General features: G+C 39.9%; 48 protein-coding genes, 1 tRNA gene and 2 pseudogenes (2 of these 51 cut by a window edge). 16 read left to right on the top strand and 35 right to left on the bottom strand.

Going from position 1 to position 57,671, the window contains the following annotated elements; translation table 11 throughout:
- Both dnaB and alr read left to right on the top strand, forming a co-directional pair.
- Positions 1 to 814, top strand: the 3' portion of a protein-coding gene (gene dnaB, locus FTU34_RS08365) for a replicative DNA helicase (protein ID WP_180035272.1). It extends 626 nt beyond the left edge of the window; only the last 814 of its 1,440 coding nucleotides appear in the window; its start codon lies beyond the left edge, outside the window; the stop codon is at positions 812 to 814.
- Between the two features lie 48 nt (positions 815 to 862).
- Positions 863 to 1,936: an alanine racemase gene (gene alr, locus FTU34_RS08360; protein ID WP_180035273.1), complete on the top strand. Its 1,074-nt coding sequence runs from the start codon at positions 863 to 865 to the stop codon at positions 1,934 to 1,936.
- Positions 1,937 to 2,030: 94 nt separating this feature from the next.
- Here alr and FTU34_RS08355 read toward each other — a convergent pair whose 3' ends face one another.
- The 4 genes and pseudogenes from FTU34_RS08355 to FTU34_RS08340 all read right to left on the bottom strand — a co-directional run.
- The gene (locus tag FTU34_RS08355) at positions 2,031 to 2,765 is read right to left on the bottom strand and encodes a proteasome-type protease (RefSeq protein ID WP_180023501.1); all 735 of its coding nucleotides are present in this window, start codon (positions 2,763 to 2,765) and stop codon (positions 2,031 to 2,033) included.
- Positions 2,766 to 2,782: 17 nt separating this feature from the next.
- Positions 2,783 to 3,562, bottom strand: coding sequence for a transglutaminase family protein (locus FTU34_RS08350; RefSeq protein WP_180035274.1), 780 nt, complete (start codon positions 3,560 to 3,562; stop codon positions 2,783 to 2,785).
- Positions 3,559 to 4,161, bottom strand: coding sequence for a hypothetical protein (locus FTU34_RS08345; RefSeq protein WP_180035275.1), 603 nt, complete (start codon positions 4,159 to 4,161; stop codon positions 3,559 to 3,561). The genes FTU34_RS08350 and FTU34_RS08345 overlap by 4 nt, the downstream gene beginning before the upstream one ends.
- A gap of 22 nt (positions 4,162 to 4,183) precedes the next feature.
- Positions 4,184 to 5,617, bottom strand: a pseudogene (locus FTU34_RS08340) (circularly permuted type 2 ATP-grasp protein); the annotation flags it as partial.
- 590 nt (positions 5,618 to 6,207) lie between these two features.
- Between FTU34_RS08340 and FTU34_RS08335 the strand changes: the two are divergent.
- Positions 6,208 to 7,206: a YafY family protein gene (locus FTU34_RS08335; RefSeq protein ID WP_180035277.1), complete on the top strand. Its 999-nt coding sequence runs from the start codon at positions 6,208 to 6,210 to the stop codon at positions 7,204 to 7,206.
- 577 nt (positions 7,207 to 7,783) lie between these two features.
- A complete protein-coding gene (locus FTU34_RS08330) occupies positions 7,784 to 9,454 on the top strand; it encodes an FMN-binding glutamate synthase family protein (protein ID WP_180035278.1) in 1,671 nt (556 codons plus the stop codon).
- 451 nt (positions 9,455 to 9,905) lie between these two features.
- Here the strand turns inward: FTU34_RS08330 and FTU34_RS08325 are convergent, their stop codons facing one another.
- From FTU34_RS08325 to FTU34_RS08310, 4 genes are read right to left on the bottom strand one after another with little or no spacing between them, the layout of a single operon-like run.
- Positions 9,906 to 10,949 (bottom strand): alpha/beta hydrolase, encoded by a 1,044-nt coding sequence (locus FTU34_RS08325; protein WP_180026424.1) that lies wholly within the window; start codon positions 10,947 to 10,949, stop codon positions 9,906 to 9,908.
- Positions 10,949 to 12,088, bottom strand: a complete 1,140-nt coding sequence (locus FTU34_RS08320) for a YdcF family protein (RefSeq protein WP_180035279.1) — start codon at positions 12,086 to 12,088, stop codon at positions 10,949 to 10,951. Before FTU34_RS08320 ends, FTU34_RS08325 begins: the two co-directional genes overlap by 1 nt.
- 21 nt (positions 12,089 to 12,109) lie before the next feature.
- Complete coding sequence (gene murB, locus FTU34_RS08315; protein ID WP_180035280.1) at positions 12,110 to 13,147, bottom strand: UDP-N-acetylmuramate dehydrogenase; 1,038 nt, start codon at positions 13,145 to 13,147, stop codon at positions 12,110 to 12,112.
- 9 nt (positions 13,148 to 13,156) lie between these two features.
- Complete coding sequence (locus FTU34_RS08310) at positions 13,157 to 13,672, bottom strand: low molecular weight protein-tyrosine-phosphatase (protein WP_180035281.1); 516 nt, start codon at positions 13,670 to 13,672, stop codon at positions 13,157 to 13,159.
- A 118-nt stretch (positions 13,673 to 13,790) separates the two neighbouring features.
- Between FTU34_RS08310 and FTU34_RS08305 the strand changes: the two genes are divergently transcribed.
- Entirely contained in the window at positions 13,791 to 14,951 is a 1,161-nt protein-coding gene (locus FTU34_RS08305) for an iron-containing alcohol dehydrogenase (protein ID WP_180035282.1), read from the top strand.
- Positions 14,952 to 14,987: 36 nt separating this feature from the next.
- On the top strand, positions 14,988 to 15,419 hold the full coding sequence (locus tag FTU34_RS08300; RefSeq protein ID WP_180035283.1) for a thioesterase family protein: 432 nt from the start codon (positions 14,988 to 14,990) through the stop codon (positions 15,417 to 15,419).
- A gap of 21 nt (positions 15,420 to 15,440) precedes the next feature.
- Here FTU34_RS08300 and dnaX read toward each other — a convergent pair whose 3' ends face one another.
- The 5 genes from dnaX to FTU34_RS08275 all read right to left on the bottom strand — a co-directional run bounded on the left by dnaX (position 15,441) and on the right by FTU34_RS08275 (position 22,105).
- Positions 15,441 to 17,660, bottom strand: a complete 2,220-nt coding sequence (dnaX, locus tag FTU34_RS08295; protein WP_180035284.1) for a DNA polymerase III subunit gamma/tau — start codon at positions 17,658 to 17,660, stop codon at positions 15,441 to 15,443.
- A gap of 134 nt (positions 17,661 to 17,794) precedes the next feature.
- Positions 17,795 to 18,244, bottom strand: a complete 450-nt coding sequence (locus FTU34_RS08290; protein ID WP_180035285.1) for a copper resistance protein NlpE N-terminal domain-containing protein — start codon at positions 18,242 to 18,244, stop codon at positions 17,795 to 17,797.
- An 84-nt stretch (positions 18,245 to 18,328) separates the two neighbouring features.
- A complete protein-coding gene (locus tag FTU34_RS08285) occupies positions 18,329 to 19,615 on the bottom strand; it encodes a serine hydrolase (RefSeq protein ID WP_180035286.1) in 1,287 nt (428 codons plus the stop codon).
- A gap of 75 nt (positions 19,616 to 19,690) precedes the next feature.
- Positions 19,691 to 20,545 carry a MaoC/PaaZ C-terminal domain-containing protein gene (locus FTU34_RS08280; RefSeq protein WP_180035287.1) on the bottom strand — a complete coding sequence of 285 codons (855 nt, stop codon included), beginning with the start codon at positions 20,543 to 20,545 and terminating at the stop codon, positions 19,691 to 19,693.
- 168 nt (positions 20,546 to 20,713) lie between these two features.
- The gene (locus tag FTU34_RS08275; RefSeq protein ID WP_180035288.1) at positions 20,714 to 22,105 is read right to left on the bottom strand and encodes a 3-oxoacyl-ACP reductase; all 1,392 of its coding nucleotides are present in this window, start codon (positions 22,103 to 22,105) and stop codon (positions 20,714 to 20,716) included.
- Positions 22,106 to 22,346: 241 nt separating this feature from the next.
- Here FTU34_RS08275 and FTU34_RS08270 point away from each other — a divergent pair, with 241 nt between their 5' ends.
- The gene (locus tag FTU34_RS08270; RefSeq protein WP_180035289.1) at positions 22,347 to 23,867 is read left to right on the top strand and encodes an acetyl-CoA C-acetyltransferase; all 1,521 of its coding nucleotides are present in this window, start codon (positions 22,347 to 22,349) and stop codon (positions 23,865 to 23,867) included.
- 67 nt (positions 23,868 to 23,934) lie between these two features.
- On the opposite strand, the gene FTU34_RS08265 is transcribed toward FTU34_RS08270, so the two are convergent.
- Both FTU34_RS08265 and aceI read right to left on the bottom strand, forming a co-directional pair.
- Positions 23,935 to 25,035 (bottom strand): OmpW family protein, encoded by a 1,101-nt coding sequence (locus FTU34_RS08265; protein ID WP_180035290.1) that lies wholly within the window; start codon positions 25,033 to 25,035, stop codon positions 23,935 to 23,937.
- Between the two features lie 204 nt (positions 25,036 to 25,239).
- Positions 25,240 to 25,665, bottom strand: coding sequence for a chlorhexidine efflux PACE transporter AceI (gene aceI, locus FTU34_RS08260; protein ID WP_180035291.1), 426 nt, complete (start codon positions 25,663 to 25,665; stop codon positions 25,240 to 25,242).
- Between the two features lie 115 nt (positions 25,666 to 25,780).
- Between aceI and FTU34_RS08255 the strand changes: the two genes are divergently transcribed.
- The 4 genes from FTU34_RS08255 to FTU34_RS08240 all read left to right on the top strand — a co-directional run bounded on the left by FTU34_RS08255 (position 25,781) and on the right by FTU34_RS08240 (position 29,899).
- Entirely contained in the window at positions 25,781 to 26,671 is an 891-nt protein-coding gene (locus tag FTU34_RS08255; RefSeq protein ID WP_180035292.1) for a LysR family transcriptional regulator, read from the top strand.
- 89 nt (positions 26,672 to 26,760) lie between these two features.
- On the top strand, positions 26,761 to 27,750 hold the full coding sequence (gene tal, locus FTU34_RS08250; RefSeq protein WP_180035293.1) for a transaldolase: 990 nt from the start codon (positions 26,761 to 26,763) through the stop codon (positions 27,748 to 27,750).
- 73 nt (positions 27,751 to 27,823) lie between these two features.
- The gene (leuE, locus tag FTU34_RS08245) at positions 27,824 to 28,474 is read left to right on the top strand and encodes a leucine efflux protein LeuE (RefSeq protein ID WP_180035294.1); all 651 of its coding nucleotides are present in this window, start codon (positions 27,824 to 27,826) and stop codon (positions 28,472 to 28,474) included.
- A 255-nt stretch (positions 28,475 to 28,729) separates the two neighbouring features.
- Positions 28,730 to 29,899: a benzoate/H(+) symporter BenE family transporter gene (locus FTU34_RS08240; protein ID WP_180035295.1), complete on the top strand. Its 1,170-nt coding sequence runs from the start codon at positions 28,730 to 28,732 to the stop codon at positions 29,897 to 29,899.
- A 344-nt stretch (positions 29,900 to 30,243) separates the two neighbouring features.
- Here FTU34_RS08240 and FTU34_RS08235 read toward each other — a convergent pair whose 3' ends face one another.
- The 3 genes from FTU34_RS08235 to FTU34_RS08225 all read right to left on the bottom strand — a co-directional run bounded on the left by FTU34_RS08235 (position 30,244) and on the right by FTU34_RS08225 (position 32,239).
- A complete protein-coding gene (locus FTU34_RS08235; RefSeq protein ID WP_180035296.1) occupies positions 30,244 to 30,804 on the bottom strand; it encodes a TetR/AcrR family transcriptional regulator in 561 nt (186 codons plus the stop codon).
- A gap of 1 nt (position 30,805) precedes the next feature.
- A complete protein-coding gene (locus tag FTU34_RS08230) occupies positions 30,806 to 31,150 on the bottom strand; it encodes an SMR family transporter (protein WP_078188613.1) in 345 nt (114 codons plus the stop codon).
- A gap of 81 nt (positions 31,151 to 31,231) precedes the next feature.
- Positions 31,232 to 32,239, bottom strand: coding sequence for an alpha/beta hydrolase (locus tag FTU34_RS08225; RefSeq protein WP_078191805.1), 1,008 nt, complete (start codon positions 32,237 to 32,239; stop codon positions 31,232 to 31,234).
- 311 nt (positions 32,240 to 32,550) lie between these two features.
- Here FTU34_RS08225 and FTU34_RS08220 point away from each other — a divergent pair, with 311 nt between their 5' ends.
- Entirely contained in the window at positions 32,551 to 32,994 is a 444-nt protein-coding gene (locus FTU34_RS08220) for a universal stress protein (RefSeq protein WP_078191806.1), read from the top strand.
- A gap of 141 nt (positions 32,995 to 33,135) precedes the next feature.
- Positions 33,136 to 33,582, top strand: a complete 447-nt coding sequence (locus tag FTU34_RS08215; RefSeq protein ID WP_078188616.1) for a universal stress protein — start codon at positions 33,136 to 33,138, stop codon at positions 33,580 to 33,582.
- Positions 33,583 to 33,631: 49 nt separating this feature from the next.
- On the opposite strand, the gene FTU34_RS08210 is transcribed toward FTU34_RS08215, so the two are convergent.
- The 5 genes from FTU34_RS08210 to FTU34_RS08190 all read right to left on the bottom strand — a co-directional run bounded on the left by FTU34_RS08210 (position 33,632) and on the right by FTU34_RS08190 (position 39,466).
- Positions 33,632 to 34,660: a DUF1311 domain-containing protein gene (locus tag FTU34_RS08210; protein WP_180035297.1), complete on the bottom strand. Its 1,029-nt coding sequence runs from the start codon at positions 34,658 to 34,660 to the stop codon at positions 33,632 to 33,634.
- Between the two features lie 121 nt (positions 34,661 to 34,781).
- Positions 34,782 to 36,257, bottom strand: a complete 1,476-nt coding sequence (locus FTU34_RS08205; RefSeq protein WP_180035298.1) for an OmpA family protein — start codon at positions 36,255 to 36,257, stop codon at positions 34,782 to 34,784.
- Between the two features lie 221 nt (positions 36,258 to 36,478).
- Complete coding sequence (locus FTU34_RS08200; RefSeq protein WP_180035299.1) at positions 36,479 to 37,714, bottom strand: dihydroorotase; 1,236 nt, start codon at positions 37,712 to 37,714, stop codon at positions 36,479 to 36,481.
- Between the two features lie 9 nt (positions 37,715 to 37,723).
- Positions 37,724 to 38,740: an aspartate carbamoyltransferase catalytic subunit gene (locus FTU34_RS08195; protein WP_180035300.1), complete on the bottom strand. Its 1,017-nt coding sequence runs from the start codon at positions 38,738 to 38,740 to the stop codon at positions 37,724 to 37,726.
- A 369-nt stretch (positions 38,741 to 39,109) separates the two neighbouring features.
- The gene (locus FTU34_RS08190; RefSeq protein ID WP_180035301.1) at positions 39,110 to 39,466 is read right to left on the bottom strand and encodes a hypothetical protein; all 357 of its coding nucleotides are present in this window, start codon (positions 39,464 to 39,466) and stop codon (positions 39,110 to 39,112) included.
- Between the two features lie 221 nt (positions 39,467 to 39,687).
- On the opposite strand from FTU34_RS08190, the gene rlmKL reads away from it, so the two are divergent.
- Complete coding sequence (gene rlmKL, locus FTU34_RS08185; protein ID WP_180035302.1) at positions 39,688 to 41,892, top strand: bifunctional 23S rRNA (guanine(2069)-N(7))-methyltransferase RlmK/23S rRNA (guanine(2445)-N(2))-methyltransferase RlmL; 2,205 nt, start codon at positions 39,688 to 39,690, stop codon at positions 41,890 to 41,892.
- A 41-nt stretch (positions 41,893 to 41,933) separates the two neighbouring features.
- Here the strand turns inward: rlmKL and FTU34_RS08180 are convergent, their stop codons facing one another.
- From FTU34_RS08180 to crp, 8 genes are all read right to left on the bottom strand, one after another.
- Entirely contained in the window at positions 41,934 to 42,401 is a 468-nt protein-coding gene (locus FTU34_RS08180; protein WP_180035303.1) for a hypothetical protein, read from the bottom strand.
- Between the two features lie 189 nt (positions 42,402 to 42,590).
- Complete coding sequence (locus tag FTU34_RS08175; RefSeq protein WP_180035304.1) at positions 42,591 to 43,892, bottom strand: DUF945 family protein; 1,302 nt, start codon at positions 43,890 to 43,892, stop codon at positions 42,591 to 42,593.
- 128 nt (positions 43,893 to 44,020) lie between these two features.
- Positions 44,021 to 45,187 (bottom strand): GNAT family N-acetyltransferase, encoded by a 1,167-nt coding sequence (locus FTU34_RS08170; RefSeq protein WP_180035305.1) that lies wholly within the window; start codon positions 45,185 to 45,187, stop codon positions 44,021 to 44,023.
- Position 45,188: 1 nt separating this feature from the next.
- Positions 45,189 to 46,739 (bottom strand): GH3 auxin-responsive promoter family protein, encoded by a 1,551-nt coding sequence (locus FTU34_RS08165; protein WP_180035306.1) that lies wholly within the window; start codon positions 46,737 to 46,739, stop codon positions 45,189 to 45,191.
- Complete coding sequence (locus FTU34_RS08160) at positions 46,739 to 47,575, bottom strand: hypothetical protein (RefSeq protein WP_306669816.1); 837 nt, start codon at positions 47,573 to 47,575, stop codon at positions 46,739 to 46,741. The genes FTU34_RS08165 and FTU34_RS08160 overlap by 1 nt, the downstream gene beginning before the upstream one ends.
- A gap of 225 nt (positions 47,576 to 47,800) precedes the next feature.
- Positions 47,801 to 50,380, bottom strand: a complete 2,580-nt coding sequence (clpB, locus tag FTU34_RS08155) for an ATP-dependent chaperone ClpB (protein ID WP_180035308.1) — start codon at positions 50,378 to 50,380, stop codon at positions 47,801 to 47,803.
- 347 nt (positions 50,381 to 50,727) lie between these two features.
- Positions 50,728 to 51,777 (bottom strand): NADP(H)-dependent aldo-keto reductase, encoded by a 1,050-nt coding sequence (locus FTU34_RS08150; RefSeq protein WP_180035309.1) that lies wholly within the window; start codon positions 51,775 to 51,777, stop codon positions 50,728 to 50,730.
- A 202-nt stretch (positions 51,778 to 51,979) separates the two neighbouring features.
- On the bottom strand, positions 51,980 to 52,690 hold the full coding sequence (gene crp / locus FTU34_RS08145; RefSeq protein WP_078191819.1) for a cAMP-activated global transcriptional regulator CRP: 711 nt from the start codon (positions 52,688 to 52,690) through the stop codon (positions 51,980 to 51,982).
- A gap of 148 nt (positions 52,691 to 52,838) precedes the next feature.
- Between crp and FTU34_RS08140 the strand changes: the two genes are divergently transcribed.
- Entirely contained in the window at positions 52,839 to 53,267 is a 429-nt protein-coding gene (locus FTU34_RS08140; protein WP_078191820.1) for an OsmC family protein, read from the top strand.
- A 403-nt stretch (positions 53,268 to 53,670) separates the two neighbouring features.
- Positions 53,671 to 54,417 carry an IS5 family transposase gene (locus FTU34_RS08135; RefSeq protein WP_180035310.1) on the top strand — a complete coding sequence of 249 codons (747 nt, stop codon included), beginning with the start codon at positions 53,671 to 53,673 and terminating at the stop codon, positions 54,415 to 54,417.
- Positions 54,418 to 54,504: 87 nt separating this feature from the next.
- On the opposite strand, the gene FTU34_RS08130 is transcribed toward FTU34_RS08135, so the two are convergent.
- The 4 genes and pseudogenes from FTU34_RS08130 to FTU34_RS08115 form a co-directional block, all read right to left on the bottom strand.
- Positions 54,505 to 54,581: transfer RNA gene (locus FTU34_RS08130), tRNA-Val, on the bottom strand.
- Between the two features lie 32 nt (positions 54,582 to 54,613).
- Positions 54,614 to 56,626, bottom strand: a pseudogene (locus FTU34_RS08125) (transglutaminaseTgpA domain-containing protein).
- Positions 56,627 to 56,629: 3 nt separating this feature from the next.
- Positions 56,630 to 57,535, bottom strand: a complete 906-nt coding sequence (locus FTU34_RS08120; RefSeq protein WP_180035311.1) for a DUF58 domain-containing protein — start codon at positions 57,533 to 57,535, stop codon at positions 56,630 to 56,632.
- Between the two features lie 12 nt (positions 57,536 to 57,547).
- On the bottom strand, positions 57,548 to 57,671 hold the 3' end of the coding sequence (locus FTU34_RS08115; protein WP_180035312.1) for an AAA family ATPase. 833 nt of this gene lie beyond the right edge of the window; only the last 124 of its 957 coding nucleotides appear in the window; the start codon falls outside the window, past its right edge; it ends in the stop codon at positions 57,548 to 57,550.

Below are 57,671 nucleotides of genomic sequence, written 5' to 3'. Positions count from 1 at the left end.
GGGTTTAACCACTGGATTTGTTGAACTAGATAATAAAACCTCAGGTATGCAAGCAGGCGATTTGATTATTGTGGCGGCCCGTCCATCGATGGGTAAAACCACTTTTGCCATGAACTTGGTTGAAAGTGTACTGTTTAATAATAACCTGCCCGCTCTAGTTTACTCTATGGAGATGCCCGCGGACTCGATTGCGATGCGTTTGATATCCTCGTTCGGTCGTGTACACCAAGGACATTTACGTTCAGGTAAAATGGATGCTGATGAATGGTCAAAAGTGACCAGTACTATTGTGCATCTACAAGAAAAGAATTTGTATATCGATGACTCATCTGCACTACCGCCAACGGAAGTACGTGCCCGTGCTCGACGAATTGCAAAAATGCATGGCGGTAAACTCGGGTGTATCATGGTTGATTACTTGCAGCTTATGAAAGTACCCGGTATGGGTGATAACCGTGTTGGCGAGATCTCGGAAATTTCCCGAAGCTTAAAAGCACTGGCTAAAGAAATGCACTGCCCAGTAATTGCACTGTCACAGTTGAACCGATCACTGGAAAACCGTCCTAATAAACGCCCAGTGATGTCCGACTTACGTGAATCGGGTGCGATCGAGCAGGATGCCGATTTGATCATGTTTATTTACCGCGACGAGGTTTATAACAAAGAGTCTAAAGAAGCAGGTACTGCAGAAATTATTATTGGTAAACAGCGTAACGGTCCAATTGGTACTGTGCGTCTTGCCTTCGAAGGTCAATACACCAAATTTAGTAACCTCTCCCCTGAGTTTTATGCTCAGTATGATGATGAAGAGTAAAGACTCTTTATCATCCATTAATTCATCGACCCTGTAGGAGTATTTAGGGTGCGCCAAGCTACAGTTTATATTGATCAACAAGCACTTCAATATAATTTAAACCGTGTCAAACAACTTGCCCCAACCGCTAAAATTGTAAGCATGGTAAAAGCCAATGCTTATGGACATGGAGTTAAAGACTGCTTAGCAGCCTTAAAAGACAGTGATGCCTTCGGTGTTGCCTGCCTAGAAGAAGCTTTAGAAATTCGAGAGTTGGGTTATGAACAGCCTATTACCTTGATTGAAGGCATTTTCTCAGATGATGAAATGCAAATTGTCATCGATAAAAAAATTGAATGTGTGGTGCATCATCAGCAACAACTAGATTGGTTACGTGCGCATAAAGATGCCTATATCGCTCAAGGTCTAAAAGTTTGGGTCAAACTCAACAGCGGTATGAACCGTTTAGGCTTTAAAGTGTCTGAAATTATTGATGTCATCAATGCATTAAAGGCGGAAGGTTTTACTTGCGTACTGACTATGCATTTTGCCAATGCTGACGCAGAAAATCATCCACTAAATGACCAACAACGTGAACAATTTTTACACGTAAAAGAAGCCTGTGCGCCAATCATGGGTTCGTGCTGTAACTCAGCTGCAATTTTCAAATGGCCAGAACTGAATTTTGATTTTGTTCGCCCAGGCATCATGCTATATGGCGCAACACCTTTTTCAGATCGTTCTGTAGAAGTGTTAGATCTTAAACCGGTGATGACGTTTACCGCTGAAGTCATAGCTCTAAATACCATTCAAGCTGGTGAATCTGTGGGTTATGGATCGACTTTTGTTGCAGAGCAAGAAATGAATCTTGCGATTGTCTCGATTGGTTATGGGGACGGATATCCACGTGCCTTCCCTAAACAAAACTATGTATCTATTCAAGGACAGAAAACACGTGTGATTGGTCGTGTTGCCATGGATATGATTGCGATTGATATCACTGGTATGAATGCACCAATAGGCACTGAAGTTGAGCTTTGGGGTAAAGACCGTTTAGTTGATGACGTTGCAGAAGCGAACGGAACCATTGGCTATGAATTATTATGCCGTATGAGCACGCGCCCTGTACGTAAATTAGCTTAATTAGCCAAATCAAAAAGCCCAGATCAAATCTGGGCTTTTTTTATCTCGCTTTTTTTATTCGCTTTTTAAATTGATCTATTCGTTGATCAAATCGTTATTGAAAATAGTCAGCTGTTGGTTTTGCCAATTCTATTAAGCCCTGACGCAATGCTTCTGACCAGCCTTTACTGATCATGGTGAAGTATGGGTCTTCTTCATAAATGCGCTTACCATTTGGTATTTCTAAACTGTCCTTTTTATATACCAAAGCATCTAAAGGCATACCTACAGACACATTCGAACGTATCGTTGAATCAAAAGAAATTAAGCTACAACGCATTGCTTCATCGAGTGGCATATCGTAACGCAAAGTTCGGTCAAGTATCGGCTTACCATATTTACTTTCTCCAATTTGAAAATATGGGGTATCCGGTGTCGCACAAATAAAATTACCTTGCGGATAGATATTATATAGCTGCATATCAGCGCTACCAATTTGACCACCTACTAATAAACTACAGTAATAATTACTTTGTTCTAAAATATCTGAGGTGACATCAGAGATAACTTTTTTTAAGGTATGACCGACCAATTCAGCCACTTCGAACATCGTATTTACACTATATAAATTCGGCTCTTGTTTGACCTCTAGCTGATTTTGTAAATGCCCGATGACCGCTTGTGTAGTAGCTAAATTCCCAGAGGTTTGGATGGTAATAAATCGCTCACCCGCAATACCAAAGGTATAAAGTTTACGAAAAACTGAAATATGGTCAACTCCTGCATTTGTACGTGTATCACTGACAAACACCATGCCATCTTTTAATCGTAATGCACAACAATAGGTCATTTTTATCCCTCAAATGATTAACAACTCAACACTTGTACAATTGAGCTCATTGACTCAGTACCACCTTTATCACGAACACCTCGAACAGGAGCTACATCCCAGTAATCCCGCCCAATCGCGACATAAATATGTGATTGTGGTGTAAATAGCTGATTACTGACATCAAAACAATACCATTTATTTTCGATATAGACTTCTACCCAAGCGTGACTGGCAAGGTGGCTACTATTCGGCACAAATAAATACCCAGAAATATAACGTGCAGGAATACCCAAATAGCGACACATTGCGATCATGACATGGCTATGATCCTGACATACCCCTTGCTTATGATGAAAAGCATCAATCGCTGAAGTATGTACCGATGTTTGATTCGATACATAGGGAATATGCGCCAATATCGCTTCAGCCAAACGAATCAGATTGGCACGATTGATACGAGGGACATAACAATCGGCAAAACTTTTCATGTGAATATCGCACTGCGTACTCGGCGTTGGCTGTAAAAACAATTTCGGGTTTAAATCATCCGCATTTGAATCATTTGAACTCAAATTCATCTCTACGATGCCCTGCGCCATAATGGTCATTTGCAGATAAGGTTCGCGCTGCGTTGTGGTCAACCACACATTACCAAAAGTATCCAATTGCATATCACGTTGCCCCGGCACACTCACATCCCAATTTTGCACCTGTTGATGCGCATTAGTGGATGGGGTCATTTTGATATATTGAATGCTTCTGCTAACCACATCAGTGTAAACATAATGGGTCTGATGGTTGATCATGAGCCTCATACAGCCACCTCAAACATATTTTGGATATGATCACTGAAATGGTAAAAATTTTGGCTATTCGGTTGTTGCTTTAGTGCCTGCCATGCCTCTTGCACGCTTTCCCAGCCAAACTGAACTAAAGCGATTACGATATGTTCAATCTTCGCAATGGTGTGTTGAATGTCCTGCTGCATGCGTAACTGGCGATCAAGCTGCTCTATGGCTTGTCCTAAGCTAAAAAATAAAAATACATCTTCAGATTCGGACTCTAAAACATCTTGGCAATCTGTTACCACGTCACAGATATAACCCGGGTTATCACTCGCATTACGAATTAAACGGCTGAGTTCTGCATAACTTTTTGCTGAAAGTACACCCCTTAAGTCCTGTATATTACTTTGCGCATATTTAAATTGGCTGTAAAATGACGCCGGTTGCTCTGCATTTAAAACCAATTCATTCATTGAGTCGACATCGAAGGCTGGTAAACAAAAAGCATGTGCATAGTTCAATGCCATATCGACATCTTGAAATGGAAAAATACTGCATAAATATTGAGTGCGTGCTAAATAACGTCCCAACCAAAAAATATGTTCTGCATTACTGTTTAATAAAATCATGTTTTGCTCCTTCACTGAAGTGCTATGAGCGTAAATCGTCTACTACCCATGTATCTTTAATCCCGCCGCCTTGCGAAGAATTCACCACCAATGAACCTGCTTGCATTGCAACACGAGTTAAGCCACCCGGTACAATCTCAGTTCGATATGGAGAGCTCAATACAAATGGACGCAGATCAATATGGCGTTCCGAAACACCGGCCTCACTTAGGGTTGGGCTAACAGATAAATTTAAAGTCGGCTGTGCAATATATAAATGTGGTGCTGCGGCCACCTTATCTTTAAAACTATTTAATTCTTGTAAAGAGGCTTGTGGACCGATCAGCATACCGTATCCACCTGAACCCTGTGCTTCTTTTACTACCAATTTTTCGATATTCGACAGCACATAGTCCAATTCGTTCTGCTCACGACATTGATAGGTCGGCACATTTTTCAGGATCGCTTGTTCGCCTAAGTAGAAATGAATCATTTTATCCACATAAGGATAAATCGATTTATCATCTGCTACGCCTGTTCCCGGTGCATTTGCAATGACCACATTATGTTGCATATACGCTGACATGAGCCCTGCTATGCCCAAAGTACTGTCAGGTTTGAAACATAATGGATCGAGAAAAGCATCATCCACACGACGATAAATTACATCAACCTGTTGTCGACCTTTGATGGTTTTCACATAAACCTTATCGTTTTCTACATAAAGGTCACGCGATGTCACTAAGGGTACATCCATCTCCCTTGCCAAAAAGGCATGTTCATAATATGCACTGTTAAAACGCCCTGGGGTTAAAACCACGATAAACGGGTTATCGACGTAGGCATTTTCTGCAAGAATTTCACGTAAAAGCTGCGGATACTGCTCAATCCCCATGATGTTGCTTTGCTGGCAAAGTTCAGGCATCAGTTTTTGACTGATCTTACGGCTTTCTAGCATATACGACACACCCGACGGTGTTCTAAGATTATCCTCAAGGACGTAAAATTCACCTGATTGATCTCGAATGATATCAATGCCACTGATTTGGCTATAAATTTTACCTTTTAGCCCATGCATATACATTTGTGGCAAATAGGCTTCATGCGTTAAGACTTGCAGTTCAGGAATAATTCCTGCTTTTAAAATATCTTGTTGATGGTAGACATCATGTAAAAACAGATTGAGAGCTTTCACGCGCTGTGCGCAGCCCAGTGATAAATTATTCCATTCCATTCGTGCAATCACACGAGGAATAAGATCATATGGAATAGTGCGTTCAATGCCTTCATCTTCGCCATACACTGTAAAGGTAATACCCTCATAGAGAAAATGTTGTTTTGCTACCTGATTTAGTTGTTTTAATTCATCAAGTGTATGCTGTGATAACCACTGCTCTATCCGTTGGCATGATTCTTTAGCTACCGTTTTACTGTCGCGCATTTCATTAAAAAAATCCGAATTAAATTGATTAAACAGCGCATGTCCTCGAGCAAGAGGTAAATTTTTTAATGTAGAGACAGAAGTATTGACCAACTTTGCCTCATAACCCTCAATTCCATTTGAAGTTGTATTACGATTTTCTTTCAGCATAGCAACTCCATGTTTTTGTTTTATATGAACTAGATAAAGCAATATATATACCATCAATACATATGTTGCTTCTCTTTGATTATTTATGCATCATTTTTGCAAAGCGGTACAGCATCTAACTGCTCAAGTTGTGTCAAATTGCGTTATTAAAATCATCTTAGTTTTTTTTCAGATGAAGACTTGCTTAACGCAGGAAGATTTCTTATTGTGTCCCACAGCATCTCCATGTTTTTGTTTTATATGAACTAGATAAAGCAATATATATACCATCAATACATATGTTGCTTCTCTTTGATTATTTATGCATCATTTTTGCAAAGCGGTACAGCATCTAACTGCTCAAGTTGTGTCAAATTGCGTTATTAAAATCATCTTAGTTTTTTTTCAGATGAAGACTTGCTTAACGCAGGAAGATTTCTTATTGTGTCCCACAGCATCATTTTTATTTATTTAAGTTCAAGTTCAAGCACTAGATTATGTCTTCACAAGAAAAAGAAACGTCAAACAGCCTCTATCGTCAGTGGCAAATTCTTTCACGACTGTCCACAGGTAAGTGGATGGGTACTCGTGAATTACAAGAAATACTGAACCGTGAAGGCATTGATATCAGCCTACGCACCATTCAACGTGACTTAAACCAAATTTCTCTACGTTTCCCAATTGAGAGCAGTAAAACAACGCCGCAAGGGTGGCGTTGGCGTTCCGATGCACCAATTCAAAGCTTGCCTCATATGACTAGCTCACAAGCGGTCACCTTTATGATGGTTGAGGAGCACTTAAAACATTTGCTTCCACCGAGCTTAATTGAAGAAATGAATCCTTGGTTTGACCTCGCACGTCGGAGCCTGTCGTCGCAAAATAATGTCCGTCAGTGGATTAACCGCGTGCGAATCGTGCCAGCAACTCAGCCATTGATTCCTCCTGTGGTTGAAAAATCTGCACAGCAATCGATTTATGAAGGCTTACTACAAGACAAACAACTCGAATGTCTTTATCAAGGTCGTGGACAACAAAGTGAAGAAAAGACCTATATTTTAAATCCACTGGCTTTGGTCCAAAAAGGTGCAATTATCTATTTGGTTTGCACACGTCATGACAAAACAGACATCCAAACCTTTGCTTTACATCGTTTTAAATCTGCTACGGTCTTAAATTCACGTGCATTACACCCTGTCGATTTTGATATTGATGCCTATATTGACTCTGGAGCGCTTGGCTTCCGTGTGGACTTCAATAAACCGACTGAAATGATTCAACTCAAATTAACCATGTCTGAAGCAGAGGCAGTTTATTTTGAAGAAAGTCAGCTAAGTAAAGATCAAGTGATTCAAAAAACCGAAGATGGCTGGGTTGAAGTCAGTGCAACAGTACCATTTACCTCTCAGTTAACTTGGTGGCTGCGTAGTTTTGGTAAAAAGATTCAGAAAATCGAACCAGAAGAAGTCGCTGTCGTTGTACAACAACGTAATGACTAAACTATTCTAAGGTTTCCTGCTACCTGAAATGTTAAATTTGAGGTAACCACTTTTATTTCATAATCAATACCTAGCACATAATTTAGGCTATGATTTAAACCTTAAGATATCAACACATAAAAAAGTCCCAACGCTGGGACTGGATAATTTCTTAGAATATTTTTGTAATTTTAGTCGTTTAGGTCAAAGGAACTACAGCATAAGTATCTGCTGAATACCTTATGCCATAGCGCTAATTTCTCATGGCTATAATCAATTACTGACATAGGCAGGCTAGGTCGGCATTATTATAACGAATAGATTTCATAGTCATATTCAGCACCTCGTGTTTAGAAAGTAAAATCACTTTAACCTCCATTTTACGTACTGTGAAATAACAAGAACCGCGCTGCTTTTCACAAATTTTCTTAAAGAAGATTCCTGCTTTTCTTATCTGATTTGGCTTTAAATGAAAAATTCATCCAACTTCAATGTTGTTTTTTATAAATGCTACACTGAATCAACAAATTAAAGCTTGAGCATTGTGCATAAACTCGGCAAATTATGAGCAAATGAGCTGAATAAGATTTTTCAAAATATGGCCAGTCCAGCGCAAACTATTCGCCACAAGCTACTAAATACTTTTTTTTCTCGGCATTCCATTTGGTTTGCTTGTATTTTTATCTTCCTACTCATTTCGAGTTTTCATTTAGGTTATTCCCCTCGTTATATTCAATATTTTATTCCACAAACCTTATTGAATAGTATCTGGGTCATTACTGGGCTTTTAAGCTTATTGGGTTTATATGACGTCATACAAAACAAACATTCGATTTTAAAAAATTACCCTATCATGGGGCACTTTCGTTTTCTATTTGAAGAATTTCGACCTGAAATTCGCCAATATTTTATTGAATCTGATCAAGATGCACTGCCCTTTTCTCGTATGCAACGTAGCTTGGTCTATCAACGTGCAAAAAACCAAAATGCAGATAAACCATTTGGTTCAATTGTTGATGTTTACCAAAATGATTACCGCTTTATCAATCACTCCTTGTCACCTTGCATTCCTGCCATTCCTGAAACTTTCCGTATTAACATCGGCAATGAACAATGTAAGCAACCGTATAGTGCATCGATATTAAACATCTCTGCGATGAGCTTTGGTAGCTTAAGTGCCAATGCCATTCGTGCCTTAAACTTAGGCGCAAAAATGGGCAATTTCTACCATGACACCGGTGAAGGCAGTATTAGTCCTTATCACTTGGAAAATGGTGGCGACATTGTTTGGGAACTCGGTAGTGGTTACTTTGGCTGTCGTACGATTGATGGTCAATTCGACCCTGTACGTTTTGCTGAACAAGCCAAGCACCCTCAAGTCAAAATGATTGAGATCAAATTATCTCAAGGTGCAAAACCAGGCCATGGTGGCATTTTACCTAAAGACAAAATTTCCGAAGAGATTGCTCAAATCCGTGGTGTCAGCCGTGAACATGACTGTATCTCCCCATCTAGCCATCCTGCCTTTAGTACCCCTATTGAAATGATGCAATTTATTCAGCAATTGCGCGAGCTTTCCGAAGGTAAACCTGTAGGCTTTAAACTGTGTATCGGACAACCATGGCAATTTATGAGTATTGTAAAAGCCATGTTACATACAGGGATTACACCCGATTTTATCGTGGTAGATGGTTCTGAAGGTGGGACTGGCGCAGCGCCAATTGAATTGATCGATAATATGGGTACGCCACTGCGTGAAGGCCTACTCTTTGTCAATAACACCCTGATTGGTGCAGGCTTACGTTCAAAAATTAAAGTCGGTGCCAGTGGTAAAATTATTAGTGCTTTTGATATTGCCAGTACCATGGCAATTGGCGCAGATTGGGTCAACTCAGCTCGTGGCTTTATGTTTGCAGTCGGGTGTATTCAAGCTCAAAGCTGTCATACCAACCAATGTCCAGTTGGCGTTGCAACGCAGGACAAAGACCGTCAAAAAGCCATCCATGTTCCGACCAAAGCAGAGCGTGTTTTTAATTTCCATAAAAACACCATGCATGGTTTATCTGAACTTATTGCCTCTGCGGGTTTACAACACCCGTCGGATATCCGTGCACACCATCTAGCACAGCGCATTAACAACCGTGAAATTAAAAACTATGCACAGCTACATTTTTGGTTAAAAGATGGGGAGTTACTCAGTTGTGAAAATAAAGATGAAGAAAACTTCTATTTCCGTATGTGGAATATGGCTCATCTAGAAAAGTTCTGATTCCTCCACCCAAAAAAAAGAGGCGACTACGCCTCTTTTTTTCGTCTAGATCCATCACACTGATTAAGGTAAGCTGTGCTCAATCGTCAATTAGTAACTGATGTTACGCGCGTAAAAGTAAATACGCATTTTTAAAATAATTTTTAAGCCTATTCGACGGAGTCTTACATCTAGGGCTTAAATAAAGGGATTACCCTTCGGCTGGAGGTACTCTTACGAAACGTTGTTTCTCATTCGGCAAAATGAGAAGCAAAGCTTCGCAAGGAAACCATCTTGCGGTGCAATGCACCTCACCGACAAAACTCGTTCACTAGCGTCAAATTATTCAAAGTATTGCAAAAACATTTTTGATTAGGAGTAGTCCAGTCTCAAACACTTGCGGATGACCTTCCCACGTATCGTACTTTTATTTAAATCAAATTACGCCCCTGATGTTAGTGCGTAACATCAGTTAGTAATAAGACTTGCTATTCGATTGAGCATGCAAGAATGCCGGGATCAAACCTGTTAATGCAGCACGAATATCGGCACGTTCATTAATCAGCTGATGCGAACCTTCTTCAAGCATGAGAAGCGTCTGTAAACGAAATTTACGACGTATAAACTCAATGTTATAACGCCAATCTACAGTTTGATCCTGTGCGCCTTGCGCTAACCACACTGGAATACGGCACGCTGGGCGTTCTTCCATCTCCTGCATCCATTTTGACATGGCCAAAATCCAATCCATCCCCATCATTCGAGGTTGTAGTGGATCTTTTAAGCGGACAAAACGTAAAAACTCAGGGTTATGATTATTCCGTCTAAAATGACGTGGCACTTCACGTTTAATACGACGAATAATGCCTAATCCAACCGAGTTATGCCACCATGCCGTTTTTGCAGGACGAATCAGCGGAGATAATAATAAAACCCGTTCGACATATGGGTTTTTGCGATGTTCAGCAAAATCTAACAGATGATGCAGCCAAATCGCACCACCCGTGCTCTGCCCAATCCCTAACCATGGGGTTGGTAGTTGAGCCGCATGTTTCACATAACGATATACTGCTTCCAAAACTTGTTGGTAATGATCAAAGTTTTGAATACTGGCTGGCGATCCATTACTTAGACCATGCCCCGGTAAATCATAGGTTAAAACACTAAAACCTTGATCTAAGAGTTCACGAATAATCGGCTGATATATTCCACTATGCTCTAAATAACCATGCAATAAAAATACAGTGCCTTTAATGACATCCGTTTCAGTCTTCAGTTTCGGTTGAAACACTTGTACGTGTAATTTGAACAAAGGCATTTCTACATAGCCTTGCCAATGTTCACAGTTCAAGGCATCTAAACCATAAAGTCGTCGATATGACTGTATTTCAACACTAGGCTCAAACGGTCGATTTAAATTCAGCGGTTCTAATAATTGTGGGGTTAATTCTCGACTTGGAACTGGAAGATCTAATTGTTTAAGAATCGAAGGATTAAGAAATGGGATATCTGACATTATGGGACCTCCCGACAGTCACTTGAGCCAAACCAAACGTCACGTAAGGTGGCTAATAATTCATAATTAGCACGACGACTATGGTCATAATTTTTTTCACTTGGTCGCCATGTGGTTAGTGTCGTTGGCATAGGTGCCACAACAGGAATGGTTTCGATACCATTTAGTGCAAATAAACGACGTGTTCGAGGCATATGATATTGATCGGTAATTAAAATAACCGTCGGTGCGCCGCCTTTTTTCTGTAAAAGTAACGAACTAAAACGCGAATTTTCGCAAGTATTCATACTGCGGTCTTCAAGCAATTTCGCATCAACATCATATTGCTTTAACCATGCTTGCATATACGGTGCTTCCACACCACTCAGTACAATCGGTAACTTATTGGCACGTTCAACATCGAGTGTTTTTTCCAGTCGAAGTCGTGTGTAGTCATTCACTACGATATCTTTATCATTTTTATCTAAGGTTAAACCACCACCTAACACCACAATCGCATACGGCTCTGCGGTTGGCTGCTTTAATGTTTTATCTTTCATTTTGGCAAGATCAAGATAAGTTTCATCATCGATCGGTTCCGCTTCTGAAGCCGCTTGCTCAATTTCATGGGTTTTTAAGAACTCTGTATATTGAGTCATCAGTCCTTTATTTTCCGCACTATTGAGCTCAAGCAGCTCTTTCATTTTTTGAGCAGGATTTTCCGCCAATGCTTCAGAAGAAGCCGCCTCGGACGCAGAAGGATTCAGCAGAGGTACTTTCGGTATGTCCTTTTGACTATCATTCTTTTCTTTTTCATGTTCTTCTTCAATGAGCTGCTGTAACGCCTTATAACGTGCTTGTATAAGGGTTAAATCTTGAGGCTCATCAGACTGTATGGCTTGCTCCATGAGTTTTAAATACGCTTGGCGCGCTATCCATAAGTCAGAACCCGGCTCATAGTTATCATCATCACTCAAGGCGCCGAGTTTTTGACTTTGCGCTGCGAGCTGATTGACTTCTACAGGAACGAAATAATTTAAACTTTTAACGATCAATTTAGAATAAAACGGCGTATAGATAAAAATCATTAGACAGCCCAAAAGTACAAATACCACTGCGGCAATTTGTACTAAGCGAACCATCCAATGTGTTTTATGCATAAATCTAAAACCTATGTGTTTTTATTGATCTGCGTGAGATCGAATCAAGCCATTTGTATCAAATAATACAGGCTCAGGATGTAGTTCAATATTAAATTTTTCAAAAACATCATGTTGTACAGCTTTGTAAGTTGTACGTACATCTTGCAACGTTGCGTCTTGATAATTAACCAACACCAAAGCTTGCTTATCGAACATACCCACTGAACCCACAGATTTCCCTTTCCAACCTGCTTGGTCAATCAACCAGCCCGCTGCCAGTTTTACCGCATTATTCGGTTGTGGGTAATGGGGTAAATTGGGAAATTGCAGCGCAATTTGGTCAAAGGCTTGCTGGCTAATCACAGGATTTTTAAAGAAACTTCCGACATTTGGAAATTCTTTGGGATCTGGGAGTTTGGTTTGACGAATATGAATGACTTGTTGTTGTAGGTTTTCTGCACTTAAGTCTTCACCTACCGCCTGCTTTAAATCACCATAATTTAATTTTAAATCTGCATGTTTTAAAAGTTTAAACGTGACATGCGTAATAATAAAACGCTCTGGCTCATCTTTAAAAATACTATGGCGATATGAAAAATGACAATCGGCAGCGCTAATACTACTTTGCTGTTCTGTTACTCGGTCATAGACCTGTACAGATTCAATAAACTCACCCGCTTCAACACCATAAGCTCCAATATTTTGCACAGGTGAAGCACCGACTAAACCGGGTATCAATGCTAAATTTTGTAAGCCATAAAACTGGTGTGCCGTCGTCCATAGCACAAAGTCATGCCACACTTGCCCTGCACCCACTTTTAAAGTCTGTGTATCGGCATCGTCTTGTACATATTCAATACCTTGAATATCCATATGCATCACTAAAGCATGTATTTGCTCAGGCAACAGCATATTACTGCCTCCTGAAAGTACCAATACATTTAATTGCTCAGCTTTGGCAAAGTCGAGCGCTGCTTGGATATCTTCTACTGATTGAACACGTACATAATGAGATGCTACAGCATCGAGGCTTAATGTATTAAATGGCTTAAGCTGAACCTGTGTTTGAATTTGCATTCTTAAACCTTAATTTTTTTGCTGTGCTTGTAACTGAGTTTTTAAATAATTGACCCAAGCCTGACTGCTAGATTCGCATTGATCTAATACATGTTCAAACCCTGCATCACCACCATAGTACGGATCTGGTACTTCTTGTTGCGGATATTGGTGATCATGTTGACTCATCAAAGACACTTGTGCACGTAGTTGACCGAATTGTTGCTGCGCCTTTTGCATGAGGTTTTGAATATTGTCTAAATTTTCGTAGTCCATGGCCAAAATCAAATCAAATTCAATAAAATCATGAACCGTTAACTGACGTGCACGTAATGTAGATAAGTTATAGCCACGTAATTTTGCATGCTGTTGGCTACGAAGATCAGGCGCTTTGCCCGGATGATAATTGCTCGTACCCGCAGAGTCGACGTGAATATTAAGTTGCGCTTCATCACAAAAATGTCTGAGAACCACTTCAGCCGTAGGTGAACGGCAAATATTTCCTAAACAAACACACAACACCTTATATGGCGTGCTGGATGACATAACAACCTCAAGACTACTTTTATTTCAAGCGTCTTATGTTAAGTTATTTACAGGATGAATCCTATATCAACACTCAAGAATAATGTTTATTTGGATATAAAAAATTAGGGATAAGCCAATGAGTCAATTTCAGTTTCAAACCGTCAGCAATATTATTTCAGGCTTAGGCTCTATTTCCCAACTGAGAGAGGTCCTAGGCGACTTTCAAGCCAAGCGTGTTATGCTTGTGACCGACCCCGGTATGTTGCAACAACAATTACATTTACCCATTTTGGATATTTTAGAAAGTATCCATCAAGATTATGTGATTTATTCCAGTATTCAAGCTGACCCTGCAGAACATATAGTTTTGGATGCAGTTCAATTTGCCAAGAATGAAAAAGTGGATTTGATTATTGGATTTGGTGGTGGAAGTTCAATGGATGTAGCTAAAATTATTGCGATCTTGGCTCATCCTAAGCAAACACAACAGATCCGTGATTTATATGGTGTAGCTAATGCAAAACGACCACGCTTACCGCTCATTTTGATCCCGACAACGGCAGGGACCGGCTCTGAAGTCACACCAATCTCTATCGTCACTACAGGTGAAACCACCAAAACTGGTATCGTCTCCCCTGTACTGTATGCCGATGTCTGTATCCTCGATGCGAACTTTACATTAAATCTTCCCGCACACATTACCGCAGCAACCGGTATCGATGCCATGGTTCATGCCATTGAAGCCTATACATCAAAAATTAAAAAAAATCCGTATGCGGATATGCTTGCTAAACAAGCTTTGCGTTTATTAAATAAAAATTTAGCGCTGGTTTTACACGACGGACATAACCTCGAAGCGCGTCAGCACATGCTGGTCGGTTCAATGCTTGCAGGACAGGCCTTTGCTAATGCGCCAGTTGCAGCGGTGCATGCACTCGCCTATCCACTCGGTGGACACTTTCATCTCTCGCATGGTCATACCAATGCACTGGTTCTCGCTGAAGTGTTAAAGTTTAATGCACCTCAGGCCAAGCAGCATTATGCAGAACTTATGAGTTGGCTAGACCCATACAGTACGGGCTGTACCGATGGTTTATGTGATTTATTTATTGATCATATGCAAAATCATTTAGATCAGAGCGGTTTGGTGCTTAAACTCAGTCAACTCAATGTGCCTGAAAATATGCTCGATCGTTTAGCAGAAGATGCGCTATTACAAACACGACTATTACAAAATAATCCGCGAGAACTGCAGTTTGAAGACGCTCGCCAGATTTACCAATCAATTTATGCCTAAAGTTCACTCATTTTTGAAATAAAGAAAATACCAACGATGAAACCTGAAACTAAACGCCGCCAAAACTATCGTTTTTTATTTCCAATCCAAACGCGTTGGGCAGACAACGATATGTATGGCCATGTCAATAATGTCACTTATTACAGCTATTTTGATACCGCTGCAAATGCGCTATTGATTCAACATGCCGGTTTTGATTTGCGAAATACCCCGATCATTGGTTTAGTGGTCGATTCAGCCTGCAGCTTTTTACAAGAACTGTCCTATCCAGAAATCATTGAAGTTGGAGTTGCGATTGAAAAAATTGGTAATTCTTCACTGCGCTATGACTTAGCTATTTTTAAACAAGGACAAAATGAGGCTGCAGCTCAAGGACATTTCGTGCATGTATTTGTTGACCGCCAAACACGAAAAAGCACCTCGATACCCGAAGATATGCGAGATGCTTTAACTCAATTTTTACTTTAATTTTTATATCCAGCTTGAAACTTATTTGAGCTGGATATTTTGCAACTCACCATCAAAGCTTTTGAGTAAGTCTTTCACAACAGGCTCAGCATGTAATAACTCATTTGCACGTGCAAAGGCTTTTTCCTTGCGGACATGTTGTAAAGCAAACGGTGTGGTTTCTTCGACATCTTCAAAGCTGATATGGAAACGACATTTTGACCATTGTGCATGAATGGCTTGTTCCAATACATGCTGTAATTGAGTCACTAAAGCTTCGTACCGCTTTGGAATATGGAAAGTCGATTCACCGTCAATCGTACCTCGCATAATGCCATGCTGAGCCAACTCTTGTACCGCAGGTGAAAGTTGACTATTTCGGAACCAATACTCCCACTTTTCGACCGTCCACTCACCTTCAAGGGTTTGAGGCTGTAAAGTCAAAATATCTTGTGGCATCAAGGTAGAAGATGAACCCGTTTGAACAGCATCCGAAGAAACGGAACTTTGCGTAACTTGTGGTGATGCTAGATCAAAACCATTGTCGCCTTGAGCACCCGAAACTGATTCATTCACCACATGTTGTGGTTCAATGGCATTGATCAAATGTGGCTGAACTGTTTCAGGCTCTACACTTTTTGACTCTAAAGCTGTTGGTTCTAAAGGTGCAATATCTTCAAAATTTATAGCGCTTACATCAACTTCTGCAGTTTCAGTACTCGGCGTCGGATCTAAATCAAATAATGTATCTTCTGCCACGGCATCCATAACAAGCGTGTCATTTTGCTGTGTCGATACAGACTCAACCGGTGCAACCTCTTGCGTATCTAGAGTGCCATTTGCTGTAGATGCTGTAGAAGTTTGGCTTATTGCGTCTTCTTCAGGATCATCTAAAAAATTATCAGATGAAGGTTCATCGACTGCAGGTGCAGAAACATAGCCATCATCGTCATCATAATGTGAATCATCAAAATCATCGAAAGCTGGCGATGTGTCTACAGCGGGTAAAGCTTCAGGCTGCTCAACAGTGGCAACCTGTGCAGCAGACTCAACAACGGTATTGGGTTGCTGCAAAGACTGTGTTTGAGTCGGCTGAACTGTTTCGGCCTGATTTTGAGCAAGCTGTGGCTGTGCGGCTGACTCTTGCTGTACGGCAGAGACCAACATTTCGTTTGGCTGTAATGGCCGGAATGCTAATAGACGCAGCACACACATCTCAAAACCTTGCTCTTGTGTCACAGCCAACTGCAAGTCTGCCCGACCTTTACATGCGACTTGATAATACAACTGCAAGTCTTGAGCTGAAATTAACTGCGACAATTGCATAATTTTTTGATTGATCTCAGCACTATATTTCAACGCCAAGTCTGGCAAATATTGTAATAATGCCAATTCATGTAACGTTGAAATTAACTGATCCAATACCAGTGAAACATCCAGTGCTTGTTGACGGAATTGCATGAGTAAAGCACTCACGCGTTCACGCTGATTTTGATGAATGGCTAAAATCAAATCATAAATGATCGTACGGTCAATTAGGCCCAACATGTCTTTAACATCTTGGTGCTGAATTGAACCCTGACCATAGGCAATCGCTTGATCAGTTAGTGACAATGCATCACGCAGTGAACCTTGAGCCGATTCAGCAATTTGCCAAATCGCATCTTGCTCCGCTTGAATTTGTTCTTTTTGTAAGATATCTGTCAAATGCGATGTGATTTCATCCACCGCTAAAGGACGCAAAGTAAATTGCAAGCAACGTGAAATTACAGTAATCGGTAATTTTTGTGGATCTGTGGTTGCAAATAAGAACTTCACATGCTCTGGCGGCTCTTCTAACGTCTTTAATAACGCATTAAATGAATGCGTAGAGAGCATATGCACTTCATCGATTAGATAAACCTTGAAGCGACCTTGGGTTGGAGCATAAGGAACGTTGTCGAGAAGTTCTCGAGTATCTTCAACTTTGGTCCGTGATGCCGCATCGATTTCAATTAAATCAATAAAACGACCTTCATTTACTGCTTTACACGTTGGGCAGACTTCACACGGCGTTGAGGTTACACCTGTTTCACAGTTCAGACATTTTGCCAAAATACGGGCAATAGTGGTCTTACCCACACCTCGAGTACCTGTAAATAAATACGCATGATGTAACCGACCACGTTCTAAGGCACTGGTAAGTGCGCGTGACACATGGTTTTGCCCCACGAGTTCAATGAAATTTCGTGGACGGTATTTTCGTGCAAGTACTTGATACATGTATGCTCCTTTTTACAGGTGTAAGCATACTGTTTTTTTGTCTAATAGTGAAATAAATGGCAGAGTTTGGACAATAAAAATCCGATCTTGAGCTATCACAATGATCAGGCAAATTTAATATAAATTACGAATGCTTAAACTGCTTTATTTAAAAGGAAATCACTCTGCATTTGATAGCGTTTCGCCGTCTGGTCTTCACGAATTTCTAGCAATTGCTGATCCAAATCTACATACAAAAGATTGCGCGTTTGCACATTCATGAGTTCTAGCTGCTGCTTTGATTCATCTTTAAAACGAATTACACCTTTTAGCACTTCTACTTCGTTATGACCACTTAGACTTTCACGAGTAAGTGTATAGGTTTGGTCTTCATGTAGCTCAAGAGCCACAGCCATACCGGGACAATCTTCACAACGAGAAAGACAGCCCATACAAGGTGTTATGCCTTTAAAATTACCGACCCATGCTGCATGCTGTTTTTCAGCAGTAATTGCTTCTATCTCCTTTGATTTCGTTTGAGTTGAATCCTGACAACCCAACATTGCCGACGTTGCTACTAAGGGAATCAAAACAACTTTTTTCATAGGGATATCACAGCAGTCTAAAACTGCGAGGGAAAATAGCATATTTTTCACATTTCCCCAATTTCTGTTCTATTCCGAAGTATCTTAAATCCAGCCTTTACGCCCTTTTAATACTTTATCTGCACAGCGTAAGGTTTCTTGAGTTAGGCCCCATAAGCGATAATCGCCCGTGATCGAACCCGTCGCAAAGTTATGTGTATACGCAAAACTTAAATCACGCTGCGGATCGCACCAGGCCCCAGAACCATTAAAACCAATATGTCCAAAACCTTGACTCGATTTGCCTAAAGTCAAAATTCGATGATATCCCAAACGCCAATTCATCGGTAAAGGCATAATACGATCACGTTTTTTATATTGAATTTTACTTAAAGATTCAAAAACTTGCGGTGTGATTAAGGTCTGTCCTTGCCACTGGCCATGATTGGCTAGCATTGCATAGATTTTCGCTAAACTATTGGCACTAAATATGCCTGTTGCCGCAGGAATAATGGCTTGTAAACCCTCATCACTAAAAAATGAAAACTTGCGCATTCCTTTTGGAATCATACCATCTTGAAAGTCTTGCAAATTTTGTCCCGAAAGTTGTAGGAGCTGATCAAAGATTGATGGTTTTCGTGTATCAGTCTTTTTTTTCGGGTTTTGTACTTGAGTATTATCTTGAACAGAAGCATCTATAGTGCGTTCTTCTTTTTTCTTTTTCGGAATCAAGCGTGCAACCTCACCAAGTTGATGTTCTGGTACGCCAAAAAATGCATGATCCAATGCCAAAGGCTCAACCAAATAGTGTTGCATTAGTTCAGCAAGCGGTCGACCTGTGGCCTTTTCAAGTACACCACCGACTTGCCAACCGAAGGTTAACGGTTGATATGCTGCATCAGTTGATGGCTCAAAACGTGGCTTAGCTTGTTCGATGACTTTAAGCATATGTGGCCAATCAGCCATTTCAGATGCTGTTTCGATGATATTACGGATATCGTATAAACCACTTTGATGACTCAGCATGTGCCTTAATGTGATATCCGACTTGCCATTTTGAGCAAACTCAGGCCAATATACGGCAACGGGAGTATCGTAATCTAGAAAGCCTTCGCTCACTAAGATATGTGCAAGCGTTGCAAGAACACCTTTACCCGTGGAATAACAGACCGAGGGCGTATTGGACTGCCAAGCTTCTTCGGCTGACTTTTTACCAGTCCAAATATCCACGACTTTTTGACCTTTAAAATATACCACTAAGGCAGCTCCGCCTAAGTGGGTTCGAGCATCCTGCATCCGGCTAAATTGCGCCGCCAAATCCTGAAACGCCTCGTCAACCGTACCTTGAAAATTATTCTTCTGTGCAAATAGATATTCTTTGAGCGCTTGCATCATCATTCCTTTGAATATAAATCGCTTGAGATTAAAACAAAAAAGCCTAAACCGATATCGATTTAGGCTTAAGTCTTACAGTGCTTTTACACTTCCCGCGACATGCGGTTTTTTGTTTTTGCTATTTCGAATTGCAAACTCGGTATCTTGTCCAGTTTGAGCCGTTAAAAACTCAACTTGTGATGGGAGATACATCGGCAGTTTAAACCAGACATCTGCTTCATAGGCATCTGGCAAAGTTAAGCTCGACAAGGCTTTGGCTTTACTCCACATACCATGTGCAATGGCTTGTTTAAAACCAAACGCTTTAGCGGTTACAGCATGAATATGAATCAAGTTAAAGTCACCAGAAGTCAACGCATAACGGCGACCGGTATTTTCAGAAACATTCCATTCAGCTTGAACTTGCAACTCAGCTGACTTTGTTTCGGTAGATTTTGCCGCAGCTTTGTTCTCGGTTTTTTGACGTGCTAAATACGTGGTTAATGATTCTACAACCACTTCATCGCCCACTTTTGCAGTGGTAATAAAGTCAAATTGCACGCCTTTATCATGTGGCTGTAATTCACCAAATTTGCATGACAATGACAGTGTTTCATTTACACCAACTTTGCGATATTGCTTCACTTGGTTACGAATATGTACCAAACCTAAGATCGCAAATGGAAAAGCTTCCGTAGTCATCATATGCATTTGCAAACTTTGAGAAAGCACAGCCAAATAAATCGCTGGGATATAACCATTGTTTTTAAAGCCACAGACTTCGTTATAAGCTTTTAAATGTTTTTGATCGACCTTAAATGAATCCACCACATATTCAACTTGCGGCAGCACTTTTTCAGCTTTAGGCTTTTTAAAAATCAAGCCTTGAATCACTTTTGGATAGGCTAAATAAGGTTTTGGAAGTTGACTAAAATGGCGAGTATTCATACTAAACCTTTGGAAGTTTTTATTTCAATGTTTTAAAAGCATCTTCTCTTGCGCCATATATAGCTCAAGGAGAAGGCTAGAATGAGGGTTAGACCCATTCATTTATAGCAAATTTTTACCTCTCCCTAGCCCTCTCCTAAAAGGAGAGGGAATTTTAAGAGGAATGTATTAAGCCCCTAACAAGCTTTGACCACACACACGTACCACATTACCGTTCAAGCCTGTCGATGCAGTTGAAGCAAACATCGCAATCGTTTCTGCAACATCTACAGGTAAACCGCCTTGACTCATCGAGTTCATGCGACGACCTGCTTCACGGATTGCAAATGGAATCGCAGCAGTCATTTGCGTTTCAATAAAGCCTGGAGCAACAGCATTAATGGTTACGCCATTTTTCAATAATGGAGCAGTAAATTTAACCACACCAATCACACCAGCTTTAGAAGCAGCATAGTTGGTTTGACCTAAGTTACCTGCAATACCTGAAATAGAAGATACGCAAACAATACGACCATTTGCATTCAAACCATCATTTTCAAGAAGGTAATCATTTACACGCTCAATCGCAGACAAGTTAATGTTAATCACCAAGTCCCAAAGCTCAGGTTTCATGTTAGCCAAAGTTTTGTCACGGGTAATCCCTGCATTGTGTACGATGATGTCCAAACCACCTTGTGCCGCTGCAGCTGCTTTAATTTTTTCACCTGCATCAGTTGCGGTAATATCAATTGCCAGTGTTGAACCACCAATTTTACCTGCAACACGGTCAAGATCTGCTTGTTGTTGTGGAACGTCCAAACAAATCACATGCGCGCCATCACGTGACAATACATGTGCAATTGCTTCACCAATACCACGGCTTGCACCTGTTACAACAGCTGTTTTGCCTGCAAGCGGCTTATTCCAATCAACATCCACAACATCTGCTTTAGATACACGAATCACTTGACCCGATACATAAGCTGAACGTGGTGAAATTACAAAACGTAATGCAGATTCTAAGTTTGCTTCAGCACCTTCGTCTACATAGACTAACTGTGCTGCAATCCCTTTCTTAAACTCTTTACCCACTGATTTTACAAAACCTTCGAGTGCACGTTGTGCAATGGCTTGTTTCACAGTTTTCGCAGTTTCTGGTGTTGTACCAACAACGACAACGCGACCAGACGCCTGAATTTGACGTGCGATTGGGTTAAAAAAGGCATATAAGGCATGCAATTGTTCTGAGTTTTGAATACCTGAAGCATCAAACACCACAACTTTAAACTTAGACTCTTTATCGCCTTCGTTGAATGCGCTTAAGTTTAAACCTGATTTTGCCGCAGCTTGTTGTAATTCAGCATTATTGCCTGCATAGCTATTGGCATGAATATTTGCCAAGACTTGTGCAATAGCACCAGATAATGTTGAAGCAGGCGCTGCACCGAATAAAACCGCACCTTTAACTACAGGTGTTGCAGACTCAAAACGCTCTAAAAAAGTCGGTGATGGTAAACCTAAATTTTTGATGACAAATTTACCAATAGGAGATTTTGCAAATGTTTGGTATTGATCAGTCATGTTTATTATCTCTCATACAGATTAATTTTTGATGGATCTGAAGATATCCCTTTAACTTCAAGATGATGTCAGATACTTATATTTCAATAGTTCCATCAGTTTCCATGGAATCATACTTGAGTTAAACCGCAGATGGCTTGACCTGAATGCTTTAGCGAATGTCATTTTAGTCAATTTACCCCTTTGGTGAATATGCTAATGTAGCCGTCAAGAAGATCATCAACATGCTTGGAAAAGCCTTATGAGCAAAACAACTCAAGAAAATCCAGCAGTCGAAAGTCCGACTACGGAAACTGTGTCAAATACATCAAAGAGTACGCCACGTACCGCTAAAAGTACGGGCACAGCAACCAAGTCTACAAGTGATGTCGCTAAAACGAGCCGTCCTCGTCGTGCATCTACACGTACTAAGACACCCGCTTCAAACCCTAAAACAGCTTTAAAATCAACAACTCAAACGTCTGTTCAACAGGATAATACCATGAGTCAAAACACAGTTCGCCGCGTTGCTATTATCGGTGGTAATCGTATTCCTTTCGCTCGTTCTAACGGCGCTTACTTCACTGCTTCAAACAGCGACATGTTCACCGCAGCATTAAATGGTCTTGTTGAACGTTTCAACCTTCAAGGTCAACGCCTTGGTGAAGTTGTTGCTGGTGCCGTGTTAAAACATAGTCGTGACTTTAACATGACCCGTGAGTGTGTACTCAATACTGAACTTGCTCCTGAAACACCTGCTTACGATATTCAACAAGCATGTGGTACAGGTTTACAAGCTGCTTTCTTGGTTGCTAATAAAATTGCTTTGGGTCAAATCGAAGTGGGTGTTGCTGGCGGTGTAGATACAACCTCTGATGCACCGATCGCTTTTGGTGATGGTTTACGTAAAGCACTACTTGAACTGAACATCGCAAAAACAGGTAAAGATCGCCTTAAAGCATTAACTAAAATTAATGTTAAAGATTTGATGGATGCACCGAAGAACGGTGAACCACGTACAGGTCTTTCTATGGGTGACCATCAAGCCATTACGACACTTGAATGGGGTATCTCTCGTGAAGCGCAAGATGAACTTGCGGCATCTTCACATCAAAAAATGGCAGCTGCATATGAAGAAGGTTTCTTTGATGACCTGATTACGCCATTCCTAGGTTTAGAACGTGACAACAACTTACGTGCAGACTCTTCTGTAGAAAAACTTGCGAAGTTAAAACCAGCGTTTGGTAAAGGCGATGCGCGTACGATGACTGCGGGTAACTCGACTCCACTAACTGATGGTGCATCATGTGTCCTTCTTGCCTCTGAAGAATGGGCGAAAGCAAACGGTCACGAAGTGCTTGCTTATTTAACCTTCCAAGAAACAGCGGCGGTTGACTTTGTAGAGAAAAAAGAAGGCTTATTGATGGCGCCTGCTTATGCAGTGCCTCGTATGCTTGAACGTGCAGGTATTACGCTACAAGATTTCGATTACTATGAAATTCATGAAGCGTTTGCATCTCAAGTATTGTCTACACTAAAAGCATGGGAAGATCCTAAATTCTGTAAAGAACGTTTAGGCTTAGATGCACCATTGGGTTCAATAGACCGTGCTAAATTGAACGTGAAAGGTTCATCTCTTGCTGCAGGTCACCCATTTGCTGCAACTGGCGGTCGTATTATCGCAACTGCTGCAAAACTATTGAACCAAAAAGGTTCAGGCCGTGTACTTGTATCGATCTGTGCTGCGGGTGGTCAAGGCGTAACAGCGATTATTGAAAAATAATCCTTTATGCTTTAAAGCAAAAAACCGCTCTTATGAGCGGTTTTTTATTTCAGAGATTTCATAATTTTTAGAAACGATAACCAACACCTAAATAAGTAATGATGGGATCAATATCAATCTTTGTCGTTGCATGAATTAATTGTTCACCCGTCGTTTGGTTAATCACATCAATCTTGGTTTTGTTATTTAACTTCGCATAAGACACCGAAGCAACCGTAAACCAACTTGGGTTGAAGTCATAAGTAAATCCAAGTGTGACAATTGGAGCAATCGCATCATCCGCATCGACATCGACCACCATTTTTCCTGATGATTCTTTACCATCGAGTGCTGCACCCGCATTATTATCTTTAATGTTTTGAATCATATGTCCTGCAGCAATTAAGTCAGATTCAATTCCTTTATTGAGTTCAATATCATTAAAATAAGCATACATGATCCCTGCACCCACATAAGGTCTAAACTTATTTACACCCGACTGACCAAATTGGTACTGTGCCTGAAATACCGGCGTCCAAGCTCTCGCACTCGCCGCTTTACCATAAGATGATAGATCCGTAATGGGTACTGCGTAATCTAGTGGTAAACCATCAGGGAATAACAAACCGCCTAGACCGCCTGGCTCTGCTAGACCAGATAATGGCGCGGTAATCATACCCTTACCTTTAATATCCACCTTAGGTGGGATACCGCCAATTACTTGCAAAGAAACATTATCATTAATATGGTAGTTAAATGTTAAACCTAAAGTATCGACATCTTCTGCTTCAAGCCCCGCACCTTCAGCTGACCATTGATCTAGTCCATTGATCGTTGCGATTCCTGCAATATCTGACTTAATATTGCCATCTTTATCTTTAATTAATCCTCCCAAAGGGCCATTCACAAGGTCGGTTAAAGTGTCCTTAAGATTCGCGGAATTACTCCCTTCATTATAAATTGCATTCGGATCAATCGCTTTTAGAAAACCTTCAGCACTAATTGTCCCTACTTTAGCCTGTGTGCCATTTGCCACAGCGGTATTAATATTAAAAGGATTTGCTTTCCCTTGCGGCATCACATGCATCCAACCCGCTGATACAGAAAAACGTTTAAAGTTACCATCTGCAAATGTAAATTGTGTAAGTCCAAGTAAAACAACAGGTGTGACAATTTTTATCAATTTCATATGCTAACTCCTTGTCTTGCATATTTTTTTAATCCACTTATAAAAACATTCTTTGTTCTTATCTTTAAAAGTTATGTAATTAGTATAATTTATTATAGTTATATTATGTTTTTATATATTGTTATTTGTAAACTTTTGCACTATTTTAATGCAAAAAAGGCCTGTACTTATCAATACAGGCCAATGTGATTTTCTTATTGAAATTTAACGATATTGTGGTTGGTAACCCAAGTGCGCCTCGATCTGGTCATAGCACCATTGGAAAATAAATGTGTAGACTAAAATACACATGGTCATACTAAAATCGAGCAAAATCGCCTGCCATAAGGTCATATGCATGGCATAAGCCACCATTGGGATGGTGGCAAGCATTAAGCCGCCCTCAAATCCAATCGCATGTAAAACACGTACACCAAAGGTTCTTTTTAACTTTCTTTTTGCTTCAAATTTTTCAAAATAATGATTAAAAATCATGTTCCAAATCACAGAAGTGACCGCCATGGCAATACCTAGCGTACCTGTCACCTCCATCGGAACTTTAAAAATAAAACTTAACGCAATAGCAATGATCACCAATAGGATGAACTCATAGCTTAGCGCATGAATAATCCTTCTCTTGGAAATCGTCATTTTAAGACACTCTATCATTTGTAAAAATCACATTTTATTTTTATATTATTGATTAATCGAGTTAGGTTCTTTCAATATTACTGAAAGGTTGTATTCCTTTATTTTTTATATGCACATGAATATTAATCAAGAACAACTGATGATTTTTAAAACAGTCATGGAAACAGGATCATTTTCCGCAGCAGCTCGACAGCTCGGCAAAGTGCCATCAGCAGTCAGCATGTCCATTGCGAATTTCGAAATTGATCTCAACCTTAAACTTTTTGAGCGCGTTGGTCGTGAACCTATACCCACGGCTCAAGCACTTAACTTGTATGAAAAAACTGAACAATTATTGATAGAAATTAATCAGTGGAAACAGCATGCAATTGCACTGAGTCATGGTTTAGAGTCTTCACTGAATATCGTGGTGGTATCAGAATTGCTACATACGCAGTGGACTGATTATATCTCTTTACTAGAAACTCATTTTCCATCTTTGCAAATCAATATTTTTTCTGCGCCTCAAGAAGATGCCCAAAAGATGCTATTACAGGGTCAAGCACAGCTTGCCTTAATGTTTGAACGTGAACAGCTTGAGAGCTATGAACAATTTGTCGAATTGAAGCGTGAAGCATTGGTTCCTGTTGCTGCGACAAAACATGCCCTGTCGAAATTTAAGCAAGTCAGTTTTGAGCAAATTTTGCAAAGTCGGCAAATCGTGGTTGCAAGTCGTGATAAAAGCATCAAACCAGAATTGTTATTTTCCAAACACAGTTGGCGTACAGATAACCACCACTCTGCTTGTTCGATGATTATTCAAGGGCTGGGTTGGGGTGTGCTTCCATTAGAGATGTTTAATGAAAATCCGACGCTCAAAGATCAACTCAAAATCTTAAGCTTTCAAGATTTCACACCCAAATTTGAATATTTCGTCGACTTGGTCTGGAACCGTGAAAAACCACTCGGCTCGGCTGCTCATTTTTTGATTAATCACATCCGAAATTCACGAAAAACTACGATTTAGACTGCCTAATTGGGCGGTTTTAGGTTGGGTTCTAAACAGATTGTGTTATAAAAGTATGTACACCAAGAACATTAAGAACTAGATTTCAAATGACTCAAAATGCGTTAAACCAATTAAAAAGCCTAACAACGATTGTTGCTGACAGCAGTGATTTAGCTGCGATTAATACATTCCGTCCATTGGATGCGACTACAAATCCATCTTTAATTACAGCAGCGGCAAATCAACCTGAAAATAAAGAACTGATTGAAAGTGCTTTTGAACAAGCGAGTAAAGAAGGTTATCAAAACGATGAACTGGTTGAGCGCACTATCGATATCCTTACGGTCAAATTTGGTGTAGAAATTTTAAAATTGATCGAAGGACGTGTATCTACAGAAGTCGATGCAGCCTTGTCCTATGATACTGATGCCACCATTGCAAAAGCTAAAGAGCTATTGGCTTTATATGCACAGTATGGTATCGATCAAAACCGTATCTTAATTAAAATTGCCTCAACGTGGGAAGGCATTCAAGCCGCTAAAGCCCTTGAAGCTGAAGGCATTCACTGTAATCTGACTCTGTTGTTTGGTTTGCATCAAGCTCAAGCCTGTGCAGATGCTCAAGTCACGCTGATTTCGCCATTTGTTGGTCGTATTTTAGATTGGTACAAAAAAGCTGAAAATGTGGATAGCTACCCGATTGAGAAAGATCCGGGCGTGTTATCAGTGAAGCAGATTTACCACTACTACAAACAACATGACATCAAAACTGAAATTATGGGTGCTAGCTTCCGTAGTATTGATCAAGTGCTTGGTTTAGCAGGTTGTGATTTATTGACAGTTTCACCGAATTTATTGGCAGAACTGGAAAAAGATCAGCGTACCGTGGAAGTGCAATTGTCTAATCATCATGCGCATGCACACTGTCAACACGATGTACAAGTGCTCGACAAGCAAACTTTCAAAGCTGAAGTTGAAAAAGACTTAATGTCTTTCCAACTATTACAAGGCGGTATTGATGGTTTTATTAAAGCCCGTGAGCAGCTGAGTAGCTTACTGCGTCAAACTTTTGGCTTAGATGCTGAAATAAAAGCATAAATTAGAAATTTTCAGTTTCATCTAGAACCGAAGTTGTATACTACAGCTTCGGTTTTTTATTTGAGTGTCTTCAGTGTTTGGAATCACAGACTTAACGACCTTTATTATTGGTACGATATTAATTGTGATTTTACCCGGGCCAAATTCACTTTATGTCATGTCTGTTGCTTCTCGCTATGGCATTAAGGTCGGCTATTTAGGCGCTTTTGGTGTCTATACTGGCGATTTGATCTTAATCTTACTCACCGCTCTGGGGGCTGCATCCTTACTTCATGCCTTCCCTTGGTTATTTTTATTATTAAAAATTGTGGGTGCGCTGTATTTAAGTTATTTAGGTATCAAACTTTTCAAAGCTGCCTACCAAACATGGAATGCCGTTCAAACACCAGAACAACTCGACACCAAACAACTGAGTTTGAATGAATTGAAACCGTTTAAGACTGCATTAACCATCAGTATTTTAAACCCTAAAGCCATTCTTTTTTACTTATCGTTCTTTGTGCAATTCGTTGATCCTGCATATCCATATCCTGCGATTACATTTACTGTACTCGCGATCGTATTGCAAATTATCAGTATGAGCTATTTAACGATTTTGATCTTTTCGGGTGCAAAACTGGCTACCTATTTTGGCCATCGCTATAAATTTACGGCATGCTGTGTCGCAGCTGTTGGTCTTCTATTTTGTGGATTTGGTCTAAAGCTTGCGACATCTACCATGTAACCGACATGGGCAAAGTATTTCTGTTTTTTTACTTAGAAAAACTAAATCCCTTTAATGTTATGAATGGTTTAAACATCCACAATGTGGGTTGTCGATTCGTTCTATTAAAGTGCTGTTTGTTAAAGTGTCGTTTGTGAATAAATAAAGTATTTCCATAATATCTCGATGAGCACTTTTACTGTACAGGACTTGAGCGTATCATCCTGAAAAATGTCATCTTAAATCTGCGCCAACAATAGTCATAGCTCGATCAGTATGCAAAAACTACTCCAAGACTTTTCCATTCCAGCTGCTTTTGCAGGTTTTATTACGTTCTTAGTCGGGATCAGTGTCTCGGCTGTTTTGGTGATCCAATCTGCACAACTGCTCGGTGCCAACACTGCAGAAATCACCTCTTGGTTTTGGGCTCTAGGTTTGGGTATCGGCTTAAGCGGGCTGATTCTGTCTTGGAAATTTAAATATCCCGTTGCGACTTCATGGTCCACTGCAGGACTGGCACTGATTTTAGCGACTGCAAATGGTTACAGCATGAATGCCGCCCTAGGTGCTTTCTTGGTCTGTGGCCTATTGACAGCAGTACTCGGATTTTTAGGTATTTTTGAAAAAATACTGCGCTATATCCCGCAAAGTCTAACCAGTGCAATGTTGGCGGGCGTACTTCTAAAATTCGGTATTGAATTATTTGTCAGTTTACAAAATGAATGGGCATTCGTTCTGGGTTTACTCGCGGCTTATGTCATCAGTAAACGACTGTTACCACGTTATAGCATTGTCATTACGGTGATCATTGGCATTATGCTTTGTCCATTGTTACTTGGCTTTCAATTACCGGCGCTTAATTTAGAACTCGCACAGCCAGTTTGGGTCACACCTGAATTTTCGATCTCAGCAATACTGGGTTTAGCGCTACCACTCTTTGTAATCAATATGGCCTCTCAGTATTTACCGGGTTTAGCCATGATTAAAAATTATGGCTATCAACCCCACGTCAATCAACTGATCGGTTGGACTGGGACAGCCCAAACGCTACTCGCGCCATTTGGATGTTTTAGTGTCAATATTGCTGCGATTAGTGCGGCAATCAGTCTAGATGACCAAGCCCACCCCGATGAGAAAAAGCGCTATATCGCAGGTATGACCTGTGGCTTCTTTTATATTTTGATGGGCCTGTTTGCAGCCACTTTGGTGAGTTTCTTAACCGCTTTCCCATTGGTGTTTATTACCGCTTTAGCAGGCATTGCCCTACTAGGCACCATTGGACACAACATCGTCATTGCTTTCCAAGAAGCGAGTGAACGTGACGCCGCTCTACTCACCTTCTTGTTTAGTGCATCGGGCGTACAGTTTTTTGGTATTGGCTCTGCATTTTGGGGTTTGGTCTTTGGTTTAGTCGTGCATGCTATTTTCAAATATAAAAGAAATTAAGCCCTCAGTTAAATAATTTGCTTCAAATAAAGAATGATACGCGGTAACGTCATCCGCATGTGTTTGAGATAGGACTATTTCTAATCAAAAATGTTTTTGCGGTACTTTGAATAATTAGACACTAGTGAACAAGTTTTGCGGTGAGGAGCAATGCTCCGCAAGATGGTTTCCTTACGAAGCACGCTTCTCATTTTGCCGAATGAGAAACAACGTTTTCAAGAGTACCTCCAGCCGAAGACTAATCCCTTTATTCAATCCCTAGATGTAAGACTCTGTCGAATAGACTTAAAAATCATTTTAAAAATGCGTAATTACTTTTACGTATGTAAAATCAGTTATTTAATCTATTTCGCTCGATACGTTCGGGCGATCAGTTCTTGTTTTAATAATTGGGTTTCACTTTCATCTTCCACTTCTGTAAAAGCGGTGAGCCAAATACCATCGGCTGCATAACGAACAATTTTCAGCTCTATATCCGAATCTGTCTGATGATGACGCTCTAAACGTGAGTTCATCCATTCGATCCAATATTCATTAAAAGTTTTATCTGTCAGCATGGTCATCGAAATCGCGGACCAAGACTGTTGCAAACCCATGATTTGTTTTTCTAAAGTAATTTCAATATAAGCTCGGGTAAAACAACCGTATGGCTCAGGGTCTTCGTCAATTAATCGGTCAACGACCTCGTCTAATTGAGCCAAAAGCATCACAATCATGGACTCTAAGAGCTTTTGCTTATTTGAAAAATGATGAAATACACCACCTTTTGTAACCCCAACTAAATCCGCAACGGCTTGAATCGACACCCCGTTGACACCTTTATCAGCAGCAAGAAGGATTGCGTGCTGCAAAATACTTTGGCGTATCAGTTGAGGCTCTTTCTTGCGCTGATGCGGATTATCCATATTAATGTCCAGCTGAAGTTGAAAACAGGTTGATCACGACCACACCTGAAACAATCAGGCCTATCCCTAACATGGCTGGGAGGTCTAAACTTTGACGAAAGATAAAGTAGCCAATTAGTGCAGTTAAAACAATACCAACACCCGCCCAAATGGCATAAGCAATACCAAGTGGTATGACTTTAATCACCTGAGACAATAAATAAAATGCCAAACAGAATAAAACTGCGACAGCCAATGAAGGCGCAAGTTTGGTAAACCCTTCTGACTTCACCAAAAATGTCGAACCAATTACTTCTGAGATAATCGCCAATGACAGTAAGCCATAAGCTAAAGTGACCGAATTCATTAATTATTCCAAAATAAACATACCAACTGGTAGGTATGTTATTGAGTTAGAGATTATTCTGCAAGCCTTTTAAGTCTGTTTTTAATTTTTGACGGTCTGTGTGTGTTGTTGCAAAAATTCTAAAGTGCGATCAAAGGTCTGCTGACTGGCCTTTTTACTCATCATAAATTGATATTCATGTACCAAAAATTCTTTCGAATCTGGATAAAAAACCGCTGTCACAGATACATTATTTGCCAGCAATTTTTCTACAAAAGGCTCAGATTGCGTTTTGGTTAAAAAATCTTTATTGCCACCGCTGATAAATACAGGCGGATATTTTGAATTAATATTTGAGGCCGTTGAAATACGCGTTAAAAACTCGGCATCATCTTTTTTGTCTCCGGTATACGCCTGAACTAAGTTATAGACGCCCCACTCGATCAGTCCAATCTCTGCGGGTGCAGTATTTACAAAGCTGTTTAAATCATAAATACCACAATGTAAAATCAGCCCTTTAAGCTGTGAAGGCTTTAATACAGGTTGAATCTTTGACGCTTTCGCAAAATCTGGATTCGTAACCAAGGCGGCATAATGACTGGCCATATTTGCACCTGCAGAATCCCCTGCCAAATACATATTTTGCGAATCAATGCCATATTGTGCTGCATGTAGATTTAAAAACATCAATGCAGCATCAATTTGGTTGAGCTGTGCAGGATAAATGGCTTCAGGTGCAAACTGATATTGAACAGAAACTACATTATAGCCTTGGGCTGCGAGTCGTTTAAAATATCCACCTGCATGTTCTTTTGAGCCAGAGACCCAACCGCCCCCGTGGATCCAAACAATCGTTGGTCTTGGTGCAATCGCCATACTTGTTTCAGGTTGATAGATATCCAAGTTTAAATTTGGATTTTGTAGATATTGAATATTTGACTGCACAATAACATTGTCAGGTGCATGTAGGTTGATGAAGGTCTTTTGAACTTGTGTCGATAAGTTAAATGCGCCTGCAATCACTTTGGTACTGCTTTGCGTGTTTTGACAACCAGACAAATGCAACACTGAACACATGCTGAGTACAACCAACCCTACTTTATATGACATATCAAACTATCCAATCGCATCAATTTTGTTATAAATCTTAGATTTAAAACTGTATATAGTTTAGGCTTATTTTTATAAAGTTCAAATTGATCATTTAGGCTCAAAATCCGAGAAAATTAGTCGATTTTATTTTAATATTTTTTGAGCAAAGTCCGAGTTTTCCGCTCAGATTTATTTGACGACTTATCGACATTAATTTATGTAATTTTATGAATTTACAATATTTTTTAGATTAATAAATTGAACCATGCACGACAATGTGTTATCAATAATCTATAGGGTTTAAAAGCAAAATTACAGGAGATTGTTCCATGTCATATCAAAACATTTTAGTACCTGTCGATGGTTCAGAAATCTCGTTTTCTGCAGTAAAAAAAGCTGCAATTATTGCCAAGGCGTTTAACAGCCAACTCACTTTAATCAGCCTTGTTGCTGAAGACCCATTTACCGATGCAGACTTTTATTATTCTTCATCAATCATGAAAGAATATTTCGTACAAGCTTATGCAAATGCAGAATCCGCATTGAAAGAAGCTGTGCAAATTACAACTGAAGTGGGTGTAGAAGCACAAAGTAAAATCATTAAAGGCCAAGTTTCTGCTGAAGGTGTGGTAGAAGCAGCCAATGAAGTCAAAGCCGATTTGATTGTGATGGGTTCACATGGTCGTAAAGGCTTTAAGAAAATGCTACTCGGCAGCTTCGCACAAGATGTACTCAGTAATACTGAATTACCTGTGTTGGTTGTAAAAGCTTAAGATGACTAAGCCCACATCATGTGGGCTTTTTTGTATTCAGCACACCCTTCACCCATAGGCTTACCCTTTTGTCTAATTCATACAATATCGTGAATAGAGCAAGATTAGATTGATAACATTTAAAATATTAAGGAAGCAGATATGAGTCAATACCAACAAATTTTAGTCCCTGTGGATGAATCTCCAATTTCATATTCTGCTGTTGAACATGCCCTCAGCTTGGCTAAAAGTCAAAATGCACAAGTGACCATTGTTAGTGTTGTTGCTGTTGATCCATTCGTTGGTGTCGATTTCTATGCTGTTGCACCTGCAATCACTGAATATTTTATGCAGGCTGAAAAAAGTGCTCAGCTGCGTTTAGAAGATATCAAACAAACCTTTGTACGTGATGGTATCGAAGTTAAAACACGTTTGATTCATGGTGTATCGCCAACTGAAGGGATTTTACAAGTGGCTGATGAAATCTCTGCGGATTTAATCATCATGGGTTCACATGGACGCACAGGTTTGAAAAAAGCCATGCTAGGCAGCGTGGCACAAAATATTTTAACGCAGTGCCCAATTCCTGTTTTGATCATCAAGCAATAAACTAAGATTCAAAGAAAAGCCCTCAATTGAGGGCTTTTCTTCTTTTAGATCAATTAAACACGTTATTTAAATACACAATTCGTTCTGTAGTTTTCTGATTAAAACATTTGGTATATTGCAACTCTTGATTTTGCGTATTCATCGCATCATCCCAGTATTGCGAATGCTTTTGATAAGTCTCTTTTTCACTTTCATTTAATGAATAAACACTTTTTTGTGCAAGCACTTTACAGTCGATATCACGCTTTTCAAACCAGTCTGCTTGATCTTGCTGTAACTGCGCCTTTTGTTCATCACTAAAACGATCCCAAGTCTGATTGAGACGATCCACCACTTTGGCATTATCCTGATCTAGCTCTTTTTTTCGAATATCCATTGCCTTTTGTGCAAGGCTCATTTGTTGAGATTGACTCTCCATCCCTTGCTGATAGGATTCTTCGTTTCGCTTATTTTGAGCACTATATGCCGCATATAGCACAGCATGACGTGTCACTGTTACAACGCTATCAATTACGTCATTTTGACTTGGGACACTTAAACTTAAACCATCTTTGTCCGTTTTAGTGATGCTATAGCTAAAGTTCCCTTTAAGCTGATCATTGTCCATGCTTAAGCCTGACTCACCATCTTCGAGTGAATCATTCAAAGTATAATTACCACGTTCTTCACAGCCTTCGTCACATGGTCGTTCAGCAAAGGCATTTTCAGCACGCTTTTGTAATCCTTTCGGGAAAACCACCAACAATTGACTGCTACATTCCAATGTTTTGGCTTTATTAGGGTCTTCAGTTAAAGTCGTGACATTTTGAATGTTAAATTTTAGATTTTTTACAATCAGATCTATAAGTTGCTGATCGGCTTCATAATCGGACTGACGTATTTCTTTGTTTAATTCTTTGAGATATTCTTTTTTTAAATGATCTTGCAATTGGTCAATATTGGCTTGTGCTGTACAACTCCAATCTTCCAAAGCAGGTGCTTCCGTTTTGGCTTCAGTATCTTTTTTATTTTTAAAATTATCACAGCCGGATATCAATGCCGCAGACAACATGAGGCTCGTGATGACTATTTTTTTCATTGTATAAGTACCATTATGATTTTATTCTTCGGGCGTATTTTAATCAAAATTACAGCGCTTTGACGAGAAAAATCCCCGCATGTGCAGGGATTTTTTATATATCATCTCATTTAGTACGGTTTTAATTGGTCTTTTCAGTCACGCCTTCACTGGTAACATCTCGTACTTTGCCATTCTCAGTATTTAAAACTTCAAACTCAATACGACGGTTTTTGAATTGACCTTCTTTGGTGCTGTTTTCTGCTACCGGTTTTTCTTGACCATAACCCACCGCTTGAAGCTGTGCAGGATCAACGCCTTTCGACACCAAATAATCCACCACAGCTTGTGCACGCTCTTGCGATAAAGCTTTATTCGCTTCCGCATTACCCACAGCGTCGGTATGACCTTGTACAGTCAGATGTACTTCTGTAGCGCGCTGCAACAATGCTGCCGCCTGATCTAAAATTGATTTATTTACGTCAGGAATATCAGATGAACCTGTCGCAAAATTAATAATTTGTAAGTTCAGCGCAGTCGCAACATCTAGCGCACGAACTTGTTCAGGGTTAATACTCGCTAATGCTTTTTGTGCATCAGTAATACTGTTATCTACTGCAGTTTGTTCACTCACACCTTCTTGAACCAATACCGTCATATTTTTTGCTAAAGGCTTAATTTGATTGGCAAGGTTTTGAGCATCCGCAGGATTTTGCGACAAAATCGATAACTGATTTTCAGTCCAGGTTAAAGTGGTATTTGGCACACCTTTAAGTTTTTGAAGTACCGTTGGAATGGTATCTTGATCAATAAATTGCGTATGGTAACTGGCATCAGATGAAGCACCACAGCCCGTATTAAAGTTAAAGATTTGTTTGACTTGTTGCTGCAAAATTTCAAGATAATTTGAATCACCTGTTTGAATTTGACAGTTGGTTAACTGCCCATCCGCACCAGTGCTAAATTGCAAATGTGCTGGCTGAGATGCAGCAGGCTGTGCAACCGTTGTTGCAGAGGTGGTTGGTTCTTCTTTATTAGTACAAGACTTAAACCAAAATGCGATCAGACCCAGTAATATAAGCAGCGCAATAATTGGCAATAACCAATTCGAGCGTTTTTCTTCAACGATAACAGGTGTTGGTTCAACAACAGGCGCTTGGTGTAACGTACGGCCAGCTGCAGTGTTTACCCCTAAACCTGCGAGTAAAGGCACTGCCCATTGTGGTAGTGCCGCCAAAATGCTATCTGCATGATTATCAAGTAAATGCGTGATTGCGACGGGATCAGATGAACCCGCTTCATTTTCAAGTGCCCCTAAAGTTGGAGCTATAGAGTGGTTTAAGGTTTGCTCTATTTCTGACGTTGGGGCCGTACCGCCACCGAGATGTTGCAAAAATTGATCTTTTAATGTGGGATTTGCTGAAAATATATCACTAATACGAGGGTTTAACTGTTTTTGAAAGGTATCAATAAATTCAGGTTTGGATCGAAAAATATTTAACAGGAATGGAATAAACTGGCTAATGGCTGAATTTTTTTCAGTTAAGTGTTGTGTATCACCGTCCAGCACAATCGAGGAGACGTGCTGGTTAATCAGCGCTAATAAGTCTATATTCATATTTGTACTCCATGCGGTTGTCATTATTTTCATGTGTACTTTAGTTTATATGCTTATTTTTTGATCAAATGTAATAATTTGTTCGGACTTGTCAGCGCGTTAATTTCTTTTCTATTTTCAATCTATTAATTTCAATCCTCATAAAAAAAGCCAGCCGAAGCTGACTTTTAGATATCAAATTAAAATGCTAGGACTCAACATTTTCCATGTTGAGCTTCAGCTTAAACGGCATAAAAAGCTTGAAGCACTTTACCTTTAACGGTGTGCTGAATTAATGGTGTGTTCTTACCATTTGACACAATCGTGTCTTTATTAATGGTCCACTCAAGTTCAGGATCAACAAGCACCCAACCCGCTTCATCTGCCCAACGTTGTTGCATATTGGCTACTTTAGCAGGTGCGAGTGTGACTTTTTCAACCCATTCCAGTGGGCTTAATAGGCCTTCTTGAATCAGTTGAATACCAAAAGGCACATAAGTATCAAATGCGGTAAAACCTGGCTGTGTTTCAGCAAATGGCGCCATTTTCGCAGAGCTGCTCAGTGGCTCATGATGCGTACAAATCGCGTCAATCACACCGTCTTTTACCGCTTGGCGGAGCAAGTCTCTATCTTGCTCAGAACGCAGCGGCGGACGCACATGCGCAAGTGAATTAAAGCCGTCGATCAACTGATCAGTTAAATGCAATTGGTGCATGGCTACATCGCAAGTCACCGGCAAGCCTTTCGCTTTGGCATGTTTAATCAATTCAACAGATGCACCTGATGACAACAGACCAAAATGCGCACGCACTTTAGTGGCTTCAATCATCAGTAAATATTTTGCAATGGCTACGGTTTCTGCTAATGCAGGGATCATCGGTAAACCTTGACGAGATGCGACAAAGCCTTCATGCACACAGCCATCTTTGGCAATCTGCGGTTCTTCGGCATAGAACACAACGGTCATGTTCAGACCCGCAGCATATTCTAAGGTACGAATCACCACATCATCGTCCATAAATGGCGCATTGGCATTTGATACTGCTGTACAGCCGCCTTTTTTCAAACCTGCCATATTCGCAGGCTGCTTGCCTAACAAGCCTTGAGTTTGCGCGCCAATCACCTGCAGATAAATACCGCCGTCCAGCATGGCTTTTTCCACCAGGCCATGAATCAATGCACCATTGTCTTGCACAATCGGTTTAGAGTCAGGCGGGGTAAACACATGCAAAATACCATTCGCACGCGCAGCCTTACCTTCTGACTTTAAAGTGCCGTGCTGCTGCTGACCCGGCTCTCGTAAACGCGCGCAAAGGTCAACCATACTTGGCATCAGCCATTTGCCTTGACCATCAATGGTTTCAGCGGCATTGCTTTCGGCAACCAATCGGCCATTTTCAATATAAACTGTCTGTACGCTGTCAGTTTGATTGATTGGATCTAAGACACGTACATTTTCAACTTTAACAATACTCATGACTATCCCTTAAACCGCAATCGCTTCAATTAAACCTTTTTCTTGCAACTGACCTTGCATTGCCAAAGCCAGTACCGCCATACGCACCGCAATACCATTGGTCACCTGATGTAAAATCACTGACTGAGTGCCATCGGCAATACTTGAGTCAATTTCAACACCACGGTTCATTGGTCCCGGATGCATCACGATGCAGTCAGGTTTAGCCAAAGCCAGACGCTCTTTATTCAAACCATACATTTTGTAGAATTCGGCTTGAGATGACAGCGCAGGAGAATCAATACGTTCGTTTTGAATACGTAAAGTAATAATCACATCGCAGTCTTGAATGCCGTCTTCCATATTGTTGAACAGACGAATGTCTTCGCCATAATCATCAAAACCGTAAGGCAGCAAAGTATTTGGCGCAATGACACGAATATCTTTACAGCCCAATGTTTGCAATGCAGCGACATCTGAACGGGCAACACGCGAATGCTTAATATCGCCAATAATGGCAATGGAAATGTCTTCAAAATTCTTTTTGGTTTCACGGCGAATCGTCAACATATCCAACATGGCTTGCGTAGGATGCGCATGACGACCATCGCCTGCATTGATGATAGCCACATGCGGACAAACATCTTTGGCAATAAAGTGCGGCGCGCCTGACGATGAATGACGAACCACAAAAATGTCGGTCGCCATCGCTTCTAAATTCCACAAGGTATCACGCAGTGTCTCGCCTTTTGATGTACTTGAACGTGCAATATCAATGTTCAATACGTTTGCGGACAGACGTTTTGCTGCCGCTTCAAAAGTGGTACGGGTACGTGTTGAATTTTCAAAAAACAGGTTCATTACCGTACGACCTTCTAAAAGGTTGTTGGTAATCAGCTGATTTTGGTCATTAAAAAAGGACTGTGCAGTGTCCAATATTTTTGTGAGAGTTTCTTTAGAAAGGCCTTCGATGGTGAGGAAATGTTTTAAGTTACCATCTTGGTTGAGTTGAATCTGGCTCGGTGTATGCAATGCCGCCAAGTGCATGAGAGATTCCTTATCGTTAAGTTAACGCATTATACAGAGAATCTTGGCAAATGGCAGTTGAAGTTTTCAACGTTCAATGCAAACGCATGATGTTATTCAAAATGAATTTTCAAATTCCTATCTATCATTTCAATTAGATAAATTAAACGTTTTAAATTAAACTTCACCTTTCCCCTTTCAAAAAGCCTTCAAACAGGACTTCTATCTGTCCTTATTTTTGATTGAATTGAATACTTTCAAACAGATAAAGTTCAGCTATAAACAGCCGCCTTCTGCGCAGTTCAACAACTCTTGAAATAAGGAAGTTGGTTTATACATCAGGCTGTGCGCAGCAAGAAAAATATACCTACTGCTCACAGCAGGATTGAATTAACGCAATGCGCCGATATAACGATGTGCAACCTGTGCTTTATAGATATCTTCCGCAGTCGGTTCGCTCATTAAAATTTCTGCTGTTTCAGATTGAACTAAGCTAACTATTGATTCTTCTGGTGCTGAAACTGCAACCTCATGCAAATTCAACTCACTATATAAACGTGCAACTAAACGAGATAATTCAGGATCAGCCGTTTCCAAAGCCAAGTTAGAAACAAAGCGTGCATATTCGACATTCTCAACCACATATAATGCGTCAATAACCCGACCTGACACACGACGTAAACGCGCGTAAATTAAAGTGGCGATTGAAAATGCGTTTGATTGACTATTGATTGCCAGCCCTGTCATAAATACCCCTAATGATATCAATATTATAAAGATCGAATTTTGATCAGGGTTATAGCAATTTTTGTACCATTAAGTGATATTTCTCACAATGTACGCAGAATAAATTTGGTAAAGTCATTCAAATCTACCGATATTTCTCCAGTTTCAGCGCAATATCGTCCGCCCAAATCCACGAAAATACGTTAAAATATGCGATTGCTTTTTTGCCTTTGGAAATTTACATGAATTCGAAACCGCGTCTTTCTACATATTGGGTTACCTGTGCAGATGGACTGGAAACCTTACTCCGCGAGGAAATTGAAGGTTTAGGTGTTCAAAATATTGAACAGTTCCCGGGTCGTCTTGTATTCAAAGGCACACTTGAAGATGCATACCGTATTTGCATGTGGTCACGTTTGGCTTCACGTGTACTCACCCCGATTCATACACATGAATTAGAGTTCACGCATGATGCACGTGATGTGGCTGAAGAGCTCTATGAAGGTGCAATAAACTTTGATTGGTCACTTATTTTTGCACCACAAAGTACATTTGCCGTGCGTTTACACATCGAACGTGACATTAAAGTCAATTCTCAGTTCGCAACTTTACGTGTCAAAGATGGTGTGGTCGATTCCTTTATGGAAGCTGTGGGCAAACGTCCAAGCATTGACATTAAGCAACCTGAAATTACGTTGTATGTATTAGCTGGCAAAACTGAACATACTTATTGCTTAGATTTATCAGGTGATTCTCTGCATAAACGCGGCTACCGTCGCTACATGACAGATGCGCCGATTAAAGAAAATCTAGCTGCTGCCATCTTACAGAAAGCAAAACTTAAACAGCATCAACCCGATATTATTTTGGACCCAATGTGTGGTTCAGGGACATTTATCATTGAATCATTAATGATTTTGACTGACCGCGCGCCAGGCCTTGTTCGTCGTTTTGGTTTTAATGGTTGGAATGGTCATGACCATGAACTTTGGATGTCAATTAAAGGCGAAGCGGCTGAACGTCATAAAGCTGCACTTGAAAATCCTCTCCCACAATTCTATGCATTTGATGCAGACTGGGAAGCGGTAAAAGCGACCAAACAAAATATTATTGCTGCAGGTTTCGAATCTGTACTTGATCAAATTAAAATTGAAGAACGTACACTTGCAGACTGGCCAGAATTCCAAGCAACAGGTAAGAAAAGCTTTGTTGTCACTAATCCTCCATACGGCGAGCGTTTAGGTGATAAAGCCTCTAACCGCGCACTGTATTTAGGTCTATCGGCATTATTACAAAAGAACTTCCCAAATCAGCCTGCTGCGATTATTGCAGCACAAGTTGAACAGGCCGATGTCCTTGCCTTTAATGATCCGCAAATTTTGCGTTTGATGAATGGTAAACTCCCAATTTACGTCCGTTTTGGTACAGTCAAACCTGCGGCAATTCAAAAGCCTTTCCTCGAGCATTGGGAACCTCAACAATTTGAAAAAATTGAAGGTGCAGAAGACTTTACTAACCGTCTGCAAAAAAACATGCAGAATCTTAAAAAATGGGCAGTCAAAGAAAATATTTTCTGCCTACGTTTATATGATGCCGATTTGCCAGACTTTAATGTCGCTATAGATTTGTATGGTGATCGTTTACACGTACAAGAATACGCACCACCGAAAAAAATTGACCCTGAAAAAGCCAAAAAACGCTTTAACTTAGCACTTCAAGCGATTCGTGCAGTGACAGGCTTAGGTCGTGATGCGATTTTCATTAAAACACGTGCGCGCCAAGAAGGTAAAAATCAGTACACCAAACAAAGTACTGCGTCTAAACGTTTTATCGTTCAAGAAGGCAAAGCTAAGATTTTGGTGAACCTAACAGACTACCTCGATACAGGTTTGTTCCTTGACCATCGTCAAATGCGTCTACGTATTGCCAAAGAAGCCAAAGGTAAACACTTCCTGAACTTATACAGCTATACCTCTACAGCAAGCTTACATGCAGCGCTTGGCGGTGCAGCAAGTACGACCAGTGTCGATTTGTCAAATACCTACCTAAATTGGTCTAAAGAGAACTTTGTACTAAATGGTTTGACTGTAGATCATGCAGATGAACAACATCAGTTCTTCTCTAGCGACTGTTTTGAATGGTTAAAAGAAGGTCACGAGCAATATGATCTGATCTTTATTGACCCACCAACATTCTCAAACTCTAAAAAGTTCTATGGTACGTTTGATGTCCAGCGCGACCATATGTCTTTGCTTAAACGTGCCATGAACCGTTTAACCACTGACGGTACGCTTTACTTCTCAAACAACTACCGTGGTTTTGAGATGGACGATGTGATCATGGCAATGTTTGATGTTGAAGAAATCAGCAATGAAACCATTGGTCTAGACTTTAAACGTAACACCAAAATTCACCGTGCATGGAAAATCACCCATCCACAAATCTAAGGTTTAACTTTAGCAATTCCTGATCTATGAAATGAGGCACGTCAGTGCTTCATTTCAACCACGACGCCATCTGGATACGTTACTCGAATATTTTCGTGTCGCTCTTGCAGCACAATACGGTTAATCGGTGCGACTTCTGGAGATTGAATTAACCCGACCTGATCCGCTGCCCTTTTCTTTTGAAGCAAATAATCACTCATGGTTGAGCCTTCAAGCTGGGTCTCCTGAATGATCTTATTATTACGATTAGATTTATGATTTGAATTTTTCTGCTGCTCTTCTTTGGGTTTAGTTGCCTCACTCTCAATAATATCTAAGGTTTCTTCACTAAACTGTTTTTTCCCTTGCGTTTCATTCGACAAGCGTTGATCTGAAATTGACGTCCCCGCAAAAGCTATAGACTGAACAGCGATTAAAAAAATGCTACTAACAAGACTGTGTTTTACCCAAGAACATTTAGGCATGGATGAATGAACAAGTTTCCGTCTAAAAAAATAATCGTGTGACATGGTGTCTTTCCTATTGTTGTTTTGATTGGCTAGTTGCCCATTGACGCTAGCAACTTTTCAACTGTTCAACAATGGCTAGGCCGCTGTGTTCCGATAAAGTGAACATCATAATTCTGCAGCCAAAAATATAAAACTGCCAATTTATGACGGTTTTATATTTTTTAAACTTAACTACTCACTACTGGTTGCTTATTTCTTTTGTATAGCCTGACCAAAAAGCTTTTGACCGAACTTATATTGCATACTCATGACCATGTTATCGCCATCGCGCTTGCCTTGCCCTGATGTTTCAAAACCAGCAAACATGGCTTCGGCTTCCTGTCCTGACAAACTTTTGCCTTGTAATTGCAAAAAGTTATTCATGATTGCAGTCATCATATTTTTATCAAAACTTAAGTCTGCTTGAAAATCTAGTAAGCTCGGCACCATTTTAATAAAAGACTCCATTGAGGCATGGTGACCCGGCATGACTTTCCCCACGACATTTGCAGAGGCTTTACCTCCACCAATACTGATCGTGTTATCTTTAGACTCAAAATCAAAACCTTGGCTTGCGATAGCTAAGAAAGCTTGAGTCATTTCTTCACTTGATTCACCCACTGCATCGCATGAATTTTCCACCTGATGCAAAAGTTCACTAAATGCACGAACTTTATCTAGATTAACTTTATGCAATGCCAAATTCAGTGCGAAATCTTTAGTGACCGGTGAACCTGGGAAATCCATCTCATCAGCTTTTAAGTAGCCTTCAAAGTCCACATCATGTTTATTTAGTTCGGTCTCCCAACGCAATTGCATACCACGCATGCCGCCTGAGAACTTTTGATCTAAACGTTTGATAGAAGCCGCTTGGATTTCAACAAAACCATTTTCGAGATTTTTCTGATTTAAACCTTGATTGGTCTTCATCGAAAAATTTTGCACCATGGTTTGCATTGGACCTTCACTCAACCGAACCACAGGTAAATGGATTGAAAGCTCAGATACCTTAGTGGCTTGCCCCGGTAGACTACTGATCCGAATTTGCAATTGGCTGGCATCAGCTTGTACCGTTGCACCTTGTGCAGTCGTTTTAAATGCAGGAATCTGTAGATCTGTTTTACTTTGACCAATCCAATTGACCAAAGTTTTTGCCGTTAAGTCCGTACCAAAAAGCTTGGCATATTCGGACGTACTTTGTTGTTGAACAATCTTAAAGTTCGAGTTGATGTTATAACCTTTCAACCCACGTTGAATCTGATCGTTACCCTTCAATACGATCACTTCTTTGGGTTTACACGGGTCTGTTTTCAGCGTTAATACCCAATCGACCGTTCCGCCCATCAAGCCCATTTGATAATTGCTGTACTTCACATCAACATCTTGTACAGCTGCTGACCAATTATTCTGTGTATAAAATTGGGCAAGAGATTTATCTGCATATAAATTCCCTCCCACCACAGCTGCTGAAAGCACCGCTAAACTGCCAATTCCCCACATCAATTTTGACATGTCTTTCTCATTCTGATTATTCTTTGCGCAGTATACTGAAGAACTCAGTTACATAAGTACACAATTAAAATGATATTAAATGATTGATTTGACAGTTTTAATTGATTTTTTGATGGCTATCACTTCAACTATATACGCCCAGCTTCAAAATAACTTATACGTTTACGATCAAATGCGGCATATGGATTGCCTTTAAAACTATGAAAATAATGCTTGGCTTTTAACACGTGAAAGGTGGTATTTTTCATCCATCCTATACGCGGGTCCTTCTCTGCCAGAGTGATGCAATAGGTTTCTTTGCCACGTCGCTTGGTCTGTTGCTTGGCATGAAAAATCAAACTTGCAAATACATCTAGATGTTCAGGATGACATAGTGGACTATGCAGCATTAAATAATCGAAAGTTCCCTGAATTTTTGGCAGTGATAATACACCACGCACACTCGCGTAGGCATTATAAAAAGGCTTCATCAACTTTAATGGACGTGAATAGTCGATTACGCGGGTTTGTTTAAAACTCTTTTGATTCCATAATCCGTAGAGTCCAACCAACTGATTGTGCTGATCATAAATCAAATAAAAATCGTCCAGATTTAAGCCTGCCCAAAATGGATTTTGACCATCAACCAACGCATTAAAATCATAGCTAGGTAAAAAATTATAATGGTCTTTCATTTTTAAAATGAAATCATTTGCTTCATCTACACTTTCAGCAGTCAGCGTTTTAAATTGATATTGATTGAAAGTTTTTGGTTTCACTGCCTGTGAAACAGTATAGGTTCGGATTTCGTCATAAAAATATGGCAATGGAAAACCTGATCTTTCATGATGTAAAATACTAGCAGCAACAGTATTAGCGTTTAAAACTACACTTTCAAAAATCGTATCTTGCGGAATTTCATCGTGGACATAGTCCATTAATAAGCGCATGACTTTAGCACCACGATAAGCTGGATTCATTCTTAAATCGGCAACATAACGCATTAGGTCAGGCTGACCATTGATATAACAATAACGCCATCCCAAATTCATCATCGCAATCACAATAGATGGATCATCCACAGGGACAACCACTTTTAAATCTGGTCGATTATACTGTGCATGGCTAGCAGCCAAATAACTCGGGTGACGTTCATAAGATAAGGTAATGCCATTACTGGGCACAGTCTCAGCACTAATTTTCATTAGTTGCTCATCATCTTCGACAGTCGCCTTTCGAACCGCAAACTTAGTCTCATTCTTTGAATGATATAGCACCGTTTCATCGAACGGTGCATCTAACACATCGATATCCATCTCAATACTCAATTATTTTTGTTTTCATTTTCTTAAGCGGCTCAGGCTTAATATTCCCTTCAATCATGCCATTGTTCATGGCTAGTGTTTTGTAGTAGTCCCAAGCATCTTGTACATGTACAACTTCAGGTTCATCCAACTGCCCTAGATCTCGTGCCAATTCATAATGAAAATTATGTTTAAGCAAACGGTCTAGTGCTTGAGCGGAGGGTTTTTTGTCTACATTACCTTCACTGAGTAAAATATAGTGTGGTTTTTTAACCGAACATTGTTCAATACCCAAGATACTAATCGGCAAATAATCCGCTTGTTTAAACTCTGCAAGCACTTTAACTGCAGCATTGTGGTCAAGCTTTTCTCCGACCAAATCTACCGTCATTTTGCGACCTAAAAATTTGAAGCATGGCACTTGCTGATAAAAGTCGGTGACTTCTAATTCATCATCAATCACATAACGAATTAATCCTGAACCTGTCGTGATCACAGGACTAACAATATCACCTTTTTTCAGTTGCCACGATGGCACCACTTTTTGGCTGTCTTGCAAAATAAATTCATAAAAATGTGACTGATAACTTAAGGTAAAACGATTTGCAAATGGAATCGTCACTACGCCTTCAGTTGCCCATAAACCTTTACCTTCAAATGCCACACCTGCAATTCGTTGCTGGAGTTGTACTGCCCACTGCTCTGCGCTCGCTGTATCCCAACTCGAAACCAGACTGAGTTTAGGCCACAGTTTTTTCCACGCCGTTGCTTGGGTCAAATCCAAGTCTTGTAAGCGATAGCATTGTTGACAAGATTTAGGAACTTGCAGAAAACTCAATTCCTCACGTTGCCATTGTCCAGTTTTCAAGACCTGCACAATTTCAGCTTGATGTTCTTGAATGATATCCAACAATTGCAAAGCAAATGTAGGACTCCATACCGAAATCATGCCTAAATGCTTATCTGCAACGAGATACACTGCGGTTGCAAACATGGCATCTTCGGCTGAATTCGCCATCGCAATTTCAGTCGGTACCGACTGGGTAATTTTACTCAACACTCGCTTCGACAGATTAAGCAGCGCACTGTCATCATTCAAATTACTATTTTCTAAAAGCTTTCGCTGGCTTTCAGGCAACCATGAAACCGACCAATAATGCGTTGAATTTTTCAGTTGTGGATGAGTGCGATATAAATTGGTGAGCCATAACCCAATAGCTTCATCCAATTCATCTAAAAAAGCCTGAGTATAGGGAATGAATTTAATTGCTTCGCTCGACCCACTGGTGGGTTGAAAACGGACAATTTTTTCAGGCCCCAAACAATTTTTGCCACTTTGTCTGGATTGTTCAATTAGGCTTTTCCAATTACTATAACGCGAAAGCGGATATTTTTTGGAAAATTGCTCATAGCTTAGATTTTGCGAAATGTGCTGCTTTAAAAAATGGCTTAATTTTTTACGTTGCACATTTTCCAGCTGATTTGCCTGCTGTGTATAGCGTTGAAATGCTTTACGGCAGGCAATATTCAAAACTTGATGTGCAGTGGTGAGAAGCAATCCCATTAGGCCACCTTCGAGTCTGAACCTGTCGCAATATGCAATGTACGAGACTTATAACGTAACTTGCTTTCATGTTTACTCACACTGGTGGTCTTGGTTAAGAATCGATTTACATAACGGTATAAATCGCTCCAACGTAATTCACCAATGCACGGTAGTTCAGTTCCATCGACCCACGTTGGGTTCTTATCTTCAAAAAAAGCAATCTTGGTATTGTTTTCGCGCATCTCATGGGTGATTGGCGCAACATCTGCTTTGAGTGGCTGGTAGTCTTCGCCAAAATTCAGAAGACCTGTTTCATGGTTATAGTATTCTGAGAAATATTCTTTACAGTACGATTCGACAAAGTCTTTGAGATGGGCATTTTTCTCACCATAATGTGGATAGTAGCTGTAGTAGTTATTGGCTAAGAGCAGATAAGTTTTAAAGCCTTTAGAGATTAAAATCCAATATACAGGGGTTCTTGGATGACGAAATTTAAAACTAGTAATATAACGGAACATTGCTCGAGTTAATGCACGATTCCCCCAATACTCTTTCTCAATAATGGTATCACCACTGAAAAAAGCATGTCGGGCTTTACCATCAACAATAAAGTCACGCTCCATAACCGTCGAGAATCCGACAATTTGATTATTTTTCGGTTCAATAATGAAAAAAACACCGGTTTTTTCTAAGAAGTCGTGTTCAAAAATTTCATAACGGGTATTGGCATAATATTTTTGGTAAATACCATACATGCGTTTGAGTTCTTGAACAGTGATATCATCTTTACGTTTATATAAACTATAAGGTTCTTTTTTGATCTGCCTAAGCAGTTTAAATTCCATCATAATCATAATTCCCTGTTGCCATTCATTCATGATGAACGAGCGATATTGTTTTTGTTTTACAGAACACAGTCATCTCGTTGGATGTGTGCGGACGTCATATTAGTGGGTGAAAATGATGAAATGCAATGAACTTTACGTATTTAAACGAAAATTACGACAAGCGTAAAATTAAAAAACCCGGCCTAAACCGGGTTTCTGTTTTTACAACTGGATGTAGCAGATTTGTGCTTTTTAGTTGAGTTTTAACTTTTCAAAAGTTAGGTGGTCTCCTTCCGCTTGAACGACAATCGTATCGCCCGGTTGGAAAGCACCTGATAAGATTTTCTGTGCCAATGTATTTTCAACTTGTTGTTGGATAGCACGTTTCAGAGGACGTGCGCCATACACAGGGTCAAAACCAGCATCGATAAGTAATTCAAAGGCACTATCTTCAACCGCCAAACTCATATCTTTATCTGCCAAACGAGAACGTAAGCGATCCAACTGAATATCCGCAATGCCACGAATTTGCGCTTTTTGTAAAGAGTGGAAAACCACCAACTCATCAATACGGTTCACAAATTCAGGTCGGAAATGTTCAGATACCGCAGCCATAACCACAGCGCGAACTTCGTCTTTCGACGGGTTTTCACCTAATTCACGAACATCGGTTGAACCTAAGTTCGAGGTCATCACGATCACGGTGTTTTTGAAATCAATCACACGGCCTTGTGAGTCTGTTAATCGACCATCATCCAACACTTGAAGCAAGATGTTAAACACGTCTGGATGAGCTTTTTCAACCTCATCAAACAACACTACACTATAAGGTTTACGACGAACAGCCTCGGTTAATACACCGCCTTCTTCATAACCTACATAGCCCGGAGGTGCACCCACTAAACGGCTCACCGAATGCTTTTCCATAAACTCTGACATGTCGATACGAATAATCGCATCATCACTGTCAAATAAGAAATTACCTAAAGCTTTGGTTAACTCAGTTTTACCTACACCTGTAGGCCCAAGGAATAAGAATGAACCACTTGGGCGGTTTGGATCGGATAATCCTGCACGAGAACGACGCACCGCATTCGACACTGCTACGACAGCTTCATCTTGACCAACTACACGGTTATGTAAAAACTCCTCCATGTGTAAGAGTTTTTCACGTTCACCTTGCAGCATTTTCGCAACAGGAATACCTGTAGCCGCACTTACCACTTCAGCGATTTCATTTTCAGTGACTTTGGTACGAATCAGTTTTGGCTCTTCGTTCACCTCGGCAACTTCTTCTTCATTCAAGCGTTTTTGCAACTCAGGAATAACACCATATTGCAAGCGGCTAGCTTCTGCTAAATCACCTTCACGTTGTGCTTTTTCAAAGGCAGTACGCGCTTTATCTAACTCGATTTGAGCTTGATTCGTGCCGTCAACCAAACGTTTTTCCGCAATCCACACTTCCTCCAAATCACTATATTCTTTTTGAACTTCAGCAATTTGTTTCTCTAGGTGCTCAACTTCAGCTTTAGAGACTGAATCTGCATCTTTTTTCACTGCTTCTAACTGCATTTTCAATTGAATTAGGCGACGATCTAAACGGTCTAATGGCTCAGGTTTTGAGTCAATTTCCATTTTGATACGTGATGCAGCTTCATCAATCAAATCAATGGCTTTGTCTGGCAACTGACGGTCTGTGATGTAACGATGCGACATTTTTGCCGCAGCAATGATCGCAGAGTCTAAAATTTGCACACCATGATGGGTTGCATATTTGTCTTTTAGACCACGTAAAATCGCAATGGTGTCTTCCACACTCGGTTCATCAACGATCACTTTTTGGAAACGACGTTCTAGAGCCGCATCTTTTTCGATATATTGACGATATTCATCAAGTGTTGTCGCACCTACACAGCGTAGCTCACCACGCGCTAATGCAGGTTTAAGCATGTTACCAGCATCCATTGCACCATCGCCTTTACCTGCGCCAACAAGCGTATGTAATTCGTCAATGAAAAGAATAATCTCGCCATCATATTTGGCTAAATCTTTTAGAACTGCTTTAAGACGTTCTTCAAATTCACCACGGTATTTTGCACCTGCAAGCAATGAACCTAAGTCAAGTGAAAGTACACGTTTACCTTTCAGACTTTCAGGAACTTCGCCATTGACGATACGCTGTGCTAAGCCCTCAACGATTGCTGTTTTACCCACACCAGGCTCACCAATCAATACCGGGTTGTTTTTGCTACGACGTGATAATACCTGAATGGTACGGCGAATCTCTTCGTCACGACCAATAACCGGATCTAGCTTACCTTCTAATGCACGTGCATTGAGGTCTAAGGTATATTTGTTGAGTGAATCACGTTGATCTTCGTGGTTATTACTCATGACTTGTTCACCGCCTCGTATTTGTTCAATCGCTTTGCGTAATTTATCTGTCGTTACGCCTACACTATTTAATAAGGTTTTGGTTTTACCCGTTTCAGCTAAACCGAGAATCACCCAATCTGTAGAAAGAAACTCATCTCCAGCTTTTTGAGCAAAACTGTCAGCTAAATTCAGCGCCTTGACTGCTTCAGGATTTAGGTTGATGTCCCCTGTCGGCGTAGCAATGGTGGCGGTATCCTGTAGGGCTTGCTGAAGCTTGGTTTTTAACTCAGGAAGATTAGCACCTGCCTGTTGTAACAAGTTTTGGTTCGACGGCTCTTCAAGCAATGTCGAAAGAATATGGATTCCTTCAATGGCTGTATGGTCTTTCCCCATTGCTAAAGATTGGGCATCGGATAATGCTTGCTGCAAACGGTTTGTGAATTTTTCAAATCGCATTCTTGTTATTCCTCACAACAAATTCTGTACTTGAAGCATATATGGGAGTCATATTTAAAATTTCAAATACATTTTTTAAATATTTTTCAATGAGTTAATTTTAAGATATAGATAAATCTCAATTATAATATTGGTATAAATAGAATACTTTTCAAGTCATTTATTGAAGAATTTAGTACTTTATTATATTGTTTAAATACATATGTATTTTTAGGCAATTTTCTTGTCAACTCAACTGACTTTCTGAGAATAAAATTCAATGATTTTCCATTTGCTTAAATAATACAAATGTCAAAAAAGCCCACATTTACATGCAGGCTTTTGCTTAATCCGCTAAAAAGTTCAGCTTAAGGTGCAGGATTTGGCTGTTGGCGATGAATATCTTCAATCCCTTTTAAAATGTCTTCTGATAAATTCACATCAAACGCATCAATATTTTCTTTCAACTGATCTAGATTTGTCGCACCAATGATTGTACTGGTGACAAAAAATTGCTGCTTAATAAATGCAAGTGCTAACTGTGTCAACGTTAAACCATGCTGTTCAGCCAATTGTGCATATTGTTCTGTTGCCCATTCACTCTCCGCATTTGAATAGCGGCTAAAGCGTGAAAATAGTGTCACTCGAGCATTGGCAGGACGTGCACCATGACGGAATTTACCTGTTAGATAACCAAATGCTAAAGGTGAATATGCCAATAAGCCCACGCCTTCGTAATGTGCAATTTCAGATAAACCGATTTCATAAGTACGATTCAACAAACTATATGGATTTTGCACACTGACAATTTTTTCTAAACCATGCTTTTCTGCAAGTTGTAGGAATTTCAACGTTCCCCATGGTGTTTCATTGGAGAGTCCAATAGTACGAATTCGGCCTTTTTTCACCTCATGACTTAAAGCAACTAATGTTTCTTCTAAATTGGTAATAGTTTGCGTACTGTTTGCTTCGGCATTGCCATAACCCAATTTACCGAAAAAGTTGGTTGGACGTTGCGGCCAATGCAACTGGTATAAGTCAAGATAATCTGTTTGTAAGCGCTGAAGAGAATGATCCAGTGCAGACTCAATTTCCGAAGCAATAAATTTAGTTTGCCCGTCACGAATATGACTACCGCCTTGTGACGGTCCTGCAATTTTTGAAGCTAAGATTAATTTATCGCGTCCACCGCGAGCTGCAATCCAGTTACCAATAATAGTTTCAGTTGAACCTTGGGTTTCAGGTTTCGGTGGGACAGGATACATTTCTGCAGTATCCCAAAAGTTAAGACCACGCTCTAAAGCATAATCCAGTTGCTCGAAAGCTTCTGCTTGGGTGTTTTGTTCACCAAACGTCATGGTGCCTAAACAAATTTCTGGAACTAATATGCCTGTATGTGCCAATGGTTTAAATTGCATGCCACAAATTCCCTCTTTATTTTAAATATCAATATATAAATCACGATGTAGCTTACCTAAGATATCGCCTTTGTTTAAATCATAATTTTCTGTTTATTTGTCAAAAAATGTGAGAAAGGCTTGTTCAGCTATAATGGTGAGAAATGAATAGACATAAAAAAAGCAAACCCCTGAGTTTGCTTTTTTAGATTCGGAAGACTGATTATTCTTCGTCGTCGAAATCATCTGAAGCCAATTGGCTTTTCTCTTCAAGCGATGCATCAAAAATTAGAATCGCTTTACCATCAGTTTCGATCATGCCTTGCTCTTCAAGTGTTTTTAGAACACGACCAACCATTTCACGGGAACAACCCACGATACGACCAATCTCTTGACGAGTAATACGAATCTGACGACCATTCGGCAAAATCATTGCTTCTGGTTGTGAAGATAAATCAATTAAGCAACGTGCAATACGACCTGACACGTCAATAAACGCAAGGTCGGTTACTTTACGCGTCGTATTTTTAAGACGGCGCACAAGCTGTGCAAATACCGCATAACTTAAGTCTGGGTATTGTTTGCTTAATTCATGAAAGTTTTCATAGGTAATCTCAGCAATTTCACATACATCACGCGTACGCACTTCTGCAGTACGTTGTGCATTTGCTTCGAATAGACCCATTTCCCCAAAAAAGTCACCCGCATTTAAGTACGCAACCACAATTTCACGCTCATCATCTTCGCGTAAAATGATAGATACTGAACCCTTAAGAATTAAATACAAAGATTTAGATTCTGAGCCCGCATCAATGATTGTTGTACGTTTTGGGTAACGATTAATATATGCACGTTTTAATAATGCCTTCACCGACTCAGGTAACTGCCCCGGAGATAGCGCATCTGTGCTAAGTTGTGAAAAGTTTGAAGTCATGCTAACAGTTTCCGAATATGGATAATTTATAGATCGCACAAGACCTAAAGTGAACTTGTCACACGTAAGAGTTGAAATTCCTTATCAACTCAATTTATGTTAGTGTACAGGTACTGCGTAAATTTATAGCTTTTTTTAGGGACTTGCAATGCAAACTAGTGTTCATTGGCTAGAGAATGTTGCTTTTGAAGCAAAAACTCAAAGTGGTCACACTGTTATGATGGATGGATCACAAGAATATGGCGGTGAAAACCGTGGTCCGCGCCCAATGGAACTGATTTTAACAGGACTTGGTGGTTGTGCATCTTTCGATATTGTGACGATTTTAAAGAAAGCACGCCAAGACATTACTGATGTTCGTTGTGAATTAAATGCAGAACGTGCCGACACTATTCCTGCTGTATTCACTAAAATTCATTTGCACTTTGTAGTCACTGGTCATGGCGTGAAGGAAAAGCAAGTTGCAAAAGCGGTTGAACTTTCTGCTGAAAAATACTGTTCTGCTAGTAAAATGCTGATGGATGGTGGTGTAGAAATTACCCATGACTTCGAAATTTTAGAAACTGAAGATGCATAATTTATTTGTTCAATTAAGAGCCGCATAGAATGCGGCTTTTTTGTTTCAAATAATCCGCTATAGCATACATTGTATAAAGCACTGCTATATAGTCATAAACGCAGAAATATGAGCCAAAGAAGTTTGGCTTAATCACTTAAACAATCAATATCCAAATTGATGTATTTGCACATAGATGCATTTACACCCAATTCCATCTCATGATGATTTTACGACTCAATCCATATGAATCTATTCAAGCCAAATACGATTGAAAACGATTGCGAAGAACACCTTACATATAAGTAGATTTGATTCAACTATAGTCTTAATAACACTTTAATTAGGGTGTGTTGACACTTTTAGCTTAAAAAAATAGCGAAGTAGTAAAATCAAATCTCCAAACCCAATTTTACTATTCGCTATGCCTCGTACCATGCTGACAGATCAACACTGGCAAAAGTTGAAAGTTATTCTGCGTAATTTACCCATTCACCACAACTCAAATTTACGCAATTTTATTGAAGCTATTCTCTATAGAATTAGAACAGGCTGTCCGTGGCGAGATATTCCTTCTTGTTTTGGTCATTCAAACTCTATTTTCAAACGTTTTAATCGTTGGTCAAGCAGCGGTAAGTTACTTAGATTATTCAAACTACTAGCCTCATGCCCCGATATGGAGTGGATTTTTATTGATGGCTCTCATGTACGTGCTCATCAACATTCTACCGGCATAGCGAATCAATCTATTTCTAAAAGTGTAGGAGGAAACTCCTCAAAAATACATTTGATTGTTGATGCACATGGCAATCCTATTGATTTCATGATTACCGATGGGACCACACATGATGTTAAAGTTGCACCTGATTTAATATCAACATTAGATTTAAAAGAGACAAAAGTGGTATACGCAGATAAAGGCTATGATTCAGAATCACTGCGTGAACAGATCAGGAAAACAAGGACTAAAGCGAATATACCAAGGAAAATGAATAGCCAATCGAACAATGACCATATGGACTGGTATTTATATAAAATCAGGCATTTAGTTGAAAATATGTTTTGTAGATTAAAGCAATTTAGAGGAATAGCTACTCGATATGACAAGCTCAAAAGCAATTATCAAAGTTCTGTTGCTTTAGCCTGTATATTTTTATGGCTACCTTTATAGGGTTAATTATGAACAGTAAATGTCAACAGACCCTAATAATTTCAGATAAAAAAAAAGCAGAATCATTTTGATTCTGCTTTTTGAATTTGGTAGGTTTAACCAGATTCGAACTGGTGACCTCTACGATGTCAACGTAGCGCTCTAACCAACTGAGCTATAAACCTAGAATGCGTAGAATCATATTCATTTTTATTTTTTATGACAAGCCCTTTTCTGACTTTTTTAAACTTTGCGTACAAGTTTTAAGCAAAGCCTTAAAATATTGAATATCATGAGAACTTAGCGCGGTACCTACATAAATTTCCTGCTCAAATAACGTAATAGCTTGTTCAAATGCCCCCCTTTCCTGTTCAGGTACATTTTCAGCCAAACGTTGTAGCCAATGCCTAAAACTTTCAGAAGTCAATTTTTACTGGCTCAAGGGTAAATTCTTTGCGAAATTGGTAATTTCTCTTTCAAGAGGGCTTAAACTTTTTCTTTTTTCCCACAAAATCCATATAAAATATAATGCTACAATGCCACCAATACTCAATACAAGAATTAACCCACCTGCATAAGCAGAATTTGTACCGAGCTTTTTAAACCATTGTTGCTGCGATTCTGCATTGTAACCCACCACTTTGCTCTGCCATTGGTAACTCGCATAATCACTCCATACACGGACTTTTTTCAACATCGAAAATTGTTGATAGGCCCATGTCGACTGCTGGCTCCCAAAAATTGTCCGATCTTGTTCCATATAATCCTGCATCCCACCACCGATACGCTGCGGTGCGATCATGGCCGTCGGATCAATACGACGCCAATGTTGATTGATATAAACCTCTGTCCACGCATGTGCATCAAGTTGACGAACCTCCCAACTTTTTCCATCTGGTGCTAATTGACCACCTTGGTATCCCACAACAATACGCGATGGAACACCCACATAGCGCATCAACATTGCAAAACTCGAAGCAAAATGTTCGCAAAAGCCCTGTCTTGATCCAAATAAAAAATTATCTATCCGATTTTGCCCCAATACATCTGGGCTTAAGGTATATGCAAAGCGATTTTGTTTATACCATTGCAAAACTTCGGCAATATAACGCTCAGGATTTTGATGACTTCGCTGCCATAATGTTTGGGCCAATCGTTGTGATTGAACATCCAAGTTTTCAACATAGCGAGTGTTTAATTTTTCAAGTAAAGTTACATTTTTTATTTGTGGCGGCTCTGCACTTCCTAACCATTTCAGTTGAATCGGCTCTGTACGTGCTGTTAATCGGTAGGGTGTAATTCGACCATCTTGACCTAAAGCAAAACGTGCTTAATTGGGAACGGATTGCTCCAACGACATAATCCACATCACACTTGGATCGGCGGCCAAATATTGATAATTCAATGTCCGCTTGGGTTTTAAATCGGCTGGATTCAGCTGTATAACATTCTGGTTAAAAAAATGACTGGTCCATTTAGAACCATCATATTCATCTAATGCCATCGCTCGCCAATACAGCTCTGTACGTGGTGGCAACGCTTGAATATCACCGATTATACGAAATGCCAAGCTACTCGACTGTGATAACTCAGCAATATCGCCCGGAGACATGCTGTCACTGATCCCTGTTGTGGCTTTATTTTCAGGAATAGGAATGTGCCATAGCGGTGGTAGGCGTGGAAAAAAGAGAAACAGTAAAATAAAAAATGGAACAGCTAAGGCAATAAATTTTCCCACATGCCCAATATCTTGTTTAATCGCTTGTACTTCACCGCCTGAGTTTTGGCTAAAACCAACGGTCTGTAAACGGTATAATCCAATAAAACAGCTTAACAACGCCAATAAAATAACCAGTGCCATGGCGAAAGACTGGCTAAACAGAAAGCTACTGGCAATCACAAACATCGCAAAGTTAAATAGAATAATTACATCACGACGTGTTTTTGTTTCTAAAGATTTAGCAAATAAAAATGTACTAAGTACTGTAACCCCTGCATCAACACCAATAAAGGTTTTATGGCTTATGTAAATGCTGAATAAAGCTATCAATGTCAGCACATAGGTTAAAATTTTAGAAAATGGTTTTTTAGTTGCGCGGGTATTGTGTAATAAAATAAGCCAAATGACTAAAAATACTAATGATGTCACCACTGGTATATAAAGCATTTGCGCAATGAGCACCAAAGCTAAAGTGAGTAGTATGGAGCGGCGTATGGTATTTTCAATCATCAATTAAGCCTGCGCCAATAACCGTTTAGCTTCGGAAAAATGCAGTGCTCCAGTGCCTGATGCTAACTCAGCATTAGGTAAATACAGTGCATATTGATCGTGATTTTTTTCAGCCTGCTCGACCAAACCCATCATAAGGCTGAGTTTTTCTTCATGACTTGGAGCTGGCATATGGTGATAATGGATCTCTAATTTCTTTAGATCTTCATACTGTTCAAAGACTTTGACATATAAGCCTTGTCCTCGTGCTGCTTGTTTCCAAGACACCGCATGAAGTGAATCCCCCGTCTGAAAACTCCGTAATTCGCGAAATTCATCAAGATCAGGTTCAAAGTTTTGCTGTTGTTGCTTATTTTCAACGGAATGCCAACTGGCTTGAGGTGCAACCCACGCTGGTTGCTGTACGTACAAATACGTCCAGGCCCGAACCAAACCAAAGGGATAAACACTATAAATTTGTATAGGTGGAATCTGAAAAACACCGCGTTGACTGGTTATAAAATTTAATTGAAAGCCATGCTGTTGCGTATTGAACAATAATTTATGTAGCTGATTTTCAGTTTTAATCCACAAATATCGCCCCTGTTCTACATCTTGTTTAAAGTAAATATCGACCAAAAGTAATTCACCTACTTGCGGTGTATCAACAACATTTATTTGAATCTGCAACGCATGAAGCTGTTTAAAAGTAATATAGAAACTAATACACAATACGGCGCTAATTAAAAAGCAAAATCCTAAAATCAAGTTATTGGCATAATTCACACCTGCAATAAAGGTGATGAAAATTAACACCAAATACAAGTAGCCTTGCTGATAGATAAAGATCAAGACGTCTTTTTGAGTCAGCTGCTTGTGCTGATCGATTTTAAATCGACGTTCAACCCATTGCTGCCACATCGAAGCCAAGGTTCAACTCCTTTATTGAATCGAAACTTGTTCTAAAAGCTTAAAGGCTTCAAGATCTGACAACCCAATTCGATGAGATACCACAGCTGCAAACACCGCTTGCACATCATCAGGATTCACATAATTTCGCTGTTCA

It is taken from the genome of Acinetobacter sp. YH12094, assembly GCF_013419295.1.
Taxonomy (GTDB): Bacteria; Pseudomonadota; Gammaproteobacteria; order Pseudomonadales; family Moraxellaceae; genus Acinetobacter; species Acinetobacter amyesii.
Note: the sequence above shows the minus strand (reverse complement) of the source record. Positions and strands in the feature narration are given on the sequence as shown.

Bases quoted from the DNA above. Each gene is read 5' to 3' on its own strand.
- FTU34_RS08190 (WP_180035301.1), bottom strand. From the start codon at position 39,466: ATGACAGGGCTGGCAATCAATAGTCAATCAAACGCATTTTCAATCGCC.
- FTU34_RS08175 (WP_180035304.1), bottom strand. From the start codon at position 43,892: ATGTCAAAATTGATGTGGGGAATTGGCAGTTTAGCGGTGCTTTCAGCA.
- dnaX (WP_180035284.1), bottom strand. From the start codon at position 17,660: ATGTATCAAGTACTTGCACGAAAATACCGTCCACGAAATTTCATTGAA.
- FTU34_RS08355 (WP_180023501.1), bottom strand. From the start codon at position 2,765: ATGACCTATTGTTGTGCATTACGATTAAAAGATGGCATGGTGTTTGTC.
- tal (WP_180035293.1), top strand. From the start codon at position 26,761: ATGACTCAAAATGCGTTAAACCAATTAAAAAGCCTAACAACGATTGTT.
- aceI (WP_180035291.1), bottom strand. From the start codon at position 25,665: ATGACGATTTCCAAGAGAAGGATTATTCATGCGCTAAGCTATGAGTTC.
- clpB (WP_180035308.1), bottom strand. From the start codon at position 50,380: ATGCGATTTGAAAAATTCACAAACCGTTTGCAGCAAGCATTATCCGAT.
- FTU34_RS08345 (WP_180035275.1), bottom strand. From the start codon at position 4,161: ATGATTTTATTAAACAGTAATGCAGAACATATTTTTTGGTTGGGACGT.
- FTU34_RS08150 (WP_180035309.1), bottom strand. From the start codon at position 51,777: ATGCAATTTAAACCATTGGCACATACAGGCATATTAGTTCCAGAAATT.
- FTU34_RS08215 (WP_078188616.1), top strand. From the start codon at position 33,136: ATGAGTCAATACCAACAAATTTTAGTCCCTGTGGATGAATCTCCAATT.
- FTU34_RS08280 (WP_180035287.1), bottom strand. From the start codon at position 20,545: ATGAATACTCGCCATTTTAGTCAACTTCCAAAACCTTATTTAGCCTAT.
- FTU34_RS08285 (WP_180035286.1), bottom strand. From the start codon at position 19,615: ATGCAAGCGCTCAAAGAATATCTATTTGCACAGAAGAATAATTTTCAA.
- FTU34_RS08255 (WP_180035292.1), top strand. From the start codon at position 25,781: ATGAATATTAATCAAGAACAACTGATGATTTTTAAAACAGTCATGGAA.
- FTU34_RS08235 (WP_180035296.1), bottom strand. From the start codon at position 30,804: ATGGATAATCCGCATCAGCGCAAGAAAGAGCCTCAACTGATACGCCAA.
- FTU34_RS08275 (WP_180035288.1), bottom strand. From the start codon at position 22,105: ATGACTGATCAATACCAAACATTTGCAAAATCTCCTATTGGTAAATTT.
- FTU34_RS08265 (WP_180035290.1), bottom strand. From the start codon at position 25,035: ATGAAATTGATAAAAATTGTCACACCTGTTGTTTTACTTGGACTTACA.
- FTU34_RS08210 (WP_180035297.1), bottom strand. From the start codon at position 34,660: ATGAAAAAAATAGTCATCACGAGCCTCATGTTGTCTGCGGCATTGATA.
- FTU34_RS08160 (WP_306669816.1), bottom strand. From the start codon at position 47,575: ATGATTATGATGGAATTTAAACTGCTTAGGCAGATCAAAAAAGAACCT.
- FTU34_RS08135 (WP_180035310.1), top strand. From the start codon at position 53,671: ATGCCTCGTACCATGCTGACAGATCAACACTGGCAAAAGTTGAAAGTT.
- FTU34_RS08200 (WP_180035299.1), bottom strand. From the start codon at position 37,714: ATGAGTATTGTTAAAGTTGAAAATGTACGTGTCTTAGATCCAATCAAT.
- FTU34_RS08290 (WP_180035285.1), bottom strand. From the start codon at position 18,244: ATGAAAAAAGTTGTTTTGATTCCCTTAGTAGCAACGTCGGCAATGTTG.
- FTU34_RS08310 (WP_180035281.1), bottom strand. From the start codon at position 13,672: ATGTCATCCAGCACGCCATATAAGGTGTTGTGTGTTTGTTTAGGAAAT.
- FTU34_RS08350 (WP_180035274.1), bottom strand. From the start codon at position 3,562: ATGAGGCTCATGATCAACCATCAGACCCATTATGTTTACACTGATGTG.
- FTU34_RS08220 (WP_078191806.1), top strand. From the start codon at position 32,551: ATGTCATATCAAAACATTTTAGTACCTGTCGATGGTTCAGAAATCTCG.
- FTU34_RS08300 (WP_180035283.1), top strand. From the start codon at position 14,988: ATGAAACCTGAAACTAAACGCCGCCAAAACTATCGTTTTTTATTTCCA.
- FTU34_RS08305 (WP_180035282.1), top strand. From the start codon at position 13,791: ATGAGTCAATTTCAGTTTCAAACCGTCAGCAATATTATTTCAGGCTTA.
- rlmKL (WP_180035302.1), top strand. From the start codon at position 39,688: ATGAATTCGAAACCGCGTCTTTCTACATATTGGGTTACCTGTGCAGAT.
- FTU34_RS08320 (WP_180035279.1), bottom strand. From the start codon at position 12,088: ATGCATAAAACACATTGGATGGTTCGCTTAGTACAAATTGCCGCAGTG.
- FTU34_RS08170 (WP_180035305.1), bottom strand. From the start codon at position 45,187: ATGGATATCGATGTGTTAGATGCACCGTTCGATGAAACGGTGCTATAT.
- FTU34_RS08270 (WP_180035289.1), top strand. From the start codon at position 22,347: ATGAGCAAAACAACTCAAGAAAATCCAGCAGTCGAAAGTCCGACTACG.
- FTU34_RS08195 (WP_180035300.1), bottom strand. From the start codon at position 38,740: ATGCACTTGGCGGCATTGCATACACCGAGCCAGATTCAACTCAACCAA.
- FTU34_RS08140 (WP_078191820.1), top strand. From the start codon at position 52,839: ATGCAAACTAGTGTTCATTGGCTAGAGAATGTTGCTTTTGAAGCAAAA.
- FTU34_RS08240 (WP_180035295.1), top strand. From the start codon at position 28,730: ATGCAAAAACTACTCCAAGACTTTTCCATTCCAGCTGCTTTTGCAGGT.
- crp (WP_078191819.1), bottom strand. From the start codon at position 52,690: ATGACTTCAAACTTTTCACAACTTAGCACAGATGCGCTATCTCCGGGG.
- FTU34_RS08225 (WP_078191805.1), bottom strand. From the start codon at position 32,239: ATGTCATATAAAGTAGGGTTGGTTGTACTCAGCATGTGTTCAGTGTTG.
- FTU34_RS08325 (WP_180026424.1), bottom strand. From the start codon at position 10,949: ATGTCAGATATCCCATTTCTTAATCCTTCGATTCTTAAACAATTAGAT.
- FTU34_RS08335 (WP_180035277.1), top strand. From the start codon at position 6,208: ATGTCTTCACAAGAAAAAGAAACGTCAAACAGCCTCTATCGTCAGTGG.
- FTU34_RS08330 (WP_180035278.1), top strand. From the start codon at position 7,784: ATGGCCAGTCCAGCGCAAACTATTCGCCACAAGCTACTAAATACTTTT.
- FTU34_RS08205 (WP_180035298.1), bottom strand. From the start codon at position 36,257: ATGAATATAGACTTATTAGCGCTGATTAACCAGCACGTCTCCTCGATT.
- FTU34_RS08165 (WP_180035306.1), bottom strand. From the start codon at position 46,739: ATGGGATTGCTTCTCACCACTGCACATCAAGTTTTGAATATTGCCTGC.
- FTU34_RS08180 (WP_180035303.1), bottom strand. From the start codon at position 42,401: ATGTCACACGATTATTTTTTTAGACGGAAACTTGTTCATTCATCCATG.
- FTU34_RS08230 (WP_078188613.1), bottom strand. From the start codon at position 31,150: ATGAATTCGGTCACTTTAGCTTATGGCTTACTGTCATTGGCGATTATC.
- murB (WP_180035280.1), bottom strand. From the start codon at position 13,147: ATGCAAATTCAAACACAGGTTCAGCTTAAGCCATTTAATACATTAAGC.